Origin of the sequence: Streptomyces sp. NPDC020731, from assembly GCF_044334705.1 — a bacterium.
GTDB lineage: Bacteria > Actinomycetota > Actinomycetes > Streptomycetales > Streptomycetaceae > Streptomyces.
Genome location: NZ_JBIRTN010000006.1, coordinates 94,984 through 149,287, shown reverse-complemented (window position 1 = coordinate 149,287; position 54,304 = coordinate 94,984). Strand labels below are relative to the sequence as shown.

58 protein-coding genes and 1 pseudogene (1 of these 59 cut by a window edge) are annotated in these 54,304 nt (G+C 72.7%); 25 read left to right on the top strand and 34 right to left on the bottom strand.

Going from position 1 to position 54,304, the window contains the following annotated elements; translation table 11 throughout:
- The 5 genes from ACH4VX_RS11425 to ACH4VX_RS11405 all read right to left on the bottom strand — a co-directional run.
- A protein-coding gene (locus ACH4VX_RS11425; RefSeq protein ID WP_398367131.1) for a hypothetical protein crosses the window boundary here: on the bottom strand, positions 1-163 show its start. Its footprint begins 557 nt before the window's first position; only the first 163 of its 720 coding nucleotides appear in the window; its start codon is at positions 161-163; its stop codon lies off the left edge, out of view.
- Positions 164-265: 102 nt separating this feature from the next.
- Positions 266-1,012 (bottom strand): cupin, encoded by a 747-nt coding sequence (locus tag ACH4VX_RS11420; protein ID WP_398367130.1) that lies wholly within the window; start codon positions 1,010-1,012, stop codon positions 266-268.
- Positions 1,006-1,938, bottom strand: a complete 933-nt coding sequence (locus ACH4VX_RS11415) for a PmoA family protein (RefSeq protein ID WP_398367129.1) — start codon at positions 1,936-1,938, stop codon at positions 1,006-1,008. Before ACH4VX_RS11415 ends, ACH4VX_RS11420 begins: the two co-directional genes overlap by 7 nt.
- Complete coding sequence (locus tag ACH4VX_RS11410; protein WP_398367128.1) at positions 1,935-3,050, bottom strand: Gfo/Idh/MocA family protein; 1,116 nt, start codon at positions 3,048-3,050, stop codon at positions 1,935-1,937. The genes ACH4VX_RS11415 and ACH4VX_RS11410 overlap by 4 nt, the downstream gene beginning before the upstream one ends.
- A 161-nt stretch (positions 3,051-3,211) precedes the next feature.
- Positions 3,212-3,970, bottom strand: a complete 759-nt coding sequence (locus tag ACH4VX_RS11405; RefSeq protein ID WP_398367127.1) for a response regulator — start codon at positions 3,968-3,970, stop codon at positions 3,212-3,214.
- A 310-nt stretch (positions 3,971-4,280) separates the two neighbouring features.
- Between ACH4VX_RS11405 and ACH4VX_RS11400 the strand changes: the two genes are divergently transcribed.
- The 5 genes from ACH4VX_RS11400 to ACH4VX_RS11380 all read left to right on the top strand — a co-directional run bounded on the left by ACH4VX_RS11400 (position 4,281) and on the right by ACH4VX_RS11380 (position 10,367).
- Positions 4,281-5,264: a Bug family tripartite tricarboxylate transporter substrate binding protein gene (locus ACH4VX_RS11400; protein ID WP_398367333.1), complete on the top strand. Its 984-nt coding sequence runs from the start codon at positions 4,281-4,283 to the stop codon at positions 5,262-5,264.
- Positions 5,261-5,800, top strand: a complete 540-nt coding sequence (locus ACH4VX_RS11395; RefSeq protein ID WP_398367126.1) for a tripartite tricarboxylate transporter TctB family protein — start codon at positions 5,261-5,263, stop codon at positions 5,798-5,800. Before ACH4VX_RS11400 ends, ACH4VX_RS11395 begins: the two co-directional genes overlap by 4 nt.
- A gap of 1 nt (position 5,801) precedes the next feature.
- The gene (locus tag ACH4VX_RS11390; RefSeq protein WP_398367125.1) at positions 5,802-7,295 is read left to right on the top strand and encodes a tripartite tricarboxylate transporter permease; all 1,494 of its coding nucleotides are present in this window, start codon (positions 5,802-5,804) and stop codon (positions 7,293-7,295) included.
- Between the two features lie 174 nt (positions 7,296-7,469).
- A complete protein-coding gene (locus ACH4VX_RS11385; RefSeq protein WP_398367124.1) occupies positions 7,470-8,570 on the top strand; it encodes a GDSL-type esterase/lipase family protein in 1,101 nt (366 codons plus the stop codon).
- A gap of 159 nt (positions 8,571-8,729) precedes the next feature.
- The gene (locus ACH4VX_RS11380) at positions 8,730-10,367 is read left to right on the top strand and encodes a cellulase family glycosylhydrolase (protein WP_398367123.1); all 1,638 of its coding nucleotides are present in this window, start codon (positions 8,730-8,732) and stop codon (positions 10,365-10,367) included.
- A 57-nt stretch (positions 10,368-10,424) separates the two neighbouring features.
- On the opposite strand, the gene ACH4VX_RS11375 is transcribed toward ACH4VX_RS11380, so the two are convergent.
- Together ACH4VX_RS11375 and ACH4VX_RS11370 are read right to left on the bottom strand one after the other, a co-directional pair.
- The gene (locus tag ACH4VX_RS11375; RefSeq protein WP_398367122.1) at positions 10,425-11,066 is read right to left on the bottom strand and encodes a class F sortase; all 642 of its coding nucleotides are present in this window, start codon (positions 11,064-11,066) and stop codon (positions 10,425-10,427) included.
- 174 nt (positions 11,067-11,240) lie between these two features.
- Positions 11,241-11,756, bottom strand: coding sequence for a hypothetical protein (locus ACH4VX_RS11370; protein WP_398367121.1), 516 nt, complete (start codon positions 11,754-11,756; stop codon positions 11,241-11,243).
- 252 nt (positions 11,757-12,008) lie between these two features.
- On the opposite strand from ACH4VX_RS11370, the gene ACH4VX_RS11365 reads away from it, so the two are divergent.
- From ACH4VX_RS11365 to ACH4VX_RS11355, 3 genes are all read left to right on the top strand, one after another.
- Positions 12,009-13,175: an MFS transporter gene (locus ACH4VX_RS11365; protein WP_398367332.1), complete on the top strand. Its 1,167-nt coding sequence runs from the start codon at positions 12,009-12,011 to the stop codon at positions 13,173-13,175.
- 136 nt (positions 13,176-13,311) lie between these two features.
- Positions 13,312-14,202 carry an SDR family oxidoreductase gene (locus ACH4VX_RS11360; RefSeq protein WP_398367120.1) on the top strand — a complete coding sequence of 297 codons (891 nt, stop codon included), beginning with the start codon at positions 13,312-13,314 and terminating at the stop codon, positions 14,200-14,202.
- A 36-nt stretch (positions 14,203-14,238) separates the two neighbouring features.
- Positions 14,239-14,973, top strand: coding sequence for a maleylpyruvate isomerase family mycothiol-dependent enzyme (locus ACH4VX_RS11355; RefSeq protein ID WP_398367119.1), 735 nt, complete (start codon positions 14,239-14,241; stop codon positions 14,971-14,973).
- A 19-nt stretch (positions 14,974-14,992) separates the two neighbouring features.
- Here ACH4VX_RS11355 and ACH4VX_RS11350 read toward each other — a convergent pair whose 3' ends face one another.
- Entirely contained in the window at positions 14,993-15,388 is a 396-nt protein-coding gene (locus tag ACH4VX_RS11350; RefSeq protein WP_398367118.1) for a MarR family winged helix-turn-helix transcriptional regulator, read from the bottom strand.
- A gap of 279 nt (positions 15,389-15,667) precedes the next feature.
- On the opposite strand from ACH4VX_RS11350, the gene ACH4VX_RS11345 reads away from it, so the two are divergent.
- Complete coding sequence (locus ACH4VX_RS11345; RefSeq protein WP_398367117.1) at positions 15,668-15,952, top strand: DUF6332 family protein; 285 nt, start codon at positions 15,668-15,670, stop codon at positions 15,950-15,952.
- Here the strand turns inward: ACH4VX_RS11345 and ACH4VX_RS11340 are convergent.
- The 3 genes from ACH4VX_RS11340 to ACH4VX_RS11330 form a co-directional block, all read right to left on the bottom strand.
- Positions 15,913-16,578 carry a response regulator gene (locus tag ACH4VX_RS11340; RefSeq protein WP_398367116.1) on the bottom strand — a complete coding sequence of 222 codons (666 nt, stop codon included), beginning with the start codon at positions 16,576-16,578 and terminating at the stop codon, positions 15,913-15,915. The two genes, ACH4VX_RS11345 and ACH4VX_RS11340, sit on opposite strands and share 40 nt — an antisense overlap.
- The gene (locus ACH4VX_RS11335; protein ID WP_398367115.1) at positions 16,575-17,858 is read right to left on the bottom strand and encodes a sensor histidine kinase; all 1,284 of its coding nucleotides are present in this window, start codon (positions 17,856-17,858) and stop codon (positions 16,575-16,577) included. Before ACH4VX_RS11335 ends, ACH4VX_RS11340 begins: the two co-directional genes overlap by 4 nt.
- Positions 17,859-17,953: 95 nt before the next feature.
- Entirely contained in the window at positions 17,954-18,673 is a 720-nt protein-coding gene (locus ACH4VX_RS11330; RefSeq protein ID WP_398367113.1) for a TetR/AcrR family transcriptional regulator, read from the bottom strand.
- Between the two features lie 177 nt (positions 18,674-18,850).
- On the opposite strand from ACH4VX_RS11330, the gene ACH4VX_RS11325 reads away from it, so the two are divergent.
- Positions 18,851-19,306, top strand: coding sequence for a nitroreductase family deazaflavin-dependent oxidoreductase (locus tag ACH4VX_RS11325; protein WP_398367112.1), 456 nt, complete (start codon positions 18,851-18,853; stop codon positions 19,304-19,306).
- On the opposite strand, the gene ACH4VX_RS11320 is transcribed toward ACH4VX_RS11325, so the two are convergent.
- Positions 19,296-20,528 (bottom strand): geranylgeranyl reductase family protein, encoded by a 1,233-nt coding sequence (locus ACH4VX_RS11320; protein ID WP_398367110.1) that lies wholly within the window; start codon positions 20,526-20,528, stop codon positions 19,296-19,298. The genes ACH4VX_RS11325 and ACH4VX_RS11320 overlap by 11 nt on opposite strands.
- 194 nt (positions 20,529-20,722) lie before the next feature.
- On the opposite strand from ACH4VX_RS11320, the gene ACH4VX_RS11315 reads away from it, so the two are divergent.
- Positions 20,723-22,084, top strand: a complete 1,362-nt coding sequence (locus tag ACH4VX_RS11315) for a dipeptidase (RefSeq protein ID WP_398367109.1) — start codon at positions 20,723-20,725, stop codon at positions 22,082-22,084.
- Between the two features lie 250 nt (positions 22,085-22,334).
- Here the strand turns inward: ACH4VX_RS11315 and ACH4VX_RS11310 are convergent, their stop codons facing one another.
- The 3 genes from ACH4VX_RS11310 to ACH4VX_RS11300 form a co-directional block, all read right to left on the bottom strand.
- Positions 22,335-23,375, bottom strand: coding sequence for an NUDIX domain-containing protein (locus tag ACH4VX_RS11310; protein ID WP_398367108.1), 1,041 nt, complete (start codon positions 23,373-23,375; stop codon positions 22,335-22,337).
- A gap of 149 nt (positions 23,376-23,524) precedes the next feature.
- Entirely contained in the window at positions 23,525-23,716 is a 192-nt protein-coding gene (locus tag ACH4VX_RS11305; RefSeq protein ID WP_398367106.1) for a hypothetical protein, read from the bottom strand.
- A 315-nt stretch (positions 23,717-24,031) separates the two neighbouring features.
- Positions 24,032-24,985 (bottom strand): ROK family protein, encoded by a 954-nt coding sequence (locus ACH4VX_RS11300; RefSeq protein ID WP_398367105.1) that lies wholly within the window; start codon positions 24,983-24,985, stop codon positions 24,032-24,034.
- 197 nt (positions 24,986-25,182) lie between these two features.
- On the opposite strand from ACH4VX_RS11300, the gene ACH4VX_RS11295 reads away from it, so the two are divergent.
- Positions 25,183-26,277: a LacI family DNA-binding transcriptional regulator gene (locus tag ACH4VX_RS11295; RefSeq protein WP_398367104.1), complete on the top strand. Its 1,095-nt coding sequence runs from the start codon at positions 25,183-25,185 to the stop codon at positions 26,275-26,277.
- A 13-nt stretch (positions 26,278-26,290) separates the two neighbouring features.
- Positions 26,291-27,100 carry a hypothetical protein gene (locus ACH4VX_RS11290; protein WP_398367103.1) on the top strand — a complete coding sequence of 270 codons (810 nt, stop codon included), beginning with the start codon at positions 26,291-26,293 and terminating at the stop codon, positions 27,098-27,100.
- 4 nt (positions 27,101-27,104) lie between these two features.
- On the opposite strand, the gene ACH4VX_RS11285 is transcribed toward ACH4VX_RS11290, so the two are convergent.
- From ACH4VX_RS11285 to ACH4VX_RS11275, 3 genes are all read right to left on the bottom strand, one after another.
- Positions 27,105-27,323 (bottom strand): helix-turn-helix domain-containing protein, encoded by a 219-nt coding sequence (locus ACH4VX_RS11285; RefSeq protein ID WP_398367102.1) that lies wholly within the window; start codon positions 27,321-27,323, stop codon positions 27,105-27,107.
- Positions 27,323-27,820 (bottom strand): DUF2975 domain-containing protein, encoded by a 498-nt coding sequence (locus tag ACH4VX_RS11280; protein WP_398367101.1) that lies wholly within the window; start codon positions 27,818-27,820, stop codon positions 27,323-27,325. The genes ACH4VX_RS11285 and ACH4VX_RS11280 overlap by 1 nt, the downstream gene beginning before the upstream one ends.
- Before the next feature lie 72 nt (positions 27,821-27,892).
- A complete protein-coding gene (locus ACH4VX_RS11275; protein ID WP_398367100.1) occupies positions 27,893-29,197 on the bottom strand; it encodes a DUF6986 family protein in 1,305 nt (434 codons plus the stop codon).
- Positions 29,198-29,344: 147 nt separating this feature from the next.
- Here ACH4VX_RS11275 and ACH4VX_RS11270 point away from each other — a divergent pair, with 147 nt between their 5' ends.
- Positions 29,345-30,247, top strand: coding sequence for an endonuclease/exonuclease/phosphatase family protein (locus ACH4VX_RS11270; RefSeq protein ID WP_398367099.1), 903 nt, complete (start codon positions 29,345-29,347; stop codon positions 30,245-30,247).
- A gap of 55 nt (positions 30,248-30,302) precedes the next feature.
- On the opposite strand, the gene ACH4VX_RS11265 is transcribed toward ACH4VX_RS11270, so the two are convergent.
- The 4 genes from ACH4VX_RS11265 to ACH4VX_RS11250 all read right to left on the bottom strand — a co-directional run bounded on the left by ACH4VX_RS11265 (position 30,303) and on the right by ACH4VX_RS11250 (position 33,429).
- Complete coding sequence (locus tag ACH4VX_RS11265) at positions 30,303-31,265, bottom strand: electron transfer flavoprotein subunit alpha/FixB family protein (protein WP_398367098.1); 963 nt, start codon at positions 31,263-31,265, stop codon at positions 30,303-30,305.
- A gap of 91 nt (positions 31,266-31,356) precedes the next feature.
- Positions 31,357-32,145, bottom strand: a complete 789-nt coding sequence (locus ACH4VX_RS11260) for an electron transfer flavoprotein subunit beta/FixA family protein (protein WP_398367097.1) — start codon at positions 32,143-32,145, stop codon at positions 31,357-31,359.
- Between the two features lie 218 nt (positions 32,146-32,363).
- Entirely contained in the window at positions 32,364-32,873 is a 510-nt protein-coding gene (locus ACH4VX_RS11255) for a flavin reductase family protein (protein ID WP_398367096.1), read from the bottom strand.
- A 196-nt stretch (positions 32,874-33,069) separates the two neighbouring features.
- Positions 33,070-33,429 (bottom strand): thioredoxin family protein, encoded by a 360-nt coding sequence (locus ACH4VX_RS11250; RefSeq protein WP_398367095.1) that lies wholly within the window; start codon positions 33,427-33,429, stop codon positions 33,070-33,072.
- Positions 33,430-33,686: 257 nt separating this feature from the next.
- Between ACH4VX_RS11250 and ACH4VX_RS11245 the strand changes: the two genes are divergently transcribed.
- Positions 33,687-34,415 (top strand): lysophospholipid acyltransferase family protein, encoded by a 729-nt coding sequence (locus ACH4VX_RS11245; protein ID WP_398367094.1) that lies wholly within the window; start codon positions 33,687-33,689, stop codon positions 34,413-34,415.
- Positions 34,416-34,595: 180 nt separating this feature from the next.
- Here the strand turns inward: ACH4VX_RS11245 and ACH4VX_RS11240 are convergent, their stop codons facing one another.
- From ACH4VX_RS11240 to ACH4VX_RS11215, 6 genes and pseudogenes are all read right to left on the bottom strand, one after another.
- Positions 34,596-35,060 carry a hypothetical protein gene (locus ACH4VX_RS11240; RefSeq protein ID WP_398367093.1) on the bottom strand — a complete coding sequence of 155 codons (465 nt, stop codon included), beginning with the start codon at positions 35,058-35,060 and terminating at the stop codon, positions 34,596-34,598.
- Between the two features lie 23 nt (positions 35,061-35,083).
- Positions 35,084-35,617: pseudogene (locus ACH4VX_RS11235) on the bottom strand (cytoplasmic protein); the annotation flags it as partial.
- A 14-nt stretch (positions 35,618-35,631) separates the two neighbouring features.
- Positions 35,632-36,204: a transglutaminase domain-containing protein gene (locus ACH4VX_RS11230; protein WP_398367092.1), complete on the bottom strand. Its 573-nt coding sequence runs from the start codon at positions 36,202-36,204 to the stop codon at positions 35,632-35,634.
- A gap of 75 nt (positions 36,205-36,279) precedes the next feature.
- Positions 36,280-37,350, bottom strand: a complete 1,071-nt coding sequence (locus ACH4VX_RS11225) for a threonine aldolase family protein (protein WP_398367090.1) — start codon at positions 37,348-37,350, stop codon at positions 36,280-36,282.
- A complete protein-coding gene (locus ACH4VX_RS11220; protein ID WP_398367089.1) occupies positions 37,347-38,093 on the bottom strand; it encodes an SDR family NAD(P)-dependent oxidoreductase in 747 nt (248 codons plus the stop codon). The genes ACH4VX_RS11225 and ACH4VX_RS11220 overlap by 4 nt, the downstream gene beginning before the upstream one ends.
- Before the next feature lie 38 nt (positions 38,094-38,131).
- Positions 38,132-39,529 (bottom strand): DUF6421 family protein, encoded by a 1,398-nt coding sequence (locus tag ACH4VX_RS11215; RefSeq protein WP_398367087.1) that lies wholly within the window; start codon positions 39,527-39,529, stop codon positions 38,132-38,134.
- Positions 39,530-39,782: 253 nt separating this feature from the next.
- Here ACH4VX_RS11215 and ACH4VX_RS11210 point away from each other — a divergent pair, with 253 nt between their 5' ends.
- Entirely contained in the window at positions 39,783-40,466 is a 684-nt protein-coding gene (locus tag ACH4VX_RS11210; protein ID WP_398367086.1) for a glycerophosphodiester phosphodiesterase, read from the top strand.
- A gap of 4 nt (positions 40,467-40,470) precedes the next feature.
- On the opposite strand, the gene ACH4VX_RS11205 is transcribed toward ACH4VX_RS11210, so the two are convergent.
- Entirely contained in the window at positions 40,471-41,013 is a 543-nt protein-coding gene (locus tag ACH4VX_RS11205) for a GNAT family N-acetyltransferase (RefSeq protein WP_398367331.1), read from the bottom strand.
- An 82-nt stretch (positions 41,014-41,095) separates the two neighbouring features.
- Between ACH4VX_RS11205 and ACH4VX_RS11200 the strand changes: the two genes are divergently transcribed.
- The gene (locus ACH4VX_RS11200) at positions 41,096-41,494 is read left to right on the top strand and encodes a VOC family protein (RefSeq protein WP_398367085.1); all 399 of its coding nucleotides are present in this window, start codon (positions 41,096-41,098) and stop codon (positions 41,492-41,494) included.
- A 5-nt stretch (positions 41,495-41,499) separates the two neighbouring features.
- Positions 41,500-41,823: a hypothetical protein gene (locus ACH4VX_RS11195; RefSeq protein ID WP_398367084.1), complete on the top strand. Its 324-nt coding sequence runs from the start codon at positions 41,500-41,502 to the stop codon at positions 41,821-41,823.
- A 22-nt stretch (positions 41,824-41,845) separates the two neighbouring features.
- On the opposite strand, the gene ACH4VX_RS11190 is transcribed toward ACH4VX_RS11195, so the two are convergent.
- Together ACH4VX_RS11190 and ACH4VX_RS11185 are read right to left on the bottom strand one after the other, a co-directional pair.
- The gene (locus ACH4VX_RS11190) at positions 41,846-42,427 is read right to left on the bottom strand and encodes a MarR family winged helix-turn-helix transcriptional regulator (protein WP_398367083.1); all 582 of its coding nucleotides are present in this window, start codon (positions 42,425-42,427) and stop codon (positions 41,846-41,848) included.
- Complete coding sequence (locus ACH4VX_RS11185) at positions 42,424-44,109, bottom strand: FUSC family protein (protein WP_398367082.1); 1,686 nt, start codon at positions 44,107-44,109, stop codon at positions 42,424-42,426. The genes ACH4VX_RS11190 and ACH4VX_RS11185 overlap by 4 nt, the downstream gene beginning before the upstream one ends.
- 158 nt (positions 44,110-44,267) lie before the next feature.
- Between ACH4VX_RS11185 and ACH4VX_RS11180 the strand changes: the two genes are divergently transcribed.
- The 4 genes from ACH4VX_RS11180 to ACH4VX_RS11165 all read left to right on the top strand — a co-directional run bounded on the left by ACH4VX_RS11180 (position 44,268) and on the right by ACH4VX_RS11165 (position 48,027).
- Positions 44,268-44,822 carry a DUF5134 domain-containing protein gene (locus tag ACH4VX_RS11180; RefSeq protein WP_398367081.1) on the top strand — a complete coding sequence of 185 codons (555 nt, stop codon included), beginning with the start codon at positions 44,268-44,270 and terminating at the stop codon, positions 44,820-44,822.
- A gap of 103 nt (positions 44,823-44,925) precedes the next feature.
- Complete coding sequence (locus tag ACH4VX_RS11175; RefSeq protein WP_398367080.1) at positions 44,926-45,861, top strand: M56 family metallopeptidase; 936 nt, start codon at positions 44,926-44,928, stop codon at positions 45,859-45,861.
- Positions 45,862-46,494: 633 nt separating this feature from the next.
- Positions 46,495-47,175, top strand: coding sequence for a phosphatase PAP2 family protein (locus tag ACH4VX_RS11170; protein WP_398367079.1), 681 nt, complete (start codon positions 46,495-46,497; stop codon positions 47,173-47,175).
- A 174-nt stretch (positions 47,176-47,349) separates the two neighbouring features.
- The gene (locus tag ACH4VX_RS11165) at positions 47,350-48,027 is read left to right on the top strand and encodes a TetR/AcrR family transcriptional regulator (protein WP_398367078.1); all 678 of its coding nucleotides are present in this window, start codon (positions 47,350-47,352) and stop codon (positions 48,025-48,027) included.
- Here the strand turns inward: ACH4VX_RS11165 and ACH4VX_RS11160 are convergent.
- On the bottom strand, positions 48,015-49,517 hold the full coding sequence (locus ACH4VX_RS11160) for an LVIVD repeat-containing protein (RefSeq protein ID WP_398367077.1): 1,503 nt from the start codon (positions 49,515-49,517) through the stop codon (positions 48,015-48,017). The two genes, ACH4VX_RS11165 and ACH4VX_RS11160, sit on opposite strands and share 13 nt — an antisense overlap.
- Positions 49,518-49,708: 191 nt before the next feature.
- Here ACH4VX_RS11160 and ACH4VX_RS11155 point away from each other — a divergent pair, with 191 nt between their 5' ends.
- Positions 49,709-50,371, top strand: coding sequence for a DUF305 domain-containing protein (locus tag ACH4VX_RS11155; protein WP_398367076.1), 663 nt, complete (start codon positions 49,709-49,711; stop codon positions 50,369-50,371).
- A gap of 46 nt (positions 50,372-50,417) precedes the next feature.
- Here ACH4VX_RS11155 and ACH4VX_RS11150 read toward each other — a convergent pair whose 3' ends face one another.
- A complete protein-coding gene (locus ACH4VX_RS11150; RefSeq protein WP_398367075.1) occupies positions 50,418-50,885 on the bottom strand; it encodes a DUF6214 family protein in 468 nt (155 codons plus the stop codon).
- A 199-nt stretch (positions 50,886-51,084) separates the two neighbouring features.
- Here ACH4VX_RS11150 and ACH4VX_RS11145 point away from each other — a divergent pair, with 199 nt between their 5' ends.
- Positions 51,085-52,428: an FAD-dependent oxidoreductase gene (locus tag ACH4VX_RS11145; RefSeq protein ID WP_398367074.1), complete on the top strand. Its 1,344-nt coding sequence runs from the start codon at positions 51,085-51,087 to the stop codon at positions 52,426-52,428.
- A gap of 173 nt (positions 52,429-52,601) precedes the next feature.
- On the opposite strand, the gene ACH4VX_RS11140 is transcribed toward ACH4VX_RS11145, so the two are convergent.
- Positions 52,602-52,961, bottom strand: coding sequence for an ArsR/SmtB family transcription factor (locus ACH4VX_RS11140; protein WP_398367073.1), 360 nt, complete (start codon positions 52,959-52,961; stop codon positions 52,602-52,604).
- 127 nt (positions 52,962-53,088) lie between these two features.
- Between ACH4VX_RS11140 and ACH4VX_RS11135 the strand changes: the two genes are divergently transcribed.
- The gene (locus ACH4VX_RS11135) at positions 53,089-54,168 is read left to right on the top strand and encodes an NADH:flavin oxidoreductase/NADH oxidase (protein WP_398367072.1); all 1,080 of its coding nucleotides are present in this window, start codon (positions 53,089-53,091) and stop codon (positions 54,166-54,168) included.
- Positions 54,169-54,304: the final 136 nt, after the last annotated feature.

Here is a 54,304-nt window from a genome sequence, read left to right as displayed (position 1 = left end):
CCTCCGCCATGTCCGCCAGCGCGGGCAGCACCAGCGGATGGGACGCTTCGAGCGAACCGTTGTGATACAGCTCCGTCCAGAGGTCGCTCCAGACCTGACGGTCCCGGCCGGAGGCGGCACGTTCCAGCAAGGCGGCCGGCCGGCCGGAATCGGCTTCGCCCACGGGAACGACCGGGGAACTGCTCGTCACCCGCGACATCCAAGCAGACTCCGGCGGGCCGATGACACCGGGAGGGTTCCGGCGACGGCCGTGGGGGCGGCGGGTTCACCCGTCCCCGTACGGCACGGTGCCTCCCGGCAGCGCGTACTCGTCCCGTCGCCCGCACATCCCGTACCCACCACGCCGGCTGGGCTCCGCCTCGTACGCCGTCGCCCCGGCCAGGTGGGCGGGGTCACCGCCCGCCAGCGCGTCCAACTGCGCACCCGTACGTTCCGCGGCCGCCAGCGCACCCGCCCGCCACAACTCACGCCACTCCGGCACCCGTTCCCGCACCAACAGCGCGGCCGTCCGCAGGAACTCCCGGTACGGCCCGTCGTCGCCGGCGGAGAGCGCCTCACGCAGCACGAGGTACCCCTCGACCGCGAGGTCCCGCCGCCGCCGCGCCGCAGCCTCCACCCGCGTGCCCGTACCGGCCGGGAGCGTCGCGGCGTCCGCGTACCGTCCGGGGTCGGCCAGCACCTCCGGCGGGAAGGTGAACACGGCGTCCCCGGCCTCCGGCAGCCCGCTGTTCTGCATCAGCACCGTGACCCGCAGACCACCGCCCTGCACCATCCGGTGCACGGTCCCCGGCGTGAACCAGGCCACCGTGCCCGGCCGCAGCGGGATGTCCCGGTACCCGTCGGAACTCAGGGTCTGCACGGCCCCCCGGCCACCGGTCACGACGTACGCCTCCGTGCACACCAGATGCAGATGCGGACTGCCGCCGCACGCCCCGTCGGCGGCCTCCCAGTCGTAGGCGTCGAGATGCGAGAGACCGACCGCGCCGGGAAGCGGAGCGGGCCCGCTCACCACGGCAGACCGTCCAGGTGCGCCTCCACCCGCTCCCGGTCCCACACCCCGTCCGCGACCACGATGCGGTACCGGTACGCGAACGACTCGCCCGGCGGCAGCGCGAACTCCTCGAAGAACGCCCACGAGAACGCGACCGACGGTATGGGCTGCGAACGCACGAACCAGTGCGACGGGTGGACGGCGCTCCCGTCGAGGTTCTCCGGCGCGTGTGCGAAGACGAGCGTGGAGTGACCGTCGTGCTCGTCGTGTTCGGCACTGAACGAGAGCCATGGTCCCTGCGTGCCCATGAGTTTCCCGGCCTCCGCACCGGCGCCCGTGCCGACGTCCGGCACGAGGACCGTGCCACCCGTGAAGTCGCGCGGCCCGCGCCACTGCAGCCCGGTGTAGCCGGCCATCTCACGGCCGGCGGTGGTGGGTGAACCGAACTCCAGCGCCACGTCACGCAGGTTCGTGAGCCGGATCGACCAGTCCAGCGCCCAGGCACCGGCCTCCTCGTCGACCGAGTGGACGCTCAGTCCGCGCTCCTCGCGGGCCCACTCGGCACCGCCGTTCTCCACCCACGTCAGGTCCTCGGCGCAGTCGAACCTGTCGCCCTCGGCCTCGAAGGCGGAGAACCCGTCGTGCCGCATCGACCCGATGCGCTCGGGCAGCGGCAGATAACCCCGCCCGTGCACGTACGAGTTGCCGCCCCAGAAGTTCCGTCCCGACAGGTGGCTGGCCGTCATCTGCAGCCCTTTGTGCCAGCGGTGGTCGTTCGGCCGGTATCCGGTGACCGTACGCCCGCCCAGCGTCCGCACCGGATGGGCGTACGGCTTCCGGGACTCGAACGCCTCGGGATCGGGCCGGTAGACGTACCGCAGGATCTCCGTGCCCCCGGCGGCCACCACCACGGCCTCGCCGATCTCATGAGTGACGCGGATGCTCATCGGCGCTCCTCGGGTGCCCAGTCGGAGTGACCACCGTGCATGGCCGCATGGAACGGATCACCAGGGCCGATCTCCCCGGCCCGCACCGGCAGCCCGGTGAACGCGGCCTTGTACAGGGCGGCGGCGAACTCGAGGGTGCTCCGCGCCTCCGGCCCGCTCCCGGGCGGTCGCGTACCGGCGTCGTAGGCGTCGAGGAGGGTGCCCAGCTGCGCCGTGTGCGAACTGGGCACGTCCTGCGCGGGCGTACGCCAGGCGGCGGCACGCTCGGCGGGGACGTGCCGGGCCGGGGTGTAGCTCCAGTCGTCGTTGACATGCCCGTACAGGTGGGTGAGTTCGACCGTCGCGTCCGCGCAGTCGATGCGGATCCGGCTCATCTCGTCGGGCGAGAGCACGCTGTTGACGACGGTCGCGAGCGCGCCGTCGCGGAAGCGGACCAGGGCGGTGGAGACGTCCTCGCTCTCGGTGTCGTGGACGAGGCGCGCCGCCATCGCCCGTACCTCCTCCCACTCCCCGAGCAGGTGCAGCAGCAGGTCGAACTGGTGGATGCCGTGCCCCATCGTCGGCCCGCCGCCCTCGGTGGCCCAGCGTCCGCGCCAGGGCACGGAGTAGTACGCGGCGTCCCGGTGCCAGGTGGTCTGGCAGTGCGCGACCAGCGGGGCGCCCAGCTCACCGCTGCGGATCAGCTCACGTGCGTGGGCGGCACCGGAGCCGTAGCGGTGCTGGAAGATCACGGAAGCGTACGCCCCCGAGGCCTCCTCGGCGGCCGCGATGTCGTCGTACTCGGCGAGCGACAGGCACAGCGGTTTCTCGCACAGCACCCAGGCACCGGCCTTGAGGGCGGCCACCGTCTGCTCCCGGTGGAGCGACGGCGGAGTCCCGATCAGCACCAGGTCCGGCCGTACGGCGTCCAGCATCGCGCTCATCGAGGTGAACCCGGCCACCTGCTCCCCGGCGGACGCGCGGAAGGCGTCGAGACGGCCCTGGTCCACGTCGACGGCGGCGACCAGTTCGGTGCGGTCGGCGTGGGCGCGCAGCGCGGGCAGATGGCCGCCGCTGACGATGGCGCCGGTGCCGACGACGGCGACACGGCGGCGGACGGGGGACAAGGACATGCGGCGCTCCTCGGAACGACGACGAAGGCAGACCGGAAGGCTAGAAAGCGCTTTCCCTCATGGTCGACCCTAGGCCCGCCCGCAGGCGGGAACAACCCCGTGCCCCGTAATTCGAGATCACCCGAGCCGAAACTCCTGCGCCCGCACCCCGGCCGCGACCCCTACGCCCGCACCCCGCCGCCCCCCGACCGCAGCCCCCCGCCCCGCCCCAGGAACCGGTACCGCCGCTCGGGCCGCCCCGCCGCCCCGTACCGCAGCGACACCTCCACGGTGCCCACGGTGTGGAAGTGCTCCAGATACCGGCGGGCGCTGACCCGCGAGACCCCGGTCAGAGCCGCGCACTCGGTGGCCGACAGGGTGCCGTCGGTCTCGCGCAGGGTGCGCTCGACCAGCCCGGCGGTCTCCGCGCTCATGCCCTTGGGCAGCGCCGGGGACACCGGCCCCGCCACCCCGGCCAGTACCCGGTCGACGTCCGCCTGACCGCGGACCACCGTGTCGAGCAGCCGGCCGCGTCGGCCGGCGTAACGCTCCAGGCGCCCCCGCAGGTCCTCGAAGTCGAACGGCTTGAGCAGATAGTCGACGACCCCGTGCCGGACCGCGCCGCGCACCGCGTCCGCCTCCCGGGCGGCGCTGATGACCATCACATCGCAGTCGTGCCCGGCGGTACGCAGCCGGGGAATGACATCGAGACCGAAGAGATCGGGCAGATACAGATCGAGCAGCACCAGATCAGGACGGAGTTCGTCCACGGCGGCGATCGCCTGCTCACCGGTCCCGGCGACACCGACGACCCGGAACACGTCGAGGCGCTCGACGTAGGCGCGGTGCACCCGGGCCACCCGGAAGTCGTCGTCGACCACGAGCACGTCGATCGCGTCGGCGGTCGCGGACGTGGGCTGCTCGCCGCGCGTGCTGATCATCGGTTCTGCTCCTTCCGCCACCGCGTCGGTGAGGTGGCCGGCGGTCGTGCGGGCGGACCGTTCGCCTCCGGCCGGGTGCGCGACGCAGCGTCCCACGCGGGCGCCGGAACCGCCCATCATGGCCCTCACCTGCGGCCGGGGAAAGAGACGTGCACCACTGGCGCACCCGCGCTGACGCAATGACCACAACCTCCATTGGTTCCGCAAGCGCGACAGCCCGACGGCGCGCGGGCACCATGTGGCCCGCGTCACCCTCCCCCCACAGGGCCTGGCGTGATCCCAGACGACCGACCGACAGGTGGTGGCACTCGTGCGCCTGCGCACACCCCTCGCCCTGCTCGGGGCCGCCGTGCTCCTGCTCGTGGGCCCCCCGCTGCTCACGACCGGCAGCGGCACCGAGACCGGCACGCAGATCCCGGGCCTGCGCTTCATGGTTCCCAACTCGCCCGGCGGCGGCTACGACATCACGGCCCGTACGGCCGCGAAGAACGCCGAGGACGCCGGACTCACCCACACCATCGAGGTGTTCAACCTGCCCGGCGCCGGCGGCACCGTGGGCCTGAGCCGGCTGGTGAGCGAGCACGGCAACGGCAAGCTCGCCATGTCGATGGGCCTGGGCGTGGTCGGCGCCGTCCGCTCCAACGACGCGCCGAAGACCCTCGCGGACACCACCCCGATCGCCCGGCTCACCGAGGAGCAGGACGTCGTCGTGGTCGCCAAGGACTCCCCGTACAGGACGATCGACGATCTGATCGGCGCCTGGAAGGAGAACCCCGGCAAGCTCCCGGTGGGTGGCGGGTCCTCCCCCGGCGGGCCCGACCATCTCGCGCCGATGCTGATGGCGCGGGCCGCCGGGATCCCGCCGAAGCAGGTCAACTACATCCCCTTCGACGGCGGCGGCGAACTGCTCGCCTCGATCCTCGGCAACAAGGTCGCCTTCGGCGTCTCCGGTGTCGGTGAGTACCTCGACCAGATCAAGTCCGGTGAGCTGCGCCTGCTCGCGGTCACCGGCCCGGAGCGGGTCGCCGGCCTCGACTCGCCCACGCTCAAGGAGGCGGGCTACGACGTGAGTTTCACCAACTGGCGCGGCATCGTCGCCCCGCCCGGCCTCACCGACGCCGAGCGCGGCAAGCTCGTACGCCTGGTGCGGGAGCTGCACGACTCGGACGAGTGGCGGAAGTCGATGAAGCGCAACGGGTGGGACGACGCCTTCCTGACCGGCGAGAGGTTCGGCGCGTTCCTGGACGCCGAGGACAAGCGCGTGGTCTCGGTGCTGAAGGAGCTCGGACTGTGACGACACCGACCACCGACACGACCCCACCGCCCGCCGCCGAACGGCGCTCCTGGCTCCGCGACCACTCCGAACTCGGCGTCTGCGCCCTGCTCCTGGCCCTCGGCGTGCTCGTCCTGACCGACGCCCTCACCATGGACGTCGACATCGCCCAGCGCGGGCCCGTCGGCCCGAGGACCGTGCCGATCGCAGTCGGCGTCGGTCTGCTCGTCGTCGCCGCCCTGCTCGCGGTGGACGTCCTCCGCGGCGGCCGGGGCCAGGCGGAGACCGGCGAGGACGTCGACCTGTCCGAACCCGCCGACTGGCGCACCGTGTCGCTGCTGACCGGGGTGTTCCTCGGCGCCGCCGTCCTCATCGAGCCGCTCGGCTTCCCCGTCGCGGGCGCGCTGCTCTTCTGGGGTGCGGCCTTCGCGCTCGGCAGCCGCAGACCCGACCGCGATCCGCTGATCGCGGCGGTGGTCTCCTTCGTCACCTACGCCGTGTTCGACAACCTGCTCGGAGTGCCGCTGCCCGGCGGTCCGCTGATGGGAGTGCTGTGACGTGAACGCCCTCAACTCCCTCATGGACGGCTTCGGTACGGCCCTCACCCCGCTCAACCTGCTCTGGGCCGCCGTGGGCGTGCTGCTCGGCACGGCGATCGGGGTGCTGCCCGGCATCGGCCCGGCGATGGCGGTGGCGCTGCTGCTGCCGGTGACGTACGGACTCGAGCCGACCGGCGCGTTCATCATGTTCGCGGGCATCTACTACGGCGCGATGTTCGGCGGTTCGACGACCTCGATCCTGCTGAACACACCCGGTGAGAGCGCCGCCGTGGTCGCGGCCATGGAGGGCAACCCCATGGCCAAGTCGGGACGCGGCGCACAGGCCCTCGCGGCCGCCGCCATCGGGCACTTCGCGGGCGGCATGGTGGGCACGATCCTGCTGGTGGTGCTCGCGCCGACGGTCGCGGACCTGGCGGTGGACATCGGCGCCCCGGACTACTTCGCCATCATGGTGCTGGCGTTCATCGCCGTGACGTCGGTGCTGGGTTCGTCCCGGATCCGGGGCCTGGCCTCGCTGCTGATCGGTCTGACGATCGGTCTGGTGGGCCTGGACCAGATGACCGGCCAGCAGCGGCTGACATTCGGTTCGCTGCAACTCGCCGACGGCGTCGACGTGGTGATCGTCGCGGTGGGCCTGTTCGCCATCGGTGAGGCGCTGTGGGTCGCGGCGCATCTGCGGCGCCGGCCGCCGGACCCCATTCCGGTGGGCCGGCCGTGGCTGGGCCGCGCCGATGTGCGGCGCACCTGGAAGTCCTGGGCGCGCGGCCCGTTCATCGGCTTCCCCTTCGGCGCGATCCCGGCGGGCGGCGCGGAGATCCCGACCTTCCTGTCGTACGTCACGGAGAAGCGGCTCTCGAAGCACAAGGACGAGTGGGGCAAGGGCGCCATCGAGGGTGTCGCGGGACCGGAGTCGGCGGCGTCGGCCTCGGCGGCGGGCACGCTGGTGTCCATGCTGACCCTGGGCCTGCCGACCACGGCGGTCGCGGCGGTGATGCTGGCCGCGTTCCAGCAGTACGGCATCCAGCCGGGCCCGCTGCTCTTCGAACGCGAACCGGACCTGGTGTGGGGCCTGATCGCCTCGCTGTTCGTCGGCATGGTGCTGCTGCTCGCCCTCAACCTGCCGCTGGCCCCGGTGTGGGCGAAGCTGCTGCGCATCCCGCGGCCGTACCTCTACGCCGGGATCATGTTCTTCGCGGCGGTGGGCGCGTACGCGGTCGGCGGCGAGGTGATCGACCTGGTGATCCTGCTGATCATCGGTCTGATCGGCTTCGGCATGCGGCGGTACGGACTGCCGGTGCTGCCCGCCGTCATCGGCGTCATCCTCGGCCCGGCCGCCGAACAGCAGCTGCGCCGCGCCCTGCAGATCAGCGACGGCAGCGTCACGGGTCTGGTCGATACGCCGTTCTCGGTGATTGTTTACGCGGTCGTCGTGCTGCTGCTGGCCTGGCCGCTGGTGCGCAAGGCGCTGCCCCGGAAGGGCGCCGGGACCTGATCGAACGCGGGATTCGCCGGTCGGGGCGCGGCACACGAGGCCGCGTCCCGGCGGCGTACGGACACCGCGGCGCCGGGACCGCAATCACGTCCGGCCCCTTGACGCGTCAATGACAACAGTGGGTTGATGTCCGACATGGGAGCGCTCCCACCTCATTCAAGGGAAGGGGAAACCATGCGCGACACCCGCCTCCTGCGCTTACGCACGCTTCCGCTCCTCGGCCTGCTGGCCGCCCTGCTCCTCCCCCTCGGACCGACCGTCGCGCCGAGCGCGGCGGCCTCGCCTGCGGCGGCCGGCCCGGTGCGCGTCATGCCGCTGGGCGACTCCATCACCGGGTCACCGGGCTGCTGGCGGGCCCTGCTGTGGAACCGGTTGCTGGACGCCGGGCACACGGACATCGACTTCGTCGGCACGCTGCCCGCACAGGGTTGCGGCGCGGCGCACGACGGGGACAACGAAGGACACGGCGGCGAACTGGTCACCAACGTGGCGGACCAGAACCTGCTTCCCGCACGACTGGCGGCGACGCTGCCGGACATCGTTGTCATGCACTTCGGCACGAACGACGTCTGGAGCGGTGTCTCCCCCGACCGCATCCTCGCCGCCTACACCGAGCTCGTGGGGCAGATGCGGGAGTCCAACCCGGACATGCGGGTCCTCGTCGCACAGATCATCCCCATGAACCCCGGTACCTGTGCCGCGTGCGCCCAGCGCGTGGTCGACTTCAACGCCCGGATCCCCGCGTGGGCCGCGGCGACGGGCACCGACCGCTCCCCGGTGACCGTGGTCGACCAGTGGACGGGCTTCGACACGGCCACCGACACCTACGACGGCGTCCACCCGAACGACGCCGGCAACGAGAAGATCGCCGCGCGCTGGTTCCCGGCCCTGGCCGCGTTCCTGGAGGCGGGCGTCCCCGGCGACCCGGACGATCCCGACGACCCGGGTGAGCCCGGCGACGCCACCTGCACCGCGTCCTTCCGGGCGGTCTCCACCTGGCAGGGCGGCTACCAGGCCGAGGTGACGGTACGCAACACCTCCGCCGCCCCCGTCACGGGCTGGCGGGTGACGGTCGTACCGGCCGACGGCGCCCGGGTCGGCCAGGTCTGGAACGGCACCCTCGGCACGGCCGCCGACGGCACGGCCACCGTCACCAACGCGAGCTGGAACGGGACCCTCGCCCCCGATGCGAGCGCCGCCTTCGGCCTCATCGCCACCGCTGCGGCGACCTCCTCCGCCCCGACGGCGACCGTCGACTGCACGGCCACGTCCTGACGCGCGGCACACCCCGCCGCACGCCTCCCTGCCGCACGACGCCCAATCGGCGAGGTCACCCCGTCACGTACGGCACGGACCCGACGCACCCTCGCTCCTCACGCACTCCACGAACCGACGCCCGGCACGGACCAGCCACCCGCACCCACTGGAGCCACCATGAGACCCCGTACGCCCGCCTCCCCACGAGCCGTCGGCCTTCTCGCCGCCCTCCTGGGACTCCTGCTCCCGTTCCTCGCCTTCACCACTCCGGCGCACGCGGCGCCCACCGGCTTCCGCGTCGAGAACGGCCGGCTCCTCGAAGCGTCCGGGAACGACTTCGTGATGCGCGGTGTCAACCACGCGCACACCTGGTACGCCGACCGGATCAGCTCGCTGGGGCACATCAAGGCCAAGGGCGCCAACACCGTGCGCGTCGTCCTCTCCAGCGGTGACCGCTGGACCCGCAACGACGCGGCCGACGTGGCGAACGTCGTCGCGCAGTGCAAGCAGAACCGGCTGATCTGCGTCCTGGAGGTGCACGACACCACCGGCTACGGCGAGCAGAGCGGAGCGGTCACCCTCTCCCGCGCCGCCGACTACTGGATCAGCGTCCAGAGCGCCCTGGCCGGCCAGGAGGACCACGTCATCGTCAACATCGGCAACGAGCCGTACGGCAACACCGGCTACACGGCCTGGACGGCCGACACCAAGGCCGCGATCCAGAAGCTGCGCGACGCCGGGTTCGACCACACGCTCATGGTCGACGCCCCCAACTGGGGCCAGGACTGGGCGTTCACCATGCGCGACAACGCCGCCTCGGTCTTCGCCGCCGACCCGGACGCCAACACCGTGTTCTCCATCCACATGTACGGCGTCTTCGACACCGCCGCCGAGATCAGCGACTATCTGGGCCGCTTCGTCTCGGCGAAACTCCCCATCGTGGTGGGCGAGTTCGGACACAACCACTCCGACGGCGACCCCGACGAGGACACCATCCTGGCCGTCACCCGGCAGCTCGGCCTCGGCTACCTCGGCTGGTCCTGGAGCGGCAACGGCGGCGGTGTCGAGTACCTCGACATGGTCACGAGCTTCGACCCCGACCAGCTGACCAGCTGGGGTGAGCGCCTCTTCAACGGCGCCAACGGCATCGCCGCCACGTCGAAGGAGGCCGCGGTCTACGGGTCCGGCTCCGGCGGCGACACCACGGCCCCGACCACTCCCGGCACCCCGAGCACCTCGGCGGTTACCGCCTCGTCCGCGACCCTCACCTGGGGCGCCGCCACCGACGCGAACGGGGTCACGGGCTACGACGTCGTGCGGATCAGCGGCGGTGCGGAGAGCGTCGTCACCACGACGGCCGGCACCTCCGCCACCGTCACCGGACTCACCCCGGACACCGCCTACACCTTCGCCGTCTACGCCCGGGACGCCGCCGGCAACCGCTCGCAGCGCTCCGCCACGGTGGCCGTCACCACGTCCTCCGGCGGCACGACGGGGGCCTGTGAGATCGGCTACCGGGTGACGAGCGAGTGGCCCGGCGGGTTCCAGGGCGAGGTCACCGTCCGCAACACGGGCGGCTCGGCGGTGAACGGCTGGACGCTGACCTGGGACTTCCCCGCCGACCAGCGCATCACCAACATGTGGGGCGGTACGCCGACGCAGAGCGGTTCCGAGGTCAGCGTCACCTCCGCCTCGTACACCGCGTCGATCCCCGCGTCCGGCTCGGTCGGTCTCGGCTTCACGGCCTCGCGGACCGGTGCGAACCCCAGCCCCACGGCGTTCAGCCTCAACGGCGCGGACTGCTCCGTGGCCTGACGGGCCGCTGCCCGGAAGGCGCCTCCCCCTTCCGGGCAGCCGGCCGTCCCGGCCGGCTCAGACGAGGTGGGCGAAGACCACCAGGTTCTCGGTGTAGTCCTTGGCGGCATGGTCGTAGTCCCCGGCGCAGGTGATGAGCCGCACCTGGGCGTCGGGGGTGTCGGCGTACACGCGTTCGTCGGGGAAGTCGTCCTTCTCGAAGGACTCCGCCTCGTCCACCACGAACGTCGCCTTGCTGCCGTCGGCGCGCAGCACCCGGAAGCGGTCGCCCTTCTCGAGTTCGCCGAGCCGTGCGAACACGGCCGGGGACGTCGCCGTGTCCACGTGCCCGGCGATGATCGCCGCACCGCGTTCGCCCGGGGAGACTCCCTTGGCGTACCAGCCGACCAGGTTCGTGTTGTGGGGCGGCGGCGGCTCGAGCCGGCCCTTGCTGCCGATGGCGAGGTCGGTGAAGGGGGCGTCGACGTCGATGGTGGGGATGAGCAGCCGGGTCGGTTCGGACCGCGGCAGATGCCTGGTCGCCGGTTCACGGATGGCGGGCTCGCCGGCGGCCGGGGCGCTCGCGGCGGGGTCGGACGGCGCGGCGGAGACCGCGGACGCCGCGCGCGGCCCGTGGGCGTCGTCGGGAGGGTCCTCCCCGCCGCCCATCAGCGTCGTGGCCAGCAGCAGGCCGGCTCCGCTCCAGAAGACCGCCGTCATGACGGCGCGCAGCCTCCGTCGCGTCGGCGACGTCTGATCGGTTTCGAGGGGGGAAGGGGGACTGGCCGGCATCGGGGGGACCACCTCATTCGGACACGGCACACGGACGAGCGAGCGGGGCCGTCATGACGCGCGAGGCACGTACGACGGCCCCGTTATGGCGCCGGGCATGGCTCAGGCCACGCTCCCTGCGACCTTCTTACGGCGCAGCGCGTAGGCGCCGGTGCCGAGGACCGCCAGTGCGGCCAGGCCACCCGCGGTGACACCGGGCTCGGCGAGTCCGCCGCCGCCGGTGTGCATTCCACCGCGCGGCTTCTCCTTGTCCCACTCCTTGTCCTGCTTGCCGCTGTAGGACTCCTCGCTCCCCGAGTCGTCCTTCTCCTTGTACGTCTCGGGGTCGTACTTCGGGTCCTTGGCGGTGCCCCAGTCCTCCTCGCCCGCGGCGGTCAGGGCCCCGCCGCCCGTGTGCACGCCGCCGTGCGGCTTGCCGTGCTCGCTCTCCTTGCCGTGCTCGCTCTCCTTGCCGTGCTCGCTCTCCTTGTCGTGCTTGCTCTCCTTGTCGTACTCCTTGCTGTAGGAAGACTTGTCGTGTCCCCCTTCGCCCGAGTGGTCGGCGTAGGCTGCGGGCGCGGCGAGGGCGAGGGCCGCCGTGGCCGTCGCGGTGGCGAGCACCATGCGGGCAGAGCGCATTTTGAGAGTCCTTCCACAGGAGGCCGGGCAGCTGACTCCTCGTCAGCACGGATGTCCCGCTCTCCGGCGTGATCCACGCTCAGCCATGACGCCCGGTCCCACCATCCGGGACGTTCACACGGGTTAACGTCCCACCCCTCCGGCGGCACACCGGCCGCGTCCGTCTCCCTTCCGGCCTCCCTTGCCCCGGGCCGCGGCGCCGCCTAGCCTGACTTTGTGCCGTTGATAAACAAAACCCGTTCGCACAGCGTGGTGCCGGGTACCGACCTCGTCCGCCTCCGTCTCGCCCTGACCGCCTTCTTCGCCCTCGACGGCTTCGTCTTCGCCGGCTGGGTGGTGCGCATCCCCGCCATCAAGGAACAGACCGGCGCCTCCGCGAGCACCCTCGGCCTGGCCCTGCTCGGCGTCTCCGCCGGGGCCGTGATCACCATGACGCTCACCGGCCACCTGTGCCGCCGGTACGGCAGCCATCCGGTCACCGTCGTCTGCGCGGTCCTGCTCTGCCTCAGCGTCGGGCTGCCCCCGCTGACCCGTTCCGCCCTCGCGCTCGGCGCCGTACTGCTGCTGTTCGGCGCGGCGTACGGCGGGATCAACGTCGCCTTCAACAGTGCCGCCGTCGATCTGGTGGCCGCGCTGGGACGGCCGATCATGCCCAGCTTCCACGCCGCGTTCAGCCTGGGCGGCATGATCGGCGCGGGGCTGGGCGCGCTGGTCGCCGGTTCGCTGTCGCCGACCCGGCATCTGTGGGGGCTCGCCGCCGTGGGGCTGCTCGTGACGGCCGTCGCGGGGCGGGCGCTGATGCGGTGCGAGCCGCTGACCCCGGCGGACGGGGGACGCGCCGAGCAGGCCGGCGCCCCGCGACGGCCGGACCGCCGCACCCGCGCGCTGGTGATCGTCTTCGGGCTCATCGCGTTGTGCACCGCGTACGGCGAAGGGGCGCTGGCCGACTGGGGCGCGCTCCATCTGGAGGAGGACCTCGGCGCCTCGCCGGGTGCCGCGGCCGTCGGGTACTCCTGTTTCGCGCTGGCCATGACGGTCGGGCGGCTCTCCGGAACGACGCTGCTGGAACGGCTGGGCCGGACCCGTACCGTCCTCGCGGGCGGTTCCACCGCGGCGGCCGGCATGCTGCTCGGCGCGCTCGCGCCGTCCCTGTGGGCGGCCCTGCTCGGGTACGCGGTCACCGGCCTCGGGCTCGCCAACCTGTTCCCCGTGGCCGTCGAGCGGGCGGGCGCGCTCGCGGGCCCCGGCGGGGTCGCCACCGCCTCCACCCTGGGCTACGGCGGCATGCTCCTCGGCCCGCCCGCGATCGGCTTCATGGCGGACTGGTTCAGCCTCCCGGCCGCGCTGACCAGCGTGGCGGTACTGGCGGCGGTGGCCACCGTCATCGGCTTCGCGACCCGCCACGTGCACGCGGACTGACTCCGTGCGGCCCCCGGCCGTCCGGGTGACGGTGGGGCGGGCCGGATCGAACCCGCGGTGCCGGGGTACCCGGGTGTCGACGCCCGCCGGTCCTTTCGCCGGCGGACGCCGACCGCACGACCGCCCCTCCACGGACATGGGAGAGACCGTGACCGAGCAGCAGAATCCCGTCGAGCAGCACCCGACCCCCGACTTCCCGTCCCAGGACCAGCCGCACCCCGGCTGGACCGGTCCCATGGATCCGCCGCCGGACCACGGGGAGGACTCCTACCGGGGCAGCGGCCGGCTGGCGGACCGCAAGGCCGTGATCACGGGCGGGGACTCGGGGATCGGCCGGGCGGTCGCCCTGGCGTTCGCCCGCGAGGGGGCCGACGTGCTCTTCACGCACCTGGACAGCGAGAAGGACGACGCCGCCGAGACCGCGCGGTGGGTGGAGGAGGCCGGCCGGCGGGCCGTGCCCGTCGCGTGCGACATCCGGGAGGAGGAGAACTGCCGGGCGCTGATCGACCGCGCGGTGTCGGAGTTCGGCCGGATCGACATCCTGGTGAACAACGCGGCGTACCAGATGTCGCAGCCCGACGGCATCGAGGCGATCTCCACCGAACAGTTCGACCGCGTGATGCGGACCAACCTGTACGGCATGTTCTGGCTGTGCAAACTGGCCGTGCCGCACATGCGGGAGGGTGCGAACATCATCAACTCGGCCTCCGTGCAGGCCTACAAACCCAGCCCGCACCTGCTGGACTACGCGACCACGAAGGGCGCCATCGTCACCTTCACCCAGGGGCTGGCGCAGATGCTGATCGAGCGGGGCATCCGGGTCAACGCCGTGGCACCGGGACCGGTGTGGACGCCGCTGATCCCGGCGACCCTGCCGGACACCGCGGAGTTCGGCAAGCAGGCGCCCATCGGGCGTCCGGCCCAGCCGGCCGAGATGGCCCCGGCGTATGTCTTCCTCGCCTCGCAGGAGGCGTCGTACATCACCGCGGAGATCGTCAACGCGACGGGCGGAACCCCGCTCCCGTAGGGCCCGGACAGGCGTCCGTACGGCAGACTCCCGCTCATGGACATTGCCTGCTTCCTGGAAACACTGGAGAAAGAGGGCCAGTTGCTGGCCGACGCCGCGGAGCGGGCGGGAGCGGACGCCACCGTCCCGACCTGCCCGGGGTGGCGTACGCGGGACCTGGTCCGGCACACCGGCGTGGTGCACCGGTGGGCCGCGGCCTTCGTCGCGGACGGGCACACCGCGCCGCGCCCGATGGGAGAACACCCCGGACTGGACGGCCCCGGGCTCGTGGCCTGGTACCGCGACGGTCACCGCCGCCTGGTGGACACCCTGGCCGGCGCGGCGCCCGACGTGGAGTGCTTCACCTTTCTGCCCGGACCGCCCTCCGCCCTCGCGTTCTGGGCCCGCCGGCAGGCGCACGAGACGACCGTCCACCGGTTCGACGCCGAGTCCGCACACGACGGCACGCCGTCGCCGATAGCCACGGATTTCGCCGTGGACGGCGTCGACGAACTGCTGCGCGGGTTCCACGCGCGGCCCAGTAGCCGGGTGCGCACCCGGGCGCCCCGGGTCCTGCGGGTACGCGTGACCGACGCGGACGCGGTGTGGACCGTACGGCTGTCCCAGGAGCCGCCGGTGACCACACGGGACGCGGCCGGGGACGCGGAGTGCGAACTGTCCGGGTCCGCCGAGCAGTTGTACCTCGCACTGTGGAACCGGGCGCCGGTGCCGGCGGTGTCGGGCGATCCGGAGCTCGCCGCGTTCTGGCGGGAGACGTCCGCGGTGGGCTGAGCACCCTTCGCCGGCCCGGTCACCCGGCGTCCGAGAGCATCCGGGCCAGCACCGCGCGCTGTACGGGCAGTACCTCGCCGTGCAGCGCGCGCCCCTTCGCCGTGAGCGACACCCGCACCCCCCGCCGGTCCTCCGGGCACGTCCCGCGCTCGGCGAGGCCCTCCTTCTCCAGCCGGGCGACCAGCCGGGACAACGCGCTCTGGCTCAGATGGACGTGCTCGCAGATCTCCTGGACGCGGTAGGAGCAGCCACCCGATCCGGAACCCTGCGCGAGAATGTCGAGGACCTCGAAGTCGCTGGCGCACAGGCCGTGTTCATGCAGGGCCCGGTCGATCTCGCACTGGGTGCGCGCATGCAGCGCGAGCACCTCCCGCCACCGTTCCACGAGCGCCTGTTCGGCCTGCTTCGCCGCCATGGGCGCACCGTAGCAGGTCCTCGACAACTGCCGCCCGGGGCCGGTCGTGGTGGCCGTCGGCGCCCTCACCGGCCTGCTCGTCACGCTCACGGGGCCGCGCGGCAGCCGCCGCACCGGCGGCCGGTCCGTGGTCGTGGCCGGGTCCACCGCCCGGAGGCGGAACGCGCCGGCGCCCGCGACCGGGAGACCGGCTCCAGCGGGTGCGCCACGGCCGGGTTCCTTGCCCGCCGGGGCACACACCTGTTTCACTCCTCGAGTGACCGGCTTCGGGGGGCGAGCGTGACGGGGTACGGGGGGCGGCGGAGTCAGGCCGAGCGGGACGCGGTCACCGTCGAGATCGGGTACGCGCTGTGCAGCGCGGCGTTCGCGGCGGTGGTCGTCCTCGGGGCCGTGGCGGGGCCGGCGCTGCTCTTCGAACTGCCGGGCATCTTCGAGACAGTGCTGCGCCACACCGGACCGCTGCTCGCGGCGGTACTGTTCGCCGTCCGCACGGTGGCCGTGCTGGTCCGGTTCCGGCGGGCGGATCAGCCCAGCCAGCCGGGCCGCACCAACCCCGACTCATAGGCCAGTACCACCAGTTGGGCCCGGTCGCGGGCGCCCAGCTTCACCATGGTGCGGCTGACATGGGTCTTGGCGGTGAGCGGGCTGACGACCAGACGGCGTGCGATCTCCTCGTTGGACAGTCCGATGCCGACCAGGGCCATGACCTCCCGCTCCCGCTCGGTGAGCCCGGACAGGGCGTCGGCGGCGGCAGGTTCCTTGGAACGGGCCGCGAACTCCGCGATCAGCCGGCGGGTCACCCCGGGCGAGAGCAACGCGTCCCCGTCGACCACCGCCCGCACCGCGCGCAGCAGTTCCTCCGGCTCGGTGTCCTTGACCAGGAAGCCCGAGGCTCCCGAGCGGATCGCCTCGAAGACGTACTCGTCCAGCTCGAAGGTGGTGAGCATGACCACCTTCACGTCCCCCAGCTCCGCGTCCCCGGTGACCCGGCGGGTCGCGGCGAGACCGTCGAGCGCGGGCATTCGGATGTCCATGAGCACGATGTCGGGCCGCAGTTCGCGGATCAGCCGCACCGCCTCCTCCCCGTCGGACGCCTCCCCGGTCACCTCGATGTCCGGCTGAGCGTCCAGCAGCGCGCGGAATCCCGCCCGGACCAGTGCCTGGTCGTCGGCGAGCAGTACGCGGATCACCGGTCCTCCTCGGTCTCGATCGGCAGTACGGCGAGCACCCGGAACCCGCCACCGGGGCGCGGGCCCGCCTCGATGGTGCCATCCAGCGCGGCGGCCCGCTCCCGCATCCCGGCGAGCCCGTTCCCGCTGCCGCCCGCGTCCGCGCCGGTGGCGGGCCCGTCGTCGTCGACGCGCAGCCGCAGCCGGCCCTCGCCCCGTTCGATCCGCACCCGCGCCTCGCGCGAGCCCGAGTGCCGTACCACGTTGGTCAGAGCCTCCTGGAGGATGCGGAAGGCGGCCAGGTCCGCGCCGGGCGGCAGGTGCGGTGGCTCCCCCTCGACCGTCACGGTGAGGCCCGCGCTCGCGGCCTGTTCCACCAGTTCGGGCAGCCGGTCCAGGCCGGGCGCCGGGGCGCGCGGCGCGGCGCCCGGCGCGCGCAGCGTGTCGAGCACCTGACGCACCTCTCCGAGCGCCTCCTTGCTCTTGTCCTTGATGGTGGTGAGCGCGCTGCGCGCCTGCTCCGGATCGCTGTCCAGCAGGGCGAGACCGACGCCCGCCTGCACATTGATGACGGAGATGCTGTGCGCGAGGACGTCGTGCAGTTCGCGGGCGATCCGCAGCCGCTCCTCGTCCGCGCGCCGCCGCGCCGCCCGGGCCCGCTCGGCCCGCTCCCGCGCCCACTGCTCCCGGCGGGCCCGGGCCAGTTCCGAGACCGCCACGAGCGCCACCACCCAGGTGGCGATCACGATCTCCTGGTTCCAGGAGGGTGCCTGGTCACCGGAGGGCGGCAGCCATCGGTACAGGACGTGGGCGATCAGTACGTGCCCCGCCCAGAGGGCCGTCATCGCCGCCCAGGCGGCATGCCGGTGCCCCGAGACGACGGCACTGAGGCAGGCGACGGCGACGGTGAGGAACACCGGCCCGTACGGGTACCCGGCCCCGGCATAGAGCAGGACGGCGGCCACGGTGCCGAACACGACGGGCACGGGGTGGTCCTTGCGCCACAGCAGGATCGCGCCCGACAGGAACAGCAGGATCCGCCCGAAGGGGTCCAGGGCGATCCGCTCGCCCTCCTGGGCGTGCTCGGCGAAGTCGGAGCCGGCCAGCACGAACGCCGTGAGCAGCACGGTGGAACGCCAGGGCCACCGGGGGCGCCGGTTCTCGCCGTCGTCGCCGGCGGCTCCGCCGGCCCCGTCGCCCTCGTGGGCCGGGCGGCTCCAGCCGGGCGGGCCGTACCGGGGCGGCCGACCGGGGCGCCACCGCCCCGGCGGTCCGCCGCCGGGTCCGCGCTGCTCGTCCATGTCCGTCACGCTAGACGCCGGACGCCCGGTGCGACGTCGGCCCGGCGTGGTGATCACACGTACTCCCGGCGGAGTACGTCCGTCCGCCCGGCCTCCTACGAGGGCTCGACGGGACCCTGCTGCGGGTGCACCAGGCCCATGGTGTGCGCGAGTTGCCCCACCGCGTGGCGGAAGAACGTGTCACGGTCCTCCACCACCCGGTTGAACTGCCCGAACAACTCGAACCCGATCAGTCCGAACAGCTGGGCCCAGGCGGCCACCATCGTCACCACCACCTCGGGCGGCAGGTCGGGGGCGAGGTCGGCGGCCATGCGCACGGCCTCGGGCCTCAGCCCGGCCGGCAGCGGGGGCTCGACGAGACCGAGGCCCTGGTGCGCGTCGCGGAGGATGCCGATGATGACGAGGGCGGAGCGGGCGGCGGCCGGAACGGTCGTGTCGGGCGCGGTGTAGCCGGGCACCGGCGTGCCGTAGATCAGCGCGTACTCGTGCGGGTGCCCGAGCGCCCAGCCGCGCACGCCCTCGCACACGGCGGTCCAGCGCGGCGCCGGTCCGACGTCGGCGGCCGCGTCCCGAGCCGCTTCGGCCGCCGCACCGAGGGAGTCGTAGGCGTCGATGATGAGGGCGGTCAGCAGGTCGTCGCGGCTGGGGAAGTAGCGGTACAGCGCGGAGGAGGCCATGCCGAGCTCGCGGGCGACGGCCCGCAGCGAGAGCTTGGCGGCGCCCTCCTTCGCGAGCTGTCTGCTCGCCTCTTCCTTGATGGCCGCGGTGACTTCGATCCTGGCCCGGGCGCGAACGCCGTGTGCGGAGCTGCTCATGCCGTTCAGTGTTCCATGAATCAAGAGCAGTGCACACAAACAGGAGCGGTGCACACGAACGAGAGCAGTGCTCTTGCTTTGCCGCCCGGCGTCCTGCAGACTGAGGACACACCGCGAGAGCAGTGCTCACAAAAGAGAGCATCACTCTCGTCACTGCTCCGACCCCGGGGGTCACCGATGTCGTCGTCAGCGCCGTACTACCGCAAGGGCAGCCCCATGGCCATCCGGCTCAACAGCGTCATCGGCTGGCTGGCCCGGCACGGCGTCAGCCTCGCGGGAACCGCGGAGATGTCCGTCCGCGGCCGCAAGAGCGGACGGATGCAGCGCATCCCGGTCAACCCGCACACCCACGACGGCGGGCAGTACCTGGTCTCGGCACGCGGTCACTCCCAGTGGGTACGCAACATGCGCGCCGCCGACGGCGGGGAACTGCGGGTGGGACGCAAGGTCCGCGCCTTCACCGCCGTGGAGCTTCCCGACGAGGAGAAGCTCCCGATCCTGCGGACCTACCTGGAGAAGTGGGGCTGGGAGGTGAACCAGTACTTCCAGGGGATCACCGCCCGGTCCTCCGACGAGGAGATCGTCGCGGCCGCCGCCGACCACCCGGTCTTCCGGATCACGGTCAGGAGCTGACCTCGTCACCCGCGGGACGCCGGTCCAGCGCCATCAGCGCACGATGGGCCAACGGGTGGGTGCGGACCAGTTCACCGAGCGTCGTCGAGCCCTGCGTGATGTCCTTGAACGCCTTCCAGGCCGGGCGGAAGCCGGTGAGGACCGCGTGGAACACCCCCGGACGCCGTTCGAACGCGGCCAGCATCCGCTTGCCGACGCTCATCTCCACGCCGAGCCCCGCCTTGACGGCGAAGGCGTAGTTCAGCGCCTGGCGGCGCGTGTCCACGGCGTCGTGGGCCTCGGCGATCCGCACCGCCCACTCCCCCGCCAGCCGGCCCGAGCGCAGCGCGAAGGAGATGCCCTCGCGGGTCCACGGCTCCAGCAGCCCCGCCGCGTCCCCGCAGACCAGCACCCGGCCGCGCGACAGCGGCGAGTCGTCGGCGCGGCAGCGGGTCAAGTGGCCGGAGGAGATGCTCGGTTCGAAGCCGGCGAGGCCGAGCCGCCCGATGAAGTCCTCCAAGTACCGCTTGGTCGCCGCGCCTTCACCACGCCGCGAGATCACACCGACGGTGAGCGTGTCGCCCTTGGGGAAGACCCAGCCGTAACTGCCGGGCATCGGGCCCCAGTCGATGAGCACCCGCCCCTTCCAGTCCTCGGCGACCGTCTCCGGCACCGGGATCTCCGCCTCCAGGCCCAGGTCGACCTGGTCCAGCTTGACGCCGACGTGGGCCCCTATGCGGCCCGCGCTGCCGTCCGCGCCGACCACGGCCCGCGCCAGCACCGTCTCGCCGCCCTGCAGGACGACGGCGACCGTGCGCCGGTCCGGTACGGCCGAGCCGTGCTGCTCCACCCGCTGCACGGCGACGCCGGTGCGCAGCTCGGCGCCCGCCTTCTGCGCGTGCTCCACGAGTTGCTGGTCGAACTCGGGCCGGTTGATCAGCCCGAACATCATCTGGCGGGAACGCCGGGTGCGGCTGAAGCGGCCGTTGTGGGAGAACGTCACCGCGTGCACCCGGTCCTTGAACGGAAGTTCGAAGCCGGGAGGGAGCGAGTCGCGGGAGGGGCCGATGATGCCGCCGCCGCACGTTTTGTAGCGCGGCAGCTCCGCCTTCTCCAGCAACAGCACGCGCCGTCCCGCGACCGCCGCCGCGTAGGCGGCCGAGGCCCCTGCGGGTCCCGCGCCCACCACGACGACGTCCCACACCTGCTGTACGTCGTCCGCCGAAGAGTTCTCGCTGCTCACGATGGTCTACTGCTCCCGATCCAGCCGCCTGCCGCTCCTGTCCTCCCGCATCCTACGGCGGCGGTCACCGAGGCTCGCTGTGGGAGGATCGGCGGCGTGAGTGCCCCGTACACGGGTCCCCACGCACACCGCACGATCATCTCGTACAAAGAAGTACTCGGAAGTACAACGTCGCACCCACAAGGAGCGTGCCCATGTCGTCGAATCCGGTCGCCGCGACCGTCGCCTCGCTGATGCCCAGGGCGAAGGAGGAGCTCACCGAGCTGGTGGCCTTCAAGTCGGTGGCGGACTTCGACCAGTTCCCGCGGGTCGAGAGCGAGGGCGCCGCCCGCTGGATCGCCGACGCGCTCACCGCCGAGGGCTTTACGGACGTGGCACTGCTCGACACCCCGGACGGCACGCAGTCGGTGTACGGCTTCCTGCCGGGCCCGGAGGGCGCCAGGACCGTGCTGCTGTACGCGCACTACGACGTGCAGCCGCCGCTGGACGAGTCCGGCTGGACCACCCCGCCCTTCGAGCTGACCGAGCGCGACGGCCGCTGGTACGGGCGCGGGGCCGCCGACTGCAAGGGCGGCGTGATCATGCACCTGCTGGCGCTGCGGGCGCTGAAGGCGAACGGCGGCGTTCCCGTGCACGTCAAGGTGATCGTCGAGGGTTCGGAGGAGCAGGGCACCGGCGGCCTGGAGCGGTACGCCGAGAACCACCCCGACCTGCTGACGGCCGACACCGTCGTGATCGGCGACGCGGGCAACTTCCGCGCCGGCCTGCCGACGGTCACCTCCACCCTGCGCGGCATGACGCTCGTCCGGGTGCGGATCGACACCCTGGAGGGCAACCTGCACTCCGGCCAGTTCGGCGGGGCCGCGCCCGACGCGCTGGCCGCGCTCGTACGCGTACTGGACTCGCTGCGCGCCGAGGACGGCAGCACCACCGTCGACGGGCTGGCCGGCGACAAGGTGTGGGACGGACTGCAGTACGACGACGGGCAGTTCCGCAAGGACGCCAAGGTGCTGGACGGTGCGGAGCTGATCGGTTCCGGCACGGTCGCCGACCGCATCTGGGCACGCCCGGCGGTCACCGTGCTCGGCATCGACTGCCCGCCGGTGGTCGGCGCCACGCCGTCGGTGCAGGCGAGCGCCCGCGCGCTGATCAGCCTGCGGGTGCCGCCGGGCGTCGACGCGGTCGAGGCGACCGGGCTGCTCCGCGCGCACCTGGAGTCGCACACGCCGTGGGGCGCGCGGGTGAGCACCGAACAGATCGGCCAGGGACAGGCGTTCCGCGCGGACACCACCAGCCCGGCCTACCGGGCCATGGCCGACGCGATGGCGGTGGCGTACCCGGGCCAGGAGATGCAGTACGCGGGTCAGGGCGGCTCGATCCCCCTGTGCAACACCCTCGCCGCCCTCTACCCGAAGGCGGAGATCCTGCTCATCGGACTGAGCGAGCCGGAGGCGCAGATCCACGCGGTGAACGAGAGCGTCTCCCCCGACGAACTCGAGCGGCTGTCGGTCGCGGAGGCGCTGTTCCTGCGCAACTACGCGTCCGGCGCGAGCTGACGGCCCCGGCCGCCGCTCCGTCCGTGGCGGAGCGGCGGCCGGGGGCGTGGCCCCGCCGTGATGCTGTCGGCGAATCCCGCGGCAGGACGCCGATCGGAGCGGATGTCCCGGCAGAACGGCCCGCCGGCGGCGTGTCGCCGGGAGATTCGCTCCCATCGTGGCCTCAGGGCCTGCGTCCGGAAGTGGTCCGAGGGATGTGCCGGCAGCATCCGCCGTCGGCGGGCCGTCGGCCGGCGCCCGCCGGTCCGGCTCAGCCGACCGGCACTCCGGCCTCCAGATACATCGCCTTCCCGCGTTCCCGTGCCCGCAGTGCCCGCCGCAGCCGTTCGTAGCGGACCGGGGGCAGCAGATCGGCGGCCTCGGCCTCGGAGGCGAAGCGCCAGCCGCGCAGTTCCGGTCCGGGCAGCAGGAGGCGTCCGGCATCCGCGGAGTCGAGACGGCCGCCGTCGAAGAGCAGCCGCAGGCCGCCGAATCCGGGCGGCGCGGGCGGCTCCCAGTCGACGACGAGGAGCGCCGGTACGTCGTCGAGGCGGATCCCGGTCTCCTCGGCGACCTCGCGCATGCCCGCACGCGCGGGGGCCTCACCGCGTTCCACGACCCCGCCCGGGAACTCCCAGCCCGGCTTGTAGGTCGGGTCGACGAGCAGTACCCGGTCCTGCTCGTCGAAGAGCAGCACACCGGCGGCGACCGTCTCGGCGGTGGGCTCGGGCGTCTGCACGATGTCGCAGGCCGGCACCTCCCCGCTGCCGACCGCCTCGGCGATCCGCAGGGCGGTCTCGTACGGGCTGAGGGTTCCGCTGTCGACCGGGTAGGCGTCGGCGGTGAGCCAGGCGGCGAGGGCCGCCTTGTACGGCTCGATGTGGTCGTACGACCACTGCCGGACGCGTATCTCGCCGTCGGGGAGGTCCGCGGGGACCTCACGGTCGGCTATGCGCTCCCGCAGGATCGTTTCCGCCGGGGCGAGGAGGACATGCCGGACCGGTATCCGGCGGGCGGCGAGCCCGCCGAAGATCTCGTCGCGGTACTCCTGGCGCAGCAGGGTCATGGGGACCACGAGGGTCCCGCCGAGCTCGGCGAGCATCGCGGCCGCCGTGTCGATCACGAGTCGTCGCCAGATCGGGAGGTCCCGGAAGTCGCCGACCTCGGCGAGGCGTTTGGGCGGAAGCAGCTGGTCCAGTGCTCCGCCGATGACCTCGGGGTCGAAGAGCGTGCTGTTCGGGATCAGCTCGATCAGTTCGCGCGCGGTGGTGGTCTTTCCCGCACCGAACGCGCCGTTGACCCAGACGATCACGTTTCCCCCTCTTCTGTTGGCCCCCTGTGGCTTGCCCGCTCCACCCTGCCACGGAAACCAGATCCGGTTGAGAACGCATGAGAACGGCGCCGGCGCCCCTGTGGCCCAGGGGTGGCCGACGCCGTACGGCCGCGTCGTGAGGGGTCTCGTCAGGCCTTGGTGCCCCGGTCGACGTCCAGATCCAGGGTGTTGTCCTCGGCCACGGTCCGGTCGAGGGTGCTGAGGGCGTCGTCGGCGCCGAGCGGGGCGGCACCGTCGGCGACCGCGTGCGACGGGGTGACGGCCGCGACGACGAAGCCGGTGGCGAGGGAGGCGATGGCCAGCATGCTGCGCTTCTTCATACCCGCCACAACTGCCGGAACGGCCCGGGGGTCACGCACGTGTTTCCGGGGCCGCCCCGGCGGCCGTCACGGCGTCGCGCACGACAGGCCGCACCCCGCGAAGCCCCCGGTCGCCGGCGGCCGGCCGGAGGCGCCCTGCGGCCGGCGCCGACGGCCGGACGTCACGACGCCCGCACCCGGACCGGAAGGTCCCCGCGCCTCGCCCGCCGCCCACCGCTCCGAGGCCTGGACCAGTGGTCCCGGACACCCACGCCCCGACCGCACGCCGTAGACACACGCTCCCGGGGCCCGGACGCCCGAGCCCGGACCCGGCCCTCAGACCCCCGCCACCGCCGTGTCCGTCCTGCCCGCCAGCGCCGCCGCCGCCGCGCCCACCAGGCCCGCGTCCGTGCCCATCCGGGCCGGGGTCACGACGAGGCGCTGGACGAAGGACAGGGTGGCGTACTCGGTGAGGGCCTTGCGGAGGGGGGCGAAGAGGACCTCGCCCGCCTTGCCCACGCCCCCGCCGATCACGGCGATGTCGATCTCGACGAGCGTCGCGGTGGCCGCGATCCCGGCGGCCAGCGCCCTGGCCGCCCGCTCGAAGGACGCCACGGCCACCGGATCGCCGGTCCGGGCGGCGGCGGCCACCGCGGCGGCGGAGGTGTCGCCGTCCGGGCCGGGACGCCAGCCGTTGTCCAGGGCGCGGCGGGCGATGTGGGGACCGCTCGCGATGAGCTCCACGCAGCCGCGCGAACCGCACGGGCACAGGTCGCCGTCGAGGTCCACGCTGATGTGGCCGATGTGGCCGGCGTTGCCGGTGGGCCCGGGGTGCAGCCGGCCGCCGAGCACCAGACCGCCGCCGACCCCGGTCGAGACGACCATGCACAGCGCGTTGTCGTGGCCGCGGGCGGCGCCCTGCCAGTGTTCGGCGGCCGTGATCGCCACCCCGTCGCCGATCAGCTCCACGGGCAGGCCCCCGGCCGCGTCCCGGACCCGGGCGACGAGCGGGTAGTCGCGCCAGCCGGGCACGTTGACCGGGCTCACCGTGCCGGCGGAGGCGTCCACGGGGCCGGCGCTGCCGATGCCCACCGCGCCGGCGCGCTGCCACAGCGGGGACGCGGTGAGCTCACCGAGCACCGCCTCGACCGCCCGCATCACGGTCTCACCGTTCTCCTGCGCGGGCGTCGGCCGCTGGGCGCGGACCAGGATCCGGCCCTGGCAGTCCACCAGCGCGCCGGCGATCTTGGTGCCGCCGATATCGAGCGCGGCCACGAGGTCGGTGTGCATCAGTGTCGGATCTCCCCGTTGAAACATCAGAAAATCGCCGAGAACGACCATGTGCGACCACGAGGCAACACATGGAGCACGGGCAACGGCCCGGTCGTGCGGCGAGGTACGGGCCGGAGTGTGCGTCGGACAGTGTCCCCCGAGTCTGACAACGTTGTCCAGGCTCTATGCTCGACGCCACATCCTCATACAACCCCATGGACCTACGCATCCCCGTGGCCGACAGGACAGGACACCGCACCGTGCCGGAGACGACCCGCCGCACCGACCGCATCCCAGGGACCCGTTACGGCAACCGTCCGACGATGAAGGACGTGGCCGCGCGCGCCGGGGTCGGACTCAAGACGGTCTCCCGCGTGGTCAACGGCGAGCCCGGTGTCACGCCGGAGACGGAGCGTCGCGTCCAGGAGGCGATCGAGGCGCTCGGCTTCCGACGCAACGACAGCGCCCGCGTGCTGCGCAAGGGCCGCACCGCCAGCATCGGTCTGGTCCTGGAGGATCTCGCGGACCCGTTCTACGGGCCGCTGAGCCGGGCGGTCGAGGAGGTGGCCCGCTCGCACGGCGCCCTGCTGATCAACGGCTCCAGCGCGGAGGACGCCGACCGCGAGCAGGAGCTGGTGCTGGCGCTGTGCGCCCGGCGGGTGGACGGTCTTGTGGTGATCCCGGCCGGGGACGACCACCGCTATCTGGAGCCGGAGCTCAAGGCGGGCGTCGCCACCGTCTTCGTGGACCGTCCGGCCGGGCACATCGACGTGGACGTCGTCGTGTCGGACAACTTCGGCGGCGCCCACGACGGCGTGAGTCACCTGATCGCGCACGGGCACCGCCGGATCGGCTTCATCGGCGACATGCCCCGCATCCACACCGCGGCCGAGCGGCTGCGCGGCTACCGGACCGCCATGGAGGACGCGGGGATAACGGTGGCGGACTCCTGGATGTCGCTGGGCGTCACCGACCCGGAGCGGGTGCGCCGGGCGGCCGAGGAGATGCTCTCAGGACCGGACCCGGTCACCGCGATCTTCACGGGCAACAACCGGGTGACGGTCACCGTGATCCGGGTACTGGCCGGGCACACCCGCCGGGTCGCCCTGGTCGGCTTCGACGACATCGAACTCGCCGATCTGCTCCAGCCCGGCGTCACGGTCGTCGCCCAGGACGCGGCGGCCCTCGGCCGGACCGCCGCCGAGCGGCTGTTCCGTCAGCTGGACGGCACCCTGCTCGCCCCGGAGCGCATCGAGCTCCCGACCCGGCTGGTCACCCGCGGTTCCGGCGAGCTGCCCCCGGCCGACTGAGCGGGCGGCGCCGGTGGAGGAGGACCGCACGCTGCGGGCGCTGGGGCTGGAGAAGGCGCCGCGCGAGCACCCGCTGTCGTACCCGGGCGCGTGGCCGCCGGACTCGGGTCTGCTGAACGGGAACCGGCTGCTGCCGCTGGACCGCCTGGTGTACGAGGACCGCGTGCCCGTGCTCGCGGTCGGTTCCAACGCCTGTCCCGGTCAGCTGCGGCACAAGATGGCCGAGTCCGGGATCATCACTCCGGTGCCGATGGTGCGGACGCGGGTGACCGGCGTCGACATCGGTGTCTCGGCACACGTCAGCCGTATGGGCTATGTGTCCAACTCGCCGGTCCGCGCCCCCGGGACGGTACGGGAGCTGTTCGTCATCTGGCTCGACGCCCGGCAGCTCGCGGTGATCGACGCGAGCGAGGGCGCACCGCGGCCGGACGGCAACTTCCACCGCGTCTGGCTGCCCGCGCCCGATGTGCGCGTCGAACTCGCCGACGGCTCCGCGCTCCCCGGCGCGTACGCGTACGTGAACCGCCATGGTGTGCTGCACGACGGCATCGGCGCCCCGCGCACCCATCCGGGCCAGCGGGCGCTGCTCACCGATCTGCTCGTGAACGTACCCGGGTTGCGGGAGCTGTTCGGCGACTCCCCCGAGGAGTTCTGCGCGCGGGCCCGCGCCGATCTCCGGCTGTGCGCGCGGGGCACCCGGCTGTTCGCCGAGGAGAAGCTGGTGACGGCCTGCGGCCTGGAGCGGTACGCGGGGTCCGAGCAGTACGGACGTCCCGGTACCGGGACATCGTCGGCGCCGCTTCCGGGGCCGGGGCACGGGTGACCGGTCAGGGCAGGGTGTCCTCGGGCTCCCAGCGCAGCAGGTCGCCCGGCTGGCACTCGAGCACTTCGCAGAGCGCGGCGAGGGTCGTGAAGCGCACCGCCTTGGCCCGGCCGTTCTTGAGCACCGCCAGATTGGCCGGCGTGATCCCGACGCGTTCGGCGAGTTCGCCCACGGACATCTTCCGTCTGGCCAGCATCACGTCGATGTCGACGGTGATCGGCATCAGATCACCTCGGACAGCTCGGCCTGCATCCGCGACGCCTCGACGTCGCGCGCGACGGCCTGCGCCAGCAGCATCCGCAGGACGAGCACGACCAGCGCGATGCCCAGGATCGCCAGGCCGGCCCCGCCCAGCAGTGCCACGATGCCCGGGGCCACGGCCTCGCCGGGCGCGAGGAGCGCTCCGAGCGCGAACACCAGCAGCGCCGCGGCGACGAACGCCCCGATGACGACGTGCACGTGGCGGAAGGCTGCGTGGGAGAAGACGGTCCCGCGCCGCACCATCGTCACCAGCCGCCAGACGCAGACCAGGACGACCTGGGCCGTCACCACGCCGAGGACCACGACGAGGAGGAACGGGACGCGCAGATACGAGTGGTCCGCGTCCAGCCCTTCGAGGTCGCTCGCCATCAGCGGCACCAGCACCGCCTGAACCCCCAGGGAGCCCGCCAGCAGCGCCACCATCACGGCGCGCAGCGCGAGCACGGTCAGTCGTCCCATCGCCCCTCCTTGAACCGAACCACGACGGAAATCTATCGAAATTCGATAGGCGGGACAAGCGGGTGACTCCGGCTACGGCGCGGAGGCCGTGAGGCCGCCCCGCCGGGGCGAGGCGAAGTCCTCCAGGTCGGCGCGGGTCAGGGAGGCCAGGCGCACCACCTCGGCGCCGTCCAGGGCGCCGCAGTCCAGACCGCGCAGCAGGTATCCGGCGAGGGCCCTGGCGGTGGCGGGCTCGTCCATGACATCGCCGCCGGTCCGGTCGACGTACCGGGCGAGACGGGCGGCGGCCTGCGCGAAGCCCTCGCGGTAGAAGGCGAAGACGGCCGCGTAGCGGGTGGGGAGGTGGCCGGGATGCATGTCCCAGCCCTGGTAGTAGGCGCGGGCCAGGGCGCGGCGGGTGAGGCCGTAGTGCAGCCGCCAGGCGTCGTGGACCTGCTCCGTGGGGCCGACGGGCAGGACGTTGGTGGAGCCGTCCGAGACGCGTACGCCGGTGCCCGCGGCGGCGACCTGCATGACGGCCTTGGCGTGGTCGGCGGCCGGGTGGTCGCTCGCCTGGTGCGCGGCGGAGACGCCGAGGCAGGCGCTGTAGTCGAAGGTGCCGTAGTGCAGCCCGGTGACGCGGCCCCCGGCGGCCTGGATCATGCGGGCGACGGTGGCGGTGCCGTCGGCGGCGAGGATGGACTGGCTGGTCTCGATCTGGATCTCGAAGCCGATCCGGCCGGCTTCGAGGCCGCGCGCCTCCTCGAAGGCGTCGAGGACCCGGGCCATGGCGGTGACCTGCTCGGGATACGTGACCTTGGGCAGGGTCAGGACCAGCCCGTCCGGCAGAGCTCCGGCCTCCGTCAGGCCGGTGAGGAAGATGTCGAGGGTGCGGATGCCCCGGTCACGGACGGCGGCCTCCATGCACTTCACGCGGATGCCCGTGTACGGGGCGGCGGTGCCGTCGCGGCAGGCCTCGGCGACGAGCCGGGCCGCGCGGGCCGCGGCCTCGTCCTCCTCGGCGTCGGGACGGCTGCCGTAGCCGTCCTCGAAGTCGACGCGCAGGTCCTCGACCGGTTCGCGTTCCAGCTTGGCGCGGACGCGGCCGTACACGTCCTCGGCCAGTGCGCCGTCCAGTCCGAGGACTGCGGCGAAGGAGGCGGCGTCCGGGGCGTGTTCGTCGAGCGCGGCGAGGGCCCGGTCGCCCCAGGCACGCGGGGTGCCGGCGGCGAAGACGTCGCCGGGGACGTAGACGGTGTGGACGGGCTGGCGGGTGCCGGGGTCTCCGGGGTAGCGGCGCTCCAGCTCGGCGTCGACCGGCGCGAGGGAGGCGCCGATCTCCTCACCGACGGCGCCCGCGAGACTGGTCGCCACCCGCTCCTGCCGCCCCTGACCCATCCCACACCCTCCCGAGCTTCCGCGATACGGAATCAACAATCCGTTGAATGAAGTTATCGGGCGGCCTTCTCGCCGGTCAACACCGCCTTGCGGCCCGTTCCACTCCCACGCCTCGTCATGTTCACGTCCATATGGCACCGTTTGCCTGTGCCGATCCACAGCCGTGTCACGCGCCGTCTGGGACTGAAGAGCGCGCTCGCCGCCTCCGTCGCCCTTCCGCTCTCCAGTACAGCACTGTCGCCCGAGCCGGCCCCGGTGGACGAACGCCCGGCACGTCCGCTGCGGGTCATGTCGTTCAACCTGCGGTTCGCGAGCACGGCCGAGCCGAACAGCTGGGCCGCCCGTAGGCCCGTGATGCGGCGGTTGCTGCGCCGCGAGCGCCCGCACGTCCTCGGCACCCAGGAGGGCCTGTACCGGCAGCTGCGCGACATCGAGGCCGATCTGGGACCGTCGTACGACTGGATCGGCACCGGACGGGCGGGCGGCAGCCGGGACGAGTTCATGGCGGTCCTCTACGACACCCGGCGGCTGACCCCGCTGGAGTACGACCACTTCTGGCTGTCCGACACCCCGGACGTGATCGCCTCGAACACCTGGGGCAACGCCCACATCCGCATGGTCACCCGGGTCCGCTTCCGCGATCTGCGCACGGGCGGCCGGGAGTTCTGCGTTCTCGACACCCATCTGGACAACGCGAGCCAGTACGCGCGGGAGCGGGCCGCCGCCCTCATCGCCGAACGCGTCGGCGAGGCGGCCCGTTCGCTGCCGGTGATCGTGACGGGCGACTTCAACGTCGCGGCCCACGGCAACCCCGTGTACGACACGATGCTGGGCGCCGGGCTCGTCGACACCTGGGACGCGGCGGCCGAGCACGGGGAGGCGTACGGGACGTTCCACGGGTACCGGCCGCTGGTGCCGGGCGGTGCGCGCATCGACTGGATCCTGACCACGCCCGGCGTCACGGTGCACCGGGCGTCGGTCAACACCTTCGCGGTGGACGGCCGGTTCCCGAGCGACCATCTGCCGGTCCAGGCCACCCTGACCCTGTGACGCGCCGAGGCCCCGCGACCGGTGCCGGCCGCGGGGCCTCGTACGGCTCGGGTGATCAGCCCTGGCGGGTCTTGATCTCCTCGGTCAGCTGGGGCACGACGTCGAACAGGTCGCCGACGATGCCGTAGTCGACCAGGTCGAAGATCGGGGCCTCGGCGTCCTTGTTGATGGCCACGATGGTCTTCGAGGTCTGCATGCCGGCCCGGTGCTGGATCGCGCCGGAGATGCCGGAGGCGATGTACAGCTGCGGCGAGACCGACTTGCCGGTCTGGCCGACCTGGTTGGTGTGCGGGTACCAGCCGGCGTCGACGGCGGCGCGCGAGGCGCCGACGGCCGCGCCGAGCGAGTCGGCGAGCGCCTCGATGAGTCCGAAGTTCTCCGCGCCGTTGACGCCGCGGCCACCGGAGACCACGATCGCGGCCTCGGTCAGCTCCGGACGCCCCGTCGACTCGCGCGGCGTGCGGCCGGTGACCTTGGTGCCCCTCGCCTGCGCGGAGAAGGACACGCTCAGCGCCTCGACCGCGCCGGCGGCCGGGGCGGCCTCCACGGCCGCGCTGTTGGGCTTGACCGTGATGACCGGGGTGCCCTTGGAGACGCGGGACTTGGTGGTGTAGGAGGCGGCGAACACCGACTGGGTGGCCACCGGACCGGAGTCGCCGGCCTCCAGGTCGACGGCGTCGGTGATGACGCCGGAACCCAGGCGCAGCGCCAGGCGGGCGGCGATCTCCTTGCCCTCGGCGGAGGAGGGGACCAGGACGGCGGCCGGGGAGACGGCCTCGTGGGCGGCCTGCAGGGCGTCCACCTTCGGCACGACCAGGTAGTCGGCGTACTCGGCGGCCTCGTCGGTGAGGACCTTCACCGCGCCGTGCTCGGCGAGCGTGGCGGCGGTGTCACCGGCGCCGTTGCCCAGCGCGACGGCGACCGGCTCGCCGATGCGGCGGGCCAGGGTCAGCAGCTCCAGGGTGGGCTTGCGGACGGCACCGTCCACGTGGTCGACGTAGACGAGAACTTCAGCCATGGGACTTCTTCTCTCCTGCTTGCGAAGGGTGAGGGGCGGGAAGCGAGTTGAGCCTCGTGGCTCAGAGGAACTTCTGGCTCGCGAGGCTGCGTCAGACGAACTTTCGCTCCGCGAGGAAGGCGGCGAGCTGCTTGCCGCCCTCGCCCTCGTCCTTGACGATCGTGCCCGCGGTGCGGGCCGGGCGCTCGGCCGCGGTGTCGACCGTGGTGTAGGCGTTCTCCAGGCCGACCTCGTCCTCGTCGATGTCGAGGTCGGACAGGTCCCAGGACTGAACCGGCTTCTTCTTCGCCGCCATGATGCCCTTGAAGGACGGGTAGCGCGCCTCGCCCGACTGGTCGGTGACCGACACGACCGCGGGCAGGGATGCCTCGAGCTGCTCGGAGGCGGCGTCGCCGTCGCGGCGGCCCTTGACCGTGCCGTCCTCGACGGACACCTCGGACAGCAGGGTCACCTGCGGCACGCCCAGACGCTCGGCGAGCAGCGCCGGTACGACGCCCATGGTGCCGTCGGTGGAGGCCATGCCGGAGATGACCAGGTCGTAGCCGGCCTTCTCGACGGCCTTGGCCAGGACCAGGGAGGTGCCGATGGCGTCGGTGCCGTGCAGGTCGTCGTCCTCGACGTGGATCGCCTTGTCCGCGCCCATGGACAGCGCCTTGCGCAGGGCGTCCTTGGCGTCCTCCGGGCCCACCGTCAGCACGGTGATCTCCACGTCGTCGTCGGAATTCTCCGAGATCTGCAGCGCCTGCTCGACCGCGTACTCGTCCAGTTCGGAGAGCAGACCGTCCACGTCGTCACGGTCGACGGTCAGGTCATCGGCGAAGTGCCGGTCGCCAGTGGCGTCGGGCACGTACTTCACGGTGACAACGATCCTCAAGCTCACGCCGGCTCTCCTACTGCATCGTCATTTCTGGCTGCCTGCCTGCAGGCAGCATAGGCGCCTGAAGCGGGCGATCCCGGTCGGGGCGGCCCGCGCTCCGAACGAAATATTACTCGTCAGTACACCCAGTTCCTTCCCGCTAAGCAAGCGCTTTGAACTGTGACCTTCGCAACGCAGCGTAACCGGAACTCGACAGGCCCGCGACCAGGGGAAACCCCGTCTCAGTCGCGCAGGCCGCTGAAGCGTCCCTGGTGGTAGAGGAGCGGACGGCCATGACCGGTGGGGTCGCCGAGCAGGACCTCGGCGATCACGATCCGGTGGTCACCGGCGGGCACCCGGGCCACCACCTCGCACACCATCCAGGCCGGCACGTCGGCCAGCACCGGAACCCCCTTCGGCCCCTCCCGCCAGGCGGTGGCCGGACCGAAGCGGTCGGCGCCGCTGCGCGCGAAGGTCGCCGCCAGCTCCTGCTGGTGCTCCCCGAGGACGTGCACCCCGATGTGGTCGCCCGTCGCGATCGCCGGCCAGCTGGAGCTCCCGGTACCGATGCCGAAGGAGAGCATCGGGGGCTCGGCGGAGACGGAGGCGAGGGAGGTGGCGGTGAAGCCGACCGGACCGGAACGGCCGCGCGCGGTGATCACGGCGACGCCCGCCGCGTGCCTGCGGAAGACGGAGCGCAACAGCTCGGGCGAGGCGGGCCGGGCGGCGCCCAGGCCGGACGTGGCCGTCATGAAACTGTCCTTCCGCGGGAGGTGACGAACGGGTTCGCGGCCGCTCACCGGCCCGGTCGGCGCACGCGCGCGATGCGGGCGGCGGCCGCCGGGCGGCCGGGTGCCCGCCGGGGGCGAAGGAGTTCCGTAGGCATGGGGTCAGGCTGACGACGGGTGGCATGCACAGTCAAGTCGGTCCTGTGATGTGGGAGATGCCTCACCGCGGCCCGGCCGGCCCTCGCACGGCCTCGCCGAGCGCGGCGATCACATCGGCCTTGCGCGGCTGTCCGGCCGCACGCCGTACGACCCGGCCGGCGGCGTCGAGGACCAGCACCGTCGGCGTCCTCACGATCTCCAGACGGCGCACGAGGTCCAGACGGGCCTCGGCGTCGATCTCCACGTGGGCCACGCCCGGCACCAGTGCGGCCACCTCGGCGAGGACCCTCCGGGTCGCCCGGCAGGGCGCGCAGAAGGCGCTGGAGAACTGCACCAGCGTGGCGCGCTCCCCCAGCCCGGCTCCCGGCCGGGGCCACGGTTCCGTCACGTCGAGCCGTCCTCCGTCGTCCCCGTCCCGCATGCGTGCACTCCTCCGGCAGATCACCCGTCAACGGTTTCCAGCGTCGCCGGGAGCGCGGGCATTCCCGGCCGCACGCACAGAGCCCGAGGTGGATCAAGGAGTGGACGTGACGAGAATCTCGCCGCCGACGGGCACCAGGGCTGGTTCACCGACCGTTCTTCGGGCACCATCTGCGACAAGCCGTAAAACCTACGGCTGCGTAACTTCGACTGGGAGCCTCCTTCCCAGGCAGAGAAGGAAAGGGTTCCAACCCGCCCATGGCAGACCTCGTCTACCGGCCCGTCGTCGGTTTCGCCCGCACCCTGTTCAAGGCGTGGGACCTCAAGATCGACTGCCAGGGGTCGGAGAACATACCACGCTCGGGCGGCGCCGTGCTGGTGAGCAATCACATCAGCTACCTGGACTTCGTCTTCAACGGCCTGGCGGCGCTCCCCCAGAAGCGGCTCGTCCGTTTCATGGCGAAGGAGTCGGTCTTCCGGCACCGGATCTCCGGTCCGCTGATGCGCGGCATGAAGCACATCCCGGTGGACCGCACCCAGGGCGAGGCGGCGTACGAGCACGCGCTGCGGTCGCTGCGGTCGGGGGAGATCGTGGGCGTCTTCCCGGAGGCGACGATCTCGCAGTCGTTCACGCTGAAGAGCTTCAAGTCGGGCGCCGCGCGCATGGCACAGGAGGCCGGCGTGCCGCTGGTCCCGATGGCGGTGTGGGGCACACAACGGCTGTGGACCAAGGGCCACCCGCGCAACTTCGGGCGCAGCCACACCCCCGTCACCATCCGCGTGGGCGAGGCGATCGAGGCGTCCAGGGACAAGTACGCGGGCGCGATCACCCGCCAGCTGCGCGAGCGGGTGCAGGAGCTGCTGGAGGCGGCGCAGCGCGCCTATCCGGTGCGCCCCAAGGGTCCGGACGACACCTGGTGGATGCCGGCCCATCTCGGTGGCACGGCCCCCACCCCGGAGCAGGTCCGGCAGGCCGAGGCACACTGAGACCCCCCACCCCGGGTGCCCCGCGCTGTCGACAGGGTCCCGCCGGTAACGAGGAACCGGCGTCCCGCACGCCGGTTCCGTTCTGTCGGCTGCGCTACGGGGGCGAACGATGCGACGCCGGATCAAGGTGGCGGTGACGGCCGCGGCGGTACTGGGCGTGGGCGGCTGGATCGCCGAACCCTACGTCCAGGACTGGTGGCTGGTACGCACGGCCTGCGACGGGGCGCTGCCGGGGGACGCGGTGCGGCGGCTCGCCGAGAACGGATCGGCGTACTCGAAGCCGGCGTGCGCCTCGCCGGAGGCGAGGAAGCGGCCGTACGCGGTCCAGCCCCGCCCGTCCGGTGCGGCCTGCTCCGCCGTCACCGCCGGGCCGGTGGCGTCGTCGGCGGACGACGGACAGCGGGCCTCGTCCACGACGTAGTCGGCCAGCACCCCGGCCACACCGGGAGCCGTCCCGTCGGGAACCTCGGCCCAGTCCAGAGCCGCGACGACGGCATAGGCGGCGCGGACCTGGGCCACCGTGTGCGGCGCGCCGGCGCGCGCGGCACGGGTCGCGGCCTCCACCACGGCACCGGGCGCCTCGGCTCCGTCGCCGCATGGACGCCCGTGCCGGATCAGCTCGCGGACGGCCGGGAAGCGGGACATGTCCTCGCCCGGGTCCAGGGCGCGGGTGGCGGCGACCGGCTCTCCGGCAGGAAGACGCCCGGGGCCGTCTCCTCGGTGAGCCGGGTGCGCGGGCCCCGGCGCCGGTTCCAGCGGCGGCAGGTCACGCCCTTGTCGTCACGTCGCACCACCTCGCCCGCGCCGGGGCGCCCGACGCTCTCCCCACCGCCCGCGACGGTCACGAACTCCTCCTCGCCCGAGCGACGCCGACGGCGTTGCAGAGGTCGACGAGGAGGTTGACGCGGGGCGGACCGGCCGCCGTGCGGGCCCGCTCGGCCAGTGCCTCGGCCGAGTTGCGGGTGCGGGACGGCTTCGAGCCGAACGCCGTGCGGACCTCGCACCAGGCCGCCATGTGCGGGTCCTCGTGCGGGGCCCGCCCCCCGGAGGCGCCCCGGCGAGCCGCCGGGGCGCGTCGTCGAGCAGGGCGGAACTCTGCTCCGTACCGGGCCCGTCGACGAGCTCGTGGGCCTCGACCACGACGTGGGTGAAGCCTTGCGCGAGGGCCGCATCTCGTCGGACACGACCGGCGTGAACGCCACGGCCCGCCTCGGGTTCAGAGTGCGAGGGGAAGCGTCCGCCACAGCTGCGGCCGGTCGGAGGCGGCCCGGAGGGCGTTCAGTACGGCCGGATGCGGCGCGGCGTACAGGACCGGGTAGTCCGTCTCGCCGGACGCCGGATCGGGCGTGAAGGCCAGCCGCTCGCCGTCCAGGGAGAACCGCGCGTCCACTCCGGGCTTGTTGCCCCGCGGGTCCTGACGGTGCCAGGCGCCCTTGAACCGTACGGCGACCAGCCCGTGCACGACGCCGAGGTTCTGGTAGCAGAGGGCGGTCGGGATGTCCTCGGCCCGCAGCAGCGCGGCCAGCGCGTGGGCCTTGGCGTAGCAGATGCCGGTGCCCTGCTCCAGGACGTCGGAGGCGCGCCAGGTGACCCGGAGATCACCGGAGTCCTGGGAGTGCGGGATGGTGTCGCGCACGAATTCGAAGGCCGCCCGCGCATATTCATACGAGTCGGCCGCCCCGGCGGCGAGGCGTGCCGCCGTCTCGCGGACCAGCGGATGGTGATGGTCGATCGCCTCGTCGGCGGCGAGGTAGGCGGAGAGGTCCGGGGTTTCCTGGATCAGCTGCATGCCGCCAGAGCATAGGTACGCAGCCGACCGGTAGTCAATGCATTTCCGGTCGACCGCATACCTATGCATGCACTGCTAGCGGGCCATCTCCTCCTTGAGTGCCGCCACGAACATGTCCACGTCGTCCTCGGTGGTGTCGAAGGCGCACATCCAGCGCACGTCTCCGGCCGTCTCGTCCCAGAAGTAGAAGCGGAACCGCTTCTGCAACCGCTCGCCCACGTCGTGCGGCAGCCGTGCGAAGACCGCGTTGGCCTGCACCGGGTAGAGGATCTCCACGCCGTGCACGGCGCGTACGCCCTCGGCCAGGCGCTGGGCCATCTCGTTGGCGTGCCGGGCGCTGCGCAGCCACAGGTCGCGGGCGAGCAGGGCCTCCAGCTGCACCGAGACGAAGCGCATCTTGGACGCCAGCTGCATGGACAGCTTGCGCAGGTGCTTCAGGTGCCGGATGCCGTCCGGGTTCAGCACCACGACCGCCTCGCCGAACAGGGCGCCGTTCTTGGTGCCGCCCAGCGAGAGCAGGTCGACGCCGACCGCGTTGGTGAAGGTGCGCATCGGCACGTTCAGCGTGGCGGCGGCGTTCGCCAGCCGGGAGCCGTCGACGTGCACCTTCATGCCGTGCGCGTGGGCGTGCTCGCAGATGGCGCGGATCTCGTCCGGGGTGTACACCGTGCCCAGCTCGGTGGTCTGGGCCAGGGAGACCACCTGGGGCATCGCCCGGTGCTCGTCCTCCCAGCCGTACGCCTGCCGGTCGATCAGTTCGGGGGTGAGCTTGCCGTCCGGGGTGGGCACGGTGAGCAGCTTGATCCCGCCGACCCGCTCCGGGGCGCCGCCCTCGTCCACGTTGATGTGGGCGCTCTCGGCGCAGATCACCGCGCCCCAGCGGTCGGTGACCGCCTGGAGCGCGACGACGTTGGCGCCGGTGCCGTTGAACACCGGGAACGCCTCCGCGGTGGGGCCGAAGTGGCTTCGGATCACCTGCTGGAGGTTCTCGGTGTACGCGTCCTCGCCGTACGCGACCTGGTGTCCGCCGTTGGCCAGGGCCAGGGCGGCGAGCACCTCCGGGTGGACCCCGGCGTAGTTGTCGCTGGCGAAACCGCGGACGTCCGGGTCGTGATGACGACGTGCGTCGGTCCGCGGTGGGTTCACGGCTTCTCGGTCAGCCACAGACGGTTTCCGTTCACTTCCGCGGCGGGCTTGTCCCAGACCCCGACGATGGCCTCGGCCAGGTCCTTGACGTCCGTGAAGCCCGCGAACTTCGCGTTGGGGCGGTCGGCGCGCATCGCGTCGTGCACCAACGCCTTCACCACCAGGATCGCAGCCGCCGACGTCGGCCCCTGCTCGCCCCCGACCTTGCGGAAGTAGTCGCCCATGGCCAGCGTCCATGCCTCGGCGGCGGCCTTGCCGGCCGCGTACGCGGCGTTGCCCGCGGTGGGTTTGGTGGCGCCGGCCGCGCTGATCAGGACGTACCGGCCGCGGTCGCTGCGCTGGAGCGCCTCGTGGAAGGCGAGGCTGGTGTGCTGCACGGTGCGCACCAGCAGCAGCTCCAGGAAGTCCCAGTCGTCCAGGCTGGTCTTGGTGAAGGTCTCGCTGCCCCGCCAGCCGCCGACGAGGTGGACCAGTCCGTCGACTCGGCCGAACTCCTTCTCGGTGCGGGCGGCCCACTCGCGGGTGGACTCCAGGTCGAGCAGGTCGACCGTGTCACCGGTGACGGTGGCGCCGCCGTGCGCGTAGCGCGCGGCGTCCACGGCCTCCGCCAGCCGCTCCGGGTCGTTGTCCGAGCCGACGACGGTCGCTCCCGCCTCGGCCAGCCTGAGCAGTGCCGCCCGGCCCGCGGGTCCTCCCGCGCCGGCCACCGCGATCACCGCACCGTCGAGCGCCCCGTTCCCCATGGTCCTCGCCTCCTGAGCAGTCGTGTGAACGCGGTCGCTCACGCGGCGACCCGCTCGGCGCCGTCCGCCGTGATGCCCCGGGTGGCGGCGATCACGTTCTTCAGCTTCTTGGACAGTGCCTCATAGAACATGCTCAGCGGAAACTCGTCCGGAAGCACGTCATCGACGAGTTTCCGCGGCGGCTGCGTCAGGTCCAGGGCGTCGGGGCCCTTGGCCCACTTGGAGCCCGGGTGCGGGGAGAGGTAGGTGGAGACCAGCTCGTACCCGGCGAACCAGTGGACGAGCTTGGGACGGTCGATGCCGTCGCGGTACAGCGTCTCGATCTCCGCGCACAGCTGGTTGGTGACCCGCGGGGCGCGCTCCCAGTCGATGGTGAGCCTGTTGTCGGTCCAGCGGACGACGTCGTGCTTGTGCAGGTAGGCGAAGAGCAGCTGGCCGCCGAGGCCGTCGTAGTTGCGCATCCGCTCGCCGGTGACGGGGAAGCGGAACATGCGGTCGAAGAGCACCGCGACCTGTACGTCACGGGCCTGCGGGACACCGTCGCCGGCGAGTTTCACGGCCTCCTTGAAGGCGGTGAGGTCGCAGCGCAGCTCCTCCAGGCCGTACATCCAGAACGGCTGGCGCTGCTTGATCATGAACGGGTCGAACGGCAGGTCGCCGTGGCTGTGGGTGCGGTCGTGGACCATGTCCCAGAGCACGAACGCCTCTTCGCAGCGCTTCTGGTCGTGCACCATGGCGGCGACGTCCTCGGGGAGCTCCAGGCCCAGGATGTCGACGGCGGCCTCGGTGACGCGGCGGAAGCGGGCGGCCTCGCGGTCGCAGAAGATGCCGCCCCAGGTGAAGCGCTCGGGGGCCTCGCGCACGGCGATGGTCTCGGGGAAGAGGACCGCGGAGTTGGTGTCGTAGCCCGAGGTGAAGTCCTCGAAGGTGATGCCGCAGAACAGCGGGTTGTCGTAGCGGGTGCGCTCCAGCTCGGCCAGCCAGTCGGGCCAGACCATGCGCAGCACGACCGCCTCGAGGTTGCGGTCGGGGTTGCCGTTCTGCGTGTACATCGGGAAGACGACCAGGTGCTGGAGGCCGTCCTCACGGCCCGCGGCGGGCTGGAAGGCCAGCAGCGAGTCGAGGAAGTCGGGCACCTCGAAGCCGCCCTCGGCCCAGCGGCCCAGGTCCTCGGCGAGCGCCTCGTGGTAGGCGCGGTCGTGCGGGAGCAGCGGGGAGAGCTCCTCGACTGCACCGGTCACGGCACGCACCGCGCGCTCGGCGTCGGCACGGGCCGGGGCGCCCTCGGCGCCGAAGTCGATCGAACCGTCCTTGGACTGCCAGGGCCGGATCCGCTCCACGGCATCCTTGAGCACGGGCCACGCCGGGTGCTCCACCACCCTGGTCACCGAAGGAACCTTCCCCTCGGTACCCACCTGCACAAGAATTTCCGTCATGTCCCATCCTCTACAGGAGAACCTCGCGTAAGGAGACCGTATACATACGAGGTTTCTCCCAGCAAGGGGAGCCTCGGGAAATTATCCTGCCCCACCCCCGGCCTCACCGCGTTTTTTCCTGTCGGACACCCGGTTGGGCGACGGTGCCTGCGTTCGATGTTCAGCCTCTGGACGCGACGGGCACAGGCGATACGGTCCAGGAGGGCCGTAGGGACGCGGCCCCCCGCCGCCGTCGACGGAAGCGAGTCGGATCTTGAACTTCCTCACCATCGGTCACCGCGGAGTCATGGGTGTCGAACCCGAGAACACCCTCCGGTCCTTCGTCGCCGCCCAGGAAGCGGGCCTCGACGTCATCGAACTCGATCTGCATCTGAGCAAGGACGGCACGCTCGTCGTCATGCACGACACGGAGGTGGACCGCACCACGGACGGCACGGGCGCGATCGCCGACAAGACCCTCGCCGAGCTGCGCGCCCTGGACGCCGGGCGGGGCGAGCGGATTCCCGTCTTCGAGGAGGTGCTCGACGCCGTCCGGGCGCCTCTGCAGGCCGAGATCAAGGACGTCCGGGCGGCCCGGGCACTGGCCGAGGTGATGAACGGGCGGGACCTGGCCGACCGGGTCGAGGTGTCCTCGTTCCACGACGAGGCGATCGCGGAGACCGCCCGCCTGGTGCCCGGGGTGCGTACGGCGCTCATCGCCAGCCGCTACGGCACCGACATCGTGGACCGGGCGGTCGGGGCCGGGGCCTCGACCGTCTGTCTCAACATCCGCCGGCTCACCCTGGAGATCGTGGAGCGGGCGCGGAAGGCCGAGCTGAGGATCGTCGGCTGGGTGGTGAACACCCAGGACCACCTCAGACTGGTACGGGCCCTGGGACTCGACGGCGCCACCACCGACTACCCGGAGATCAAGCGCACCGGCCGCTTCACGGCGTGAGCCGTCAGACCAGTTCCTTCACCAGCAGCTCGAACCGCAGGTCGTCACGGAGCGGAACGCCGAAGCGCTCGTCGCCGTACGGGAAGGGCGTCATCCGTCCCGTACGGCGGTAGCCGCGCCGCTCGTACCAGGCGATCAGGTCCTCCCGCACGGAGATCACCGTCATGTGCATCTCGCTCACGCCCCAGGTCTCGCGGGCCTGGCGTTCCGCCTCCGCGATGATCGTCCTGCCGAGTCCGGCGCCCTGGAGGGCGGGGCTGACCGCGAACATCCCGAAGTAGGCGTGCGCGCCGCGGTGTTCCAGCTGGCAGCAGGCGACCACGCGGCCGCCGCGCTCCACCGTGAGCAGCCGGCTGTCCGGCGACTTGATGACCTCCAGCACGCCCTCCGGGTCGGTCCGCCGCCCCTGGAGGATGTCCGCCTCGGTGGTCCACCCGGTCCGGCTGGACTCGCCCCGGTACGCCGACTCGATCAGCGCGACGAGGGCGTCCACATCGGCGTCGGTCGCGTCGCGGAAGGTCAGTGCGGTGTCGGTGGCGGATTCCATGGGCACGTCTCCGGTTCTCCTGGGCGCCTTCCGGCGTGGCTCGGGCGGGAACGAGACTAACCCGGCCACTACGCTCGGCCGCATGGTGCATGTACTGAGCAGCCGTGTCCTGCTCCGCCCCACCGACCCCGACCGCTCCCGCGCCTTCTACGGGGAACGGCTGGGCCTCGCCGTTCACCGCGAGTTCGGCACCGGCCCGGAACGCGGCACCGTCTACTTCCTCGGCGGGGGTTTCCTGGAACTCTCGGGCCGCGCGGGTCCCTCCGCGGCGGCGTCCCCGGACGTACGGCTGTGGCTCCAGGTCGAGGACGTCGCTGTGGCGCACGAGGAACTGGCGGCCGAGGGCGTCGGCATCGTCCGTCCCCCGGTGCGGGAGCCGTGGGGCCTGATCGAGATGTGGATCGCGGACCCGGACGGCACACCGATCGTGCTGGTCGAGATCCCGGCCGAGCACCCACTGCGGTACCGGCCGGGCATCTAGCGAGCGTGTTCCCGGTCCCCGGCCGGTTCCGCGCCGGACGGCCCGGGCCGGGGACCACCGGACCGGAGTCCGTCCGACGGTTCTGCACGCGGTTGTTCGACGGCGCGGACCTCGACGGCATGGCGACCATGGACGGCGGGTTCCCGCACGAGGTGCCCGCGCACTGGCTGCCGTACTTCGCCGTGGAGGACGTGGACGACGCCGCGGTGACGACCACGACGGTGGAGGGCACGGTGCCGATGGAGCCCGTCCCGCATCCGGAGGGCCCGCGCATCGCGGTGTTCCGTGACCCGCGGGGGGATGTTCGGCGGGCGGCGGACGGGAGGTGAGCGGAGGACGGGCCCGCGGCTGTCACGCCCGCAGCGCGCCCAGGCGTCCTTCCAGCTGACCGAGCAGTTCGCCGAGCAGGGCGGCGAGCTCGCCGAGTTCCGGGCCGTCCAGACCGGACAGTACGGCGGTCTCGTAGGCGAGCTGCGCGGGCAGGATGCCGTCGACCAGGTCGCGTCCGGAGTCGGTGAGGCGGACGTGGGCGACCCGGCGGTCGCGGGTGTCGCCGCGGCGTTCCACCAGTCCGCGTTCGGTGAGCTGCTTGAGGCGTTTGGTGACGGCGGCGCCCGAGGAGAAGGTCTCGCGGGCCAGCTCGCTGGGCGTCAGCTCGTGGCCGGTGCGGCGCAGCGCGCCCAGCAGGTCGAACTCCGGGCGGGTCAGGCCGGCGCGACGCAGCGGGGCGTCCTCCGCCTGCTGGAGGAGGGCGGCGCAGCGGTTGATGCGGCCGATGACCTCCATGGGGCCGGTGTCGAGGCCGGGGTGGACGGCCCGCCACTGCCGGACGACTGCGGCGACGGTGTCGCCCCGCGAGCGGCCGGGGGTCTCCCCGTCGACCGTCGTCGGTCCCTCGCCGCCGGCCGCCGCTGGTCCTTCGGTCGCCGTCATGGCCGTACGTCCTCCGTGTTCGTGCCCGTGCCGGGGTCCGGGAGCAGCCCCTGGCGTCGTACCGTCGCCGCGAGCGTACGGTGTCCCGACTGCTCGGCGAGCACGACCCGCTCCTGGGCCGGTGCGCGCTGCCACCACTCGCCGGCCGCGGCGTCGGCGCCGGCCCTCAGGTCGACCAGGGCGGCGGCGAGGTCGCGGCGGGCGGCGTCCAGGGCGGCGGGGGCGGGCCGGGGCCCGGCCAGGAGGCGCGCGGCGTGTTCGCGTGCGTGATCGGCCGTGGTGAGCGCCCGCTCCACGCGGTCGCCCGCCCGCCGGTTGGTGACGGCCACGGCGGCGGCGAAGCCGACCAGAGCGCCGACGAGGGTGTCCACCGCGCGTTCGGTGATCAGGTCACCGGGTCGCTGGTAGCCGGCGAACTCGGTGACGAGCAGCGCGAGCGGGGTCACGCAGATGGTGCCGAGCCAGTAGTTGCGGCCGATGAGCGCCTCGGCGCCGAAGTTGAACAGCAGGCAGCAGAGCACGAGGGCGAGCGGGCCGAGGTGGGCGACGGGGACGACGGCGGCGAAGAGCAGCACGCCGGCGAGGTTGCCGACGACGCGCTGGACGGCCCGGCTCCAGGTGAGGGTGACGTTGGCCTGGTAGAGCGAGGCCGCGGTGACCAGGGCCCAGTAGGGGCGGCCGATTCCGAGGGCGAGGGAGGCGTACCCGGCGAGCGCGCAGCCGAGGGCGGTGCGGACGGCGATCGGGGTGAGCGGGCCGAGCCCGGTCCACAGGGGGCGGGGCGGGGTGGCGCGCTCGGCGGCCGCCCCGAGGAGTTCGGCGGCGTCCGCGCGGGGGTCGTCGGTGCGCGGGACGGCACCGGTGCCGCGCAGTGCGCCGGCCCAGGCGCGCAGGCGTACGGGGTCGGCGTCGGCGGGCGCGACGAGCGCGACTTCCGCGCGGACGACGAGCCGTTCGAGGGCGCGGCGGGTGGCGGAGGGCCGGTTGCCGGTGGAGAGCAGGGACTGCCAGGCGGCCTGTACGGCGGCGTAGGCGGCGGCGCGGGCCCCGGTGTGACCGTCGCCGGTGCCGCCGGTCCCGGCGTACGCGGCGGCGGCGTTCAGCGCCTGGGCGGTGGCGCGGCGTTCGGGGCCGTGCGGCCGGAGCGGCGCGGGCGCCATGCCCACCAGATAGGCCCAGACACCGGCCGCGGCGGCGAGGGCGAGGTGGCCGGGGACCTGTCCGAAGGTCTGGGGCACGAACAGCGAGGCGGAGCTGACGAAGGTGAGGATCACATGGCCGGGCGGGCCGACGCGGGTGGCGTCGCACAGCGCCTTCTGCACGGCGGCCAGGACGGCGCCGACGGTGACCAGGACCACGGCGTTCCCGGTGAGGGAGGCGGCGACCAGGGACACGGCGAGGCCGCCGAGCATGCCGAGCACCACCCACGCCAGCACCCTGGCCCGGGCGGCGTACGGGCGGTTGTGGGCGTAGAGGGCGCACAGCGACCCCGCCATGGTGTACATCGCGAGGTCGAGCCGGCCCAGGGCCACCAGGAGCAGGCTGGGCGGTGCGACCGCGGCGACCACGCTGAGGGCCGGCTTGAACCAGATGTCGGAGGGCCGCCCGAGGCGCAGCGCGGCGGCGAGCGGGAGGCGCAGGGCCGTCTGCGGGGCGGTGGGGGTGGGGGTCGCACTGCTCATGAAGCATAAGGTTAGCAGGTATTTTACTTGTGAATCACATGCGCCGGCCTGCCACGCTCCCCCGGACGCTCCCCCCGCACTCCCGTGCGCTCGGGTGTCCCCCACCGGGACCGGGCATGCCATGACCGACCGTCGAACGGGCCGAGGGGGAGGTTCGGGTGCACGGACCGACGTCGTCCGGCTGGCTGCTGGTCGCGCTCTGCGCGGCGACCGGCGCCTACTGCCTGCTGCGCATGCGCAGCCATGTGGCGGAGCAGCGCCGCGCCGCAGGCGGCGAGGCGCTCATGGGCTTCGGCATGGCCGTGATGGCCGTGCCCGCGGCGGTGTTCACCCCGCCGGCGTGGGCCTGGCCGGCCCTCGCGGTGGTGTTCGGCGCGGCCGGGCTGCACGCGCTGTGGGCGGCCCGTACCGGCGCGCGCCATCTGCACCATCTGGTGGGCGCCGGGGCGATGGTCCACATGGCGGTGGCCATGGCCGCCTCCACCGGGCAGGGACAGGGGCACGGGCATGGCGGCCCGGGCACACCCCTGCTGACCGGGGCCCTGCTGCTCTACTTCGTGGCGTACGTGCTCGCCACCGGCGTACGGCTGGTGCCGGTGGCCGGCGTGGCGGGGGACGGCCGGGATGCCGGCTGGGGCGACCGGCCGGAGCTGGCGCGGGCCTGCCGGCTGTCCATGGGGATCGCGATGGTGGCGATGCTGCTGACGATATGAGGCGGGGCGCACGGTGCGGCGGCGACCGCGCGGGACCGTTGCCTGCGTCACTTCGGTCCGTCCGTCGGTGTCCTCGGGCGGCCCGCGCTCATAGGCTGCACGCATGATCCTCCCCGCGGTCCTGCTGCTGCTCGGCGTCCTGACCGCTGTCATGGGTCCCCGACTGCTCGCCCGGGCCGACTGGCCGGACCGTGAACCGGTGGTGGCGCTGTGGGCGTGGCAGTGCGTGATCGCGGCGGTGCTGCTGTGCTGCGCGCTGTCGATGACGTTCAGCGCGGCGGCCGCCTGGCGGGCGGTGGGCGGCCGCGTGTTCGCCACCGCGCCCCGTGCGGTCGTGGAGGCGTACGCGCTCGGTACGGCCGGGCTCTGGGCGCAGACCACCGCGGTGGCGCTGGCGTGCGGCGGGCTGTGGAGCGCGGCGATGCTGGTCCGTGAGGTCGTACGGGCCCGCGCCCGGCGTCGGACGCGGCGGACCCAACTGCGGGTGCGGGCCCCGCTGCTGCCCGGGGAGGAGCCGGGTCAGGACCGGCTCGTGGTCCTGGAGGGCGAATGGCCCGACGCCTGGTGGTTGCCCGGCACCCCGCCCCAACTGGTCGTCACCACGGCCGCGTTGCGCCGGCTGAAGGGCAGGCAGCTGGACGCCGTCCTCGCCCACGAGCGGGGACACGCGCAGGCCCGGCACGACTGGCTGCTGAACTGTTCCTCCGCGCTGGCGGGCGGTTTCCCGCAGGTGCCGGTGTTCGCGGCGTTCCGCGACGAGATGCACCGGCTGGTCGAACTCTCCGCCGACGACACGGCGTCCCGCCGGTTCGGCCGGCTGACCACGGCTCTCGCGCTGGTGGAACTCAACGAGCACCGGGGCGTGTTCGGCCCCTCTCCGGCTCCGCAGGCCCATGTTCCGGCCCGGGTCCGCCGGCTGCTCACTCCCCCGGACCGGCTCACCGCGGGGCGCCGGCTGCGGCTCACGGCGGTGGCGTCGCTGGTTCCGGTGTTCCCGGTGCTGGTGGCGTTCGTGCCGGGGCTGCGGGCACTCGGCTAGGGGGTGTCGTTTGGATCAGGCCGGCTTCGGGCGACGGCACCTCACAGCCGAGCCGGGCGGGGTCCGGTGCGTGCGGCCGCAAGGCGGAGGAGGGAGTCGACGCGGAGCGTCGAGGACCGACGACAACGCCGCAGAAGTGCGTGCCGGACCCCGCGACCCCGGCAAGATCCAAACGACATCTCCCAGGCCCTGTCGTCACATTCCCGCCTGCCCCGCGACACCGTGCACACCCTCTCGCCGCAGCGCCCGCCCTCCGGACGGACGGCGGGAATTCGACGACAGGACCTGACCCGGTGCGTCGGGACACGCCAGGACGGCACCCGGCGTGGGCCGAAGGCCCGAAGAGGGTCGACACGACCCGAAGTGGGCCGGACGCGTGCACGGGAACGGACAGGCGCGGAGAAGGCGGGCGCGAGGGCACTAGGACGGGAGGGCACGGGGACCGGAGGGCACGGGGACGGCACAAGGACGGGACGGCACGGGCACAGCTCGGAGAGGGCCGGACGCCCCCGAGGTACGGGCAAGCCCTGGAAGGGCAGGCGAAAGTCCCGAAAGGGGCTGACACGGGCCGGAAGGGCCCGGCGGGGAAGGGGGTACTGGCCCCGGACGCCGGCGTTCGGGGAGGATCGCCTCATGCACACCCCCCACACCGAATCCCCGCCCAGGCCACCCGGGCACGGCCCGACCACCCTGTCCACCGGAGTGCTCGCGCTGTGCTCGGCGCTGCTGCTGACGCTGGTCGGCATCGAGTGGCGCCCACTGCTCGACCTGGACGCCGACATCGCCCGCACCACCCACCGCTGGGCCGTGGAGGAGCCGGGGCTGACGCAGACGTCCCGCATCCTGACGGACTGGGTCTGGGACCCCTGGACGATGCGGGTGCTGTGCGGTGTGGCGGCGGCACTGCTGGCCTGGCGGTACGCGGCCCCGTGGTCGGCGCTCTGGCTGGTGCTCACGGTCGCCGTCGGAACGGCGGTGCAGCAGGGGCTGAAGGCCGCGCTGGACCGCGCCCGCCCCGTCTGGCCCGATCCGGTGGACTCCGCGCACTACGCGGCGTTCCCGTCGGGGCACGCCATGACCGCGACGGTCGTCTGCGGCCTGCTGCTGTGGCTGCTGCGCCGTCACGGGGTGGGCCGCGTCCTGTGGCGCACGGCGCTGGTCCTGGCGGTGCTCTCGGTGACCGGCGTCGGCCTCACCCGGGTCTGGCTCGGCGTCCACTGGCCCACGGACGTCCTGGGCGGCTGGCTGATCGGCGCCCTGGTGGTGGCGGCGGCCGTGGCGATCCACCGGCGGCGGTGTCCGGCGCGCCGGTGAGTCCGGACGCCCCGTTGGCGGCCCGAGGCTGCTTTCACCACGAACGAGACCGTTCACCTCGGACGATCCCCCGCGTCGCCCGAGGTGAACGGCAACCCGGAAAGGCCCACCAAGGGGCCTCACCGGATGCGCTGAGTATAGTTGGCTGGCAGCCAGTCAACGCAGGAGTCCAGCATGTCCCCGCGCAGCGCCCTGGTCAATGAAGAGTTGCGGAGGCGTTCGAAGGAACGGCTCCTGCACGCCGCCGTGGAGTTGGTCGACGAGCACGGGTACGAGGCGACGACGCTGGGCGACATCGCCGATCGGGCGGGCTCCGCGCGGGGTCTGGTGTCGTACTACTTCCCGGGAAAGCGCCAGCTCGTGCAGTCCGCCGTGCACCGGCTGATGCACCGCACCCTGGAGGAGGCCCTGGAGCGGGAGCCGCACGCCGAGGACGGCCGGGAGCGGATGGCACGGGCCATCGACGCGATCCTGGGCCTGGCGCGGGACCGGCCGGTCCTGATGCGCCAGCACATGGCCGGACTGCTGCAGGCCGAGGGTTTCCTGCCCTGCCCCGAGCAGCGGCGGCTGGCCGAGCTGCTGGGCGACACCGTGGTCCGGCACGGCTCCCACGACGTCGACGCCGACTATCCGATGCTGCGCGCCCTGCTGATGGGTGCCGTGTACGCGGCCCTGATGCCGGGCGCGCCCATGCCGGTCCCGGTGCTGCGCGCGGAGCTGTTCAAGCGCTACCGGCTCGACTGGGAGATGGGCGTCCCGCCGGACACCGAGGTGCCCGGCGGGACGTGCGGGAAGGACCGGACGGACATGGCCCGGTTCTTCGCGACGGAGCCGGACGCTCAGTCGAAGTAGTCCGGCTGGGTCTGCACGTTGAGCTCACGCAGGTGGACCCGGCGTGCCGGGTCCGTGCGCCGGTCGTCGATCTTCAGGACGTCGAAGCCCTTGGCGATGTCGTTCGAGTAGATGTAGCCGTTGTAGTAGTACGCCGACCAGGAGCCGCCGGTGACGAGCTGGTCCGTGCTCAGCGGACCGCGCTCGAAGTAGGCGATCTCCTTCGGCTTCGAGGAGTTGGTGAAGTCCCAGACGGAGACGCCGCCCTGGTACCAGGCCTGGACCATCAGGTCCTTGCCCTTGACCGGGATCAGCGAACCGTTGTGGGCCACGCAGTTCTCGGTGTCCGCCTGGTGGCGCGGGATCTTGAAGTAGCTGCGGAAGACCAGCTTCTGCCGGTCGCCCTTGCCGACGATGTCGTAGATGCCGTCCGCGCCGCGGTTCGGGCCGATCTCCGCGTTGCAGGTGGCCCCGCCACCGCCGCCCAGCTCGTCGGTGAAGACGACCTTGTTCGCCTTCTGGTTGAAGGTCGCCGAGTGCCAGAACGCGAAGTTGACGTTGTCCTGCACCCGGTCGATCACCTTGGGCCGCTCGGGGTCCTTGATGGAGAACAGGATGCCGTCGCCCATGCAGGCACCGGCCGCCAGGTCCTTCGACGGCAGCACGGTGATGTCGTGGCAGCCGGTGGTCTTGGAGACACCCGGGTTGGCGGGCCCGCCGGGGTTGCCGCCGCCGTCCGGGCCCTCACCCGGGAACAGCACCGGGAAGCCGACCAGCGCCGCCTTGTGCGGTGCCTTGCGCGGCACCTTGATCACCGAGATGCCGTCGTGCGGCGGCTGGCAGTCGGGGTAGGCCGCGTTCGGCGAGTACGACGAGACGTAGACGTAGACGTTCTTGCGCTCGGGCACCAGCGTGTGGGTGTGCGAGCCGCAGGCGGTCTCGACGGCGGCGACATAGCGCGGGTTCCGCTTGTCGCTGATGTCGAAGACCTTCATGCCCTCCCACGAGGACTTCTCGGTCGCCGGCTGCGTGGTGCTGTTGCAACTGCTGTCGCTGCGCGAGGAGTCGGTGGACAGGAACAGCAGGTCGCCGGAGACGGAGATGTCGTTCTGCGAGCCGGGGCACAGCACCTGGGCCACCGTCTTCGGCGCCTTCGGGTTGCTGATGTCGAAGATGCGGAAGCCGTCGTAGTTGCCGGCGAAGGCGTACCGGCCCTGGAAGGCCAGGTCCGAGTTGGTGCCGGGCAGCGCGTCCTTGGGGATGTGGGCCACGTGCCGGATGTTGTCGGAGTGGACGATCTCGTCCTGGCCGGGTATCTCGCCGCTCCGGATGGCCTCGCGCGCCTCGGCCTGGTCGCTGCGCGAGACCTTCTTCTCCGCGGCCGGCGAGTCCCCGGGGTCGGGGATCGCCGCGGCCGGTGCGGCGGTGAGCAGCGCGGCCAGCAGTCCACCGGCTGCCGCGGCAACTCCCAGGCGTCTGCGCCGGGTTCGGGAAACGCTCAACAGGATCACTGTTTTCCTCCCTGGTTCCGTTCACCTCGGAACGGTTTTCGCACCGGCAGTATCGTCGTCGACATGCACATACCAACAGAGGGCAACACACTTGCAATGAAGTTTTTTGATCACTGTCGCGCGGAAGCGTGCTAGGACGGTCGTCGACACTCACGAGGTGTCTTGCAACCTGCCTGCCACAGGAGGTCCTTGTGCACTACCGCCGTGCGTCACGCGTGTCCGTCGCCGCGGCCGGGCTGACCGCTCTGGCCGTACTCGGGCTCGTGGGCTGCGACTCCGGCACCGACGAGACCAGGTCGGCCGCCGGGAGCGGGCCTTCGGTCATCGCGCCGGGTGAGCCCGGGGAGGCCAACCGAACCCTGTCGGCCGAGGAGGCCCAACGGCAGCGTGCGGAGGACGACTCCCCCAACTCCGCGGACGTGTCCTTCGCGCGGATGATGATCCAGCACCACGCGCAGGCCCTGGAGATGACCGAACTGGTGCCGGACCGCGCCGAGTCCTCGAAGATCGTCAAGCTGGCCGAGCGCATCGCCGCCGCGCAGCAGCCGGAGATCAGGGCGATGAAGGGCTGGCTGAAGAGCCACGACAAGGCGGAACGGGACGACGGGCACGGGCACGACCACGCCACGATGCCCGGGATGGCCACGCAGGCCCAGCTGAAGCAGTTGCGCTCGGCCGACGGCGAGGCCTTCGACCAGCTCTTCCTCACTCTGATGATCACGCATCACCAGGGGGCGATCACCATGTCCACCGAGCTGAAGGGGCAGGGCAACAACATCCGGATGGAGGAGATGGCGGACGACGTGGTGGCCCAGCAGACCAGCGAGATCAGCCGGATGCGCGACCTGATGTGACGATGCGCGACACGCGGTGACGGCAGCCGGCGCCCGGCCGGGCGGCTCAGCGCCGGGCGTGCCGTGAGGGCAGCAGTCCCGCGTCGCGCGTCCGGCCGATGAGCCTGAGCGCACCGCGCCGGCTGTACCCGGTCTCGTTCATCACGGCGAGGACCGGATCGGCTCCCCGCTCCTGTGCCGCGCGGTACGCCCGTGCCACGAGACCGTGCTCCTCCGGCCCCCTCGACCGGGCAGGCCGCTCCCGGTGCGCGCCCGTACCGGCCTCGCCCCCGGGGTCCGGTCCGGTCTCGGCGCCGCAGGCCCGGGCCAGCGGCCCCTCGATCCAGTCGGCGAACAGGGCGAGGTCCTCCAGGGCCAGCGCGGGCCGGGCCCGTACGTCCTCGACGCAGACCCACCCCTCGCACACCGTCGCCAGCGCGTCGATGCGGGCCCCGTCGCCGAAGGCCAGCCGCACGTGGAGCCACCGCGTCGCCCGCTCCCCCTCCCGCACCTCCCACGCGGGCCACACGGACATCGCACCCTCCGCCGGAGAGCGATCGGAAAGTTGAAGAAAAGATGCCTCAAGCACGCACGTAACGTAACCGCGTGATCAGTTTCCCTCCGTAGAACACGCACCCCGAGCGGCGGACGGCACCCTGTCAGCGGAGCGCGGACGGTGCCATGCTGGAGACACCAGCGATCTCCCGTCGATCCCCCGGGTGAGGAGTTCCGCCGTGCTGCGTGTCGCCGTCATCGGTTCCGGGCCGAGCGGGTGCTACACCGCCCAGAGCCTCGTCCAGCAGGACGCCCGGGTGCGCGTGGACGTCCTGGACCGGCTGCCGTGTCCGTACGGGCTGGTCCGCTACGGCGTGGCGCCGGACCACGAGAAGATCAAGTCCCTGCAGAACACCCTCCGCACGGTCCTGGAGCACGAGCGCGTGCGCTTTCTCGGCGGGGTGCCGGTCGGGCCGGGCGGGGTGCCGGTCGCGCGGCTGCGGGAGCTGTACCACGCGGTGGTGTACTGCGTGGGCGCCGCCACGGACCGGCGGCTGGGCATCCCGGGCGAGGAGCTGCCGGGCAGCTGGTCGGCGACGGAGTTCGTGTCCTGGTACAGCGCGCATCCGGACGCCGTCGACGACGGTTTCCTGCGCGGGGTGCGGTCGGCGGTGGTCATCGGGGTGGGGAACGTCGCCGTGGACGTGACGCGCATGCTGGCCCGGGGGGCGGCGGAGCTCAGCCCGACCGACATGCCGCACGCGGCCCTGACCGCACTCGCGGCGAGCCGGGTGGACCGCATCCACATGGTGGGCCGGCGCGGCCCGTCCCAGGCCCGCTTCACCACCAAGGAGCTGCGCGAGCTGGGAACCCTGCCGGACACCGGACTCGTCGTGGACCCGGCCGAGGCCGCGCAGGACCCGGCGTACACGGACCCGTCCGCGCTGCCCGCCCCGCAGCGCCGCAACGTCGAGGTGCTGCGCGGCTGGGCCGGGACGCCGGTGCCGGGCGCCCGGCGGTTGATCCGGCTGCGCTTCTTCCTCCGCCCGGCCGAGCTGATCGCCCGGGAGGGCAGGGTGGGCGCGGTGCGTTTCGAGCGGACGGTGCCGGACGGACGCGGTGGCGTCACGGGCACGGGGCGGTTCGAGGACGTCGAGGCGCAGTTGGTGCTGCGCTCGGTGGGGTATCGCGGGGCGCCACTGGAGGGGCTGCCGTTCGACGCGGCCGGCGGCACGGTGCCGCATCTCGCCGGGCGGGTGCTGCGGGAGGGCACGGTCGCTCCGGGCGAGTACGTGGCGGGCTGGATCAAGCGGGGCCCGACGGGCGTCATCGGCACGAACCGGTCCTGCGCGAAGGAGACGGTGGCCTCCCTGCTGCTGGACGCGCCCTTCCTCACGGACCGCGACCTGCCCGGCGACCCGTCGGCGGCACTGCGGGCCGAGGGCGTCGAACCGGTCGTGTGGACGGGCTGGCAGGCGATCGAGCACGCCGAGGCGGAACTGGGCGCCTCCCTGGGCCGGAGCGTCGTCAAACTCCCCGACTGGGAATCCCTGCTCGCGGCAGCCCGCACAGCCGGCCCGTGAGCGCCTTCGGACGGCCGGACCCCGGGAATCTCCCCCGAGCCCGGCGACGAGCGGTGGGAACAGGGGTCACCGGCCCGGCAGGGCTGCCGGAGCGCGGACTCCGCCCGCTGAACCCCGCCCGCTGACAGGCGCCGCCGGGCCGGGTGCGCCCGGCACGGCCGGGGCCCCGCGGGTCACCGCGCGTGGCGGCGGTCGGCCTGGTGGTTGGCCGCGGCGAGGAGGCAGTCGAGGAGGCCCGGGAAGAGGTCCTCCAGGTCGGCCCGGCGCAGGCCGTTCATCTTGGCGGTGCCCTCGTAGATCTGCCGGATCACGCCGCTCTCGCGCAGCACCCGGAAGTGGTGCGTGGTGGTGGACTTGGTGACCGGCAGGTCGAACTGCGAGCAGGTCAGCTCGACGTCCTTGTCGGCGAGTTCGCGGACGATGCACAGCCGCACGGGGTCGGAGAGCGCGTGCAGCACGCCCTCCAGCCGGATCTCCTCGCGGGCCGGATGCGGCAGATCACGGCTGCTGGGTGCGGGGACGGCGGTCGTCACGGCGGCTCCACGTTCGGTCCGGGAACCCCCATTGTACGAGAAGCATCGTAGTTTGACACTTCCCGTATTACGATGCTTATCGTACGAGCCGCACCCTCCCGCCGATCCCCGCCGAATGGAGCCCATCGTGAGCACGCTGTTCCAGCCGTACACCCTGCGCGACGTGACCATTCCCAACCGGGTGTGGATGCCTCCGATGTGCCAGTACTCGGCCGCACCCGAAGGACCCGGGGCCGGTGCGCCCGGCGACTGGCACTTCGCGCACTACGCGGCCCGCGCGGCCGGCGGCACGGGACTGATCGTCGTGGAGGCCACCGCCGTGTCGCCGGAGGGCCGGATCTCGCCGTACGACCTCGGCATCTGGAACGACACCCAGGTGGAGGCGTTCCGCCGGATCACCCGTTTCCTCGCGTCGCAGGGCACCGTCCCCGCCGTCCAGCTCGCGCACGCCGGACGCAAGGCGTCGACCGACCGGCCCTGGAAGGGCGGCGCGCCGGTCGGGCCGGACGCTCACGGCTGGCGGCCGGTGGCTCCGAGCGCGGTCGCCTTCGACGAGCGGCACCCGGTGCCGGACCAGCTGTCCGTCGAGCAGATCCGTGACGTCGTCGAACAGTTCCGCGCCGCCGCGCGCCGCGCGCTCGCCGCCGGGTTCGAGATCGCCGAGATCCACGGCGCCCACGGCTATCTGATCAACGAGTTCCTGTCCCCGCACTCCAACCACCGCACCGACGCCTACGGCGGCTCGTACGGGAACCGAACGCGGTTCGCGCTCGAGGTGGTCGACGCCGTGCGCGAGGAGTGGCCGGACGACAAGCCGCTGTTCTTCCGGATCTCGGCCACGGAATGGCTGGAGGAGTCCGGCTGGACCCCGGACGACACCGTCCGCTTCGCCTCCGAACTGCATGCCCACGGCATCGACCTGCTGGACGTCTCCACCGGTGGCAACGCCTCCGCCGTACGCATCCCGGCCGGGCCCGGCTACCAGGTCCCCTTCGCCGCGCGGGTGCGGAACGAGACGCCGATGCCGGTCGCCGCGGTGGGGCTGATCACCGGCGCCGAGCAGGCGGAGAAGATCCTGGCCAACGGCGAGGCGGACGCGGTGCTCCTCGGCCGCGAGCTGCTCCGCAACCCGTCGTGGGCCCGGCACGCGGCTCGTGAACTGGGCGGCGAGGTCCACGTGCCGGACCAGTACCACCGCTCGGTCTGAGCCCGTCCGCCACCGCGCCGGGGGGGGGGGGGGGGGGGGGGGCCCCCCCCCCCCCCCCCCCCCCCCCCCCCCGGGCCCGGCGGCGGAGGCCCCACCCCGCCCGGCCGACCCCCCCGCCCCCCCCCCCACCGCGCAC

What these genes read in the sequence shown, in the direction of transcription:
- ACH4VX_RS11415 (WP_398367129.1), bottom strand. Translation starts at nt 1,938, where the DNA reads ATGAGCATCCGCGTCACTCATGAGATCGGCGAGGCCGTGGTGGTGGCC.
- ACH4VX_RS11150 (WP_398367075.1), bottom strand. Translation starts at nt 50,885, where the DNA reads ATGTCCGTGTGGCCCGCGTGGGAGGTGCGGGAGGGGGAGCGGGCGACG.
- ACH4VX_RS11205 (WP_398367331.1), bottom strand. Translation starts at nt 41,013, where the DNA reads ATGGAATCCGCCACCGACACCGCACTGACCTTCCGCGACGCGACCGAC.
- ACH4VX_RS11300 (WP_398367105.1), bottom strand. Translation starts at nt 24,985, where the DNA reads ATGCACACCGACCTCGTGGCCGCGCTCGATATCGGCGGCACCAAGATC.
- ACH4VX_RS11355 (WP_398367119.1), top strand. Translation starts at nt 14,239, where the DNA reads ATGGACATTGCCTGCTTCCTGGAAACACTGGAGAAAGAGGGCCAGTTG.
- ACH4VX_RS11410 (WP_398367128.1), bottom strand. Translation starts at nt 3,050, where the DNA reads ATGTCCTTGTCCCCCGTCCGCCGCCGTGTCGCCGTCGTCGGCACCGGC.
- ACH4VX_RS11370 (WP_398367121.1), bottom strand. Translation starts at nt 11,756, where the DNA reads ATGCGCTCTGCCCGCATGGTGCTCGCCACCGCGACGGCCACGGCGGCC.
- ACH4VX_RS11325 (WP_398367112.1), top strand. Translation starts at nt 18,851, where the DNA reads ATGTCGTCGTCAGCGCCGTACTACCGCAAGGGCAGCCCCATGGCCATC.
- ACH4VX_RS11165 (WP_398367078.1), top strand. Translation starts at nt 47,350, where the DNA reads ATGTCCCCGCGCAGCGCCCTGGTCAATGAAGAGTTGCGGAGGCGTTCG.
- ACH4VX_RS11190 (WP_398367083.1), bottom strand. Translation starts at nt 42,427, where the DNA reads ATGACGGCGACCGAAGGACCAGCGGCGGCCGGCGGCGAGGGACCGACG.
- ACH4VX_RS11305 (WP_398367106.1), bottom strand. Translation starts at nt 23,716, where the DNA reads ATGAAGAAGCGCAGCATGCTGGCCATCGCCTCCCTCGCCACCGGCTTC.
- ACH4VX_RS11315 (WP_398367109.1), top strand. Translation starts at nt 20,723, where the DNA reads ATGTCGTCGAATCCGGTCGCCGCGACCGTCGCCTCGCTGATGCCCAGG.
- ACH4VX_RS11405 (WP_398367127.1), bottom strand. Translation starts at nt 3,970, where the DNA reads ATGATCAGCACGCGCGGCGAGCAGCCCACGTCCGCGACCGCCGACGCG.
- ACH4VX_RS11240 (WP_398367093.1), bottom strand. Translation starts at nt 35,060, where the DNA reads ATGTCCCGCTTCCCGGCCGTCCGCGAGCTGATCCGGCACGGGCGTCCA.
- ACH4VX_RS11250 (WP_398367095.1), bottom strand. Translation starts at nt 33,429, where the DNA reads ATGCGGGACGGGGACGACGGAGGACGGCTCGACGTGACGGAACCGTGG.
- ACH4VX_RS11330 (WP_398367113.1), bottom strand. Translation starts at nt 18,673, where the DNA reads ATGAGCAGCTCCGCACACGGCGTTCGCGCCCGGGCCAGGATCGAAGTC.
- ACH4VX_RS11295 (WP_398367104.1), top strand. Translation starts at nt 25,183, where the DNA reads ATGGACCTACGCATCCCCGTGGCCGACAGGACAGGACACCGCACCGTG.
- ACH4VX_RS11285 (WP_398367102.1), bottom strand. Translation starts at nt 27,323, where the DNA reads ATGCCGATCACCGTCGACATCGACGTGATGCTGGCCAGACGGAAGATG.
- ACH4VX_RS11375 (WP_398367122.1), bottom strand. Translation starts at nt 11,066, where the DNA reads ATGACGGCGGTCTTCTGGAGCGGAGCCGGCCTGCTGCTGGCCACGACG.
- ACH4VX_RS11220 (WP_398367089.1), bottom strand. Translation starts at nt 38,093, where the DNA reads ATGGGGAACGGGGCGCTCGACGGTGCGGTGATCGCGGTGGCCGGCGCG.
- ACH4VX_RS11245 (WP_398367094.1), top strand. Translation starts at nt 33,687, where the DNA reads ATGGCAGACCTCGTCTACCGGCCCGTCGTCGGTTTCGCCCGCACCCTG.
- ACH4VX_RS11175 (WP_398367080.1), top strand. Translation starts at nt 44,926, where the DNA reads ATGATCCTCCCCGCGGTCCTGCTGCTGCTCGGCGTCCTGACCGCTGTC.
- ACH4VX_RS11360 (WP_398367120.1), top strand. Translation starts at nt 13,312, where the DNA reads ATGGGAGAGACCGTGACCGAGCAGCAGAATCCCGTCGAGCAGCACCCG.
- ACH4VX_RS11200 (WP_398367085.1), top strand. Translation starts at nt 41,096, where the DNA reads ATGGTGCATGTACTGAGCAGCCGTGTCCTGCTCCGCCCCACCGACCCC.
- ACH4VX_RS11275 (WP_398367100.1), bottom strand. Translation starts at nt 29,197, where the DNA reads ATGGGTCAGGGGCGGCAGGAGCGGGTGGCGACCAGTCTCGCGGGCGCC.
- ACH4VX_RS11280 (WP_398367101.1), bottom strand. Translation starts at nt 27,820, where the DNA reads ATGGGACGACTGACCGTGCTCGCGCTGCGCGCCGTGATGGTGGCGCTG.
- ACH4VX_RS11215 (WP_398367087.1), bottom strand. Translation starts at nt 39,529, where the DNA reads ATGACGGAAATTCTTGTGCAGGTGGGTACCGAGGGGAAGGTTCCTTCG.
- ACH4VX_RS11265 (WP_398367098.1), bottom strand. Translation starts at nt 31,265, where the DNA reads ATGGCTGAAGTTCTCGTCTACGTCGACCACGTGGACGGTGCCGTCCGC.
- ACH4VX_RS11350 (WP_398367118.1), bottom strand. Translation starts at nt 15,388, where the DNA reads ATGGCGGCGAAGCAGGCCGAACAGGCGCTCGTGGAACGGTGGCGGGAG.
- ACH4VX_RS11185 (WP_398367082.1), bottom strand. Translation starts at nt 44,109, where the DNA reads ATGAGCAGTGCGACCCCCACCCCCACCGCCCCGCAGACGGCCCTGCGC.
- ACH4VX_RS11170 (WP_398367079.1), top strand. Translation starts at nt 46,495, where the DNA reads ATGCACACCCCCCACACCGAATCCCCGCCCAGGCCACCCGGGCACGGC.
- ACH4VX_RS11255 (WP_398367096.1), bottom strand. Translation starts at nt 32,873, where the DNA reads ATGACGGCCACGTCCGGCCTGGGCGCCGCCCGGCCCGCCTCGCCCGAG.
- ACH4VX_RS11230 (WP_398367092.1), bottom strand. Translation starts at nt 36,204, where the DNA reads ATGCAGCTGATCCAGGAAACCCCGGACCTCTCCGCCTACCTCGCCGCC.
- ACH4VX_RS11380 (WP_398367123.1), top strand. Translation starts at nt 8,730, where the DNA reads ATGAGACCCCGTACGCCCGCCTCCCCACGAGCCGTCGGCCTTCTCGCC.
- ACH4VX_RS11385 (WP_398367124.1), top strand. Translation starts at nt 7,470, where the DNA reads ATGCGCGACACCCGCCTCCTGCGCTTACGCACGCTTCCGCTCCTCGGC.
- ACH4VX_RS11335 (WP_398367115.1), bottom strand. Translation starts at nt 17,858, where the DNA reads ATGGACGAGCAGCGCGGACCCGGCGGCGGACCGCCGGGGCGGTGGCGC.